Source organism: Halobacterium sp. KA-6, assembly GCF_021029015.1.
In the GTDB taxonomy this organism is placed as follows: Archaea; Halobacteriota; Halobacteria; order Halobacteriales; family Halobacteriaceae; genus Halobacterium.
Map to the genome: position 1 here is coordinate 57,672 of NZ_JAJJZH010000008.1, position 57,671 is coordinate 115,342.

Here is a 57,671-nt window from a genome sequence, read left to right on the forward strand (position 1 = left end):
TGCGGTGAATTTCCACCGAATATTTTGACGACATGCACGCCAATTAGAGTGGACGAGAACGACCGAAGGATCCCACGCACATAGGAGCAGAGGCTTTAAATCTCAATCAGATTCCGAGTATCAAGAGCGGAAGCGTATTAGCGGAAATTCTATTCTCCGGCTGAATCAGAGCGGGGACGGGTTAGAACTGGGGTTCGAACGCTAGCTCGTCGCTGTTGAAGGAGTACTGGCTGAGGTCGTGTTTTTCGCAGACGTCTGTGAGGCGCTGGGGCTGCAGATACTCTTTCTCTATTAGGTGCTCGAACACGACTGTGATGTCGTCGCCGTCGACACTGGTGACGATTGCGAGGTCGGGGTCGTTGTAATCAGGTTTGATGACGTAGTCGCCGGGAGTGAATGGCCGGTCGGCGTAGGTGAGGTTTTCGTGTTTGTAGGAGTAGAGTTGGATGGCTTGGTCGTCGCAGTAGGAGGCGAGTTTGGCTGGGTGGATGGTCCGCCAGTCACTGGGGCCCTCATCAAGGGTGCTGGGGAAGGCGACACTGACGGCTTCCCCTTCCATTTCTTGGCCGTACAGCGTCGCATTCTCTTCGGGGGGAAGAACCTCGACGACAACTGCAACTGATGGGTCTTCATCGCCGGCTTTGATGACGCGGTCGCCGGGTTGGAAGGGGTTCTCGGGTTTCTGGTTGAGGTGCGCAGTGTTGGGGCCAAGATCGTGGAGTTCGTTCATCGGCCGCGTTGCGAGGTGGGCGAGTTTCTCGGGTTCCTCCCCGGAGTACTCCTCTTGGGTCCGAACCTTTGATTTCAGCGTCTCCGTGCGCTCCCAGCCCAAGAGGATGAGGGCATCTCGTTGTCGCGGTGCCAGACCATCACGAGAATGTCGTCGTCAGGGTCGTTCTCGAGAAGTTTGGCGGGTTGGAACGCGGAGACGTCACGGCTGGTTTTGACGTCGACGGTGTAGTCGAAGACGTCGAAGTCGTAGGCAGCGAAACTCTCAGGGTTGCAGCGTCGAATGGCTGCTTCGTTTTCCAGTTCCACATCTCGACGGGGAGGTATTCACGGCAGAATTGTTCGAACGCGAGTTCGCCGAGGTTCCCGATGCGTTTGACATCGACGTTGTCGGCGCCTTGGATGACGGCTTGGTGGTGGGCGCGTTCCCAGTCGATGTCGTCGGGCGCGTAGAGGTACATATATTCAATCCACTTGAGGACGCAATAATTGTTGTTGCTGTAACCGCCCACCAGCGACAGTGCTTGGATACAGAAGAAGGCCGTAGTACTTTGGTTGTGCCCAGGCTTGGGCGTTGATCCAACACGGAAGCTCTTGCGGGATACTCTGGGTTTCAGGTCTGGGTGTCAGTTGGTTCCTATGCCGGTCCAGAGAGGGGTTCGGGTGTGTCTGGTCCGCGACTGCCAAGGAACGCGTTATCGATATTTTCGAATGTGGTATCGTAGACGTTGTGGATGACGTCCTCGAGCATTTCCATGTGATCAGTGGTTGACGGTTCAGAGGTGTGAGAAGCTGTAACCGTTGTTATCCCGCCATCCGTGTGTTCGAAACTGATGTCGAGAGAGTGCTCTTCGATAATATCCTGTAAGGGCTCGCGTTGTTGGGTCGTGAGACCAACGAGGTTGTGGTTGTTCGGATAGCTTTGGTACGTTGTTTCCTGGGAGTTGAACTGGAGTTCGAGAAATGTCCGGTGCTCTTGGTTGTGGAGTTCCTGTAGGCCCGAATTCGACGGACTGCGGTGGGGTGAACCAGGGCAGGGGGTTAGCTCTGTCGAATTGTTACGCGTTTACGTGTGGAGGTTGTAGACGAAATCTCCATCTTCCCGATTTGGAAACCGACGAACACCAATCCATACAACTTAGTCTAAAGCTGATATCTTCTACGCTTTACCGCTTCATATAATAGTTTGTATATTGGTATAACCGATATGATATCATATATCTTACTATGAATGGTTGGCGGAGGTGCTCAAGATTCTAGCACTAACGTCGAGACTCCGCCAGCAAATTCTCAAGCGGCATATGAAGTTGAATACTCACTGCCGAACTGGCGGCAGCCACGGGAAGAGATGGGTCTAAGCAGTCAAAAGTATACTAATCGGCCGCTGAACCCGATAGCGGAGGATGCCGGATTCGGTTCGTGAAAAACCTCAAAGAGAAATAAGCGATATTGTAGTCTGTATCGATCAATCTAAGAAATACGAATAGATCAACCCGGGATTAAGTATGGAGTCAGGGCCTTATACGGCTATTTTATCGAATTCTCTGCCAAATAATCCGATGTATTTTCTGGGAGTGATCACCGAGAATTGTAATCGATCCTTCACCCAATTCAAAGTGCAGGCTACTGCTGATCAACAGGGATATTTCATTTTAGCAGTTTGAGCTACCCACGACTGAAGTCGTGGGATTCAGCGTGAACTCCCGTTCTGGCCTCGGATGAGGCAGGAGAATAGCCTCCATTCACGTTCACCATCCCGCTGTTCAAGCGCACGCCCAAGGGTGCGCCTCCGTCGCCCCCGGTTTGGTTGCGACGGAGATACCGCAGGCCGATGTTTTTCGCGGCGTTGTAGTCCGCGTGATTCTGGTAGTCACACTTCAGACACTGGAAGGCTTCGCTGTCGCGGTTGTCTGGGTGGGTGAATCCACAGTGTGAGCACCGCCGACTCGTGTTCTTCGGGTCCACCTGTTCGACGGTGATGCCGTGCTCTGCGGCTTTGTATTCAGTGTAGTCATGGAGGCGCTTAAACGCCCATCTGTGCCCCCACGACGCTCCAGTCCGTTCGCGGATGTCGGTTAAGTTCTCGAAGGCGATGACCATACACCCGTTTTGGCGGGCTTCTGCGACGAGTTCGTTGCTGATGCGATGCAGTGTCTGCTTGAATCGCCCTTTCTCTTTCCGGCCGACGGATTGGATGTTCTGGTGGGCCCACCGCGTTCCACACCGCTGGAGGTCGCCACGACGCTTTTCGTATTCGCGGCGCCAGTGGTCGAATTCATCACCCGTCCAGAACGTGCCCGTGCTGGTGACGGCGAGGTTGTTCACGCCGAGGTCAACCCCGAGAACCGTTCCGTTCTCGATCGTTGCCTGCTCCGGCGTGTCCGACTCCACCTCCTGCTTGCAGTGGACGTGAAGTACCCAGTTGCCGTCTTGATAGTGCAGTTCCGCACCCGTTGTCTCATAGTTGTCCGAGAATAGGTATTCGGCGTGCGGTGTATCGCCGTCCTCGTCAGGGAGGATGTAGTCGGCCTCGATGCGCCCGTCGGTCGTGGCGAGGCTCACATACGTGTCGTGGAAGGTGGCAGTCCGGTGGTCGTAGACGACGTGTGGGCTGGTGAACCGTGGCTTGCTGGCTTTCTTGCCGTGCTTCCAGCGGGCGACGACGCTTTTGGCAGCTTCCGCGGCCTTGTTCCGGGCGGCTTGCACGAGCCCCGCGTTGAACCCATTCGTTTGCTCGCGGACGTCATCGTAGGTTTCCTCATCCAACTGTGTTTTGCTGGTGGTGACGTATTCGCCTCTGAAGGCGTGATTGGTGACGTATTGAGCGCACCAGAGGAACGTATCGACGGTGTCTTCGAGGAGTGCAGCGGCGTCGCTGTCCACGTCGAGGGCAACAGGGACGGTACGCCGCACTTCCATATCTTATATGGAGAACTAGAGTTTCTTAAATGGTGGGGAGTTGGCCTGCTACCGTCGCGTGGTTTGGTTCAGCAGTGACGGATTCATCCCACGGCTAAAGCCGTGGGTTTTCTCCTGTATCTCGTATAATTAGTGTATGGATATGGCTTGCTAGTGTCGCAGGATGCTGCGCCGTGTTTTCAGGAATCGGCCATCAGGGTCCTTACAACCCATGAGGATATCGCGTTCGCGATGACCTTGCTATAGCTGAACACAGTCAAGGAGTGCTGGAGACAGATTAAAACGGTACTCAGCAACCGCTTCTTAGACCCACCTGATGATCTTACACAGTGAAACTACTCTCATCGACACAATCACAAAAGCGAGTCGGCTATCATATCCATCGCTTGCAGAGCTAGCGAATCCGTTGGCTGGAGAAGTAGTTCTTATTCAATAATGTTGACCCACTTTGTAGGATAAGAGTTGATCAGTGTGGCAGAGTTGGCAGTTATGACGAAGATTAGGGAAAACGCGCGCGCGAAGCGGAGGTTGTTAACTAAATATTATGTCGGTCCGAAGTTGGCCATTACATGCATACCTGTGTAATTCCCTCGATCAGATGAGGCAATATTTGAACCCCATCCAACCTTATTGAATGGCATCGGCTGCTCTATTGAGTCGACAGTAACACTCAGTAATGTGAATAACTGAGCTCGATCACATTCGCCGCCTTCTTCACGGCCGTGACTATTTCGTCAAACCGATCGTCTTCCTCCATTCGATTCTTCGGACCGGAAACCGAGACAGAAGCGATAATGTCGTCCGTACTGCGACTGTGAATAGGGGCGCCGATAGTAAGCACACCCTGCCGTCTGTCCTGATCCTCTACGGAGTATCCACGTTCTCTTGTTTGCTCTAGTTCCTCAAATAATTCCTCTCGATCCGTAATGGTATGTTCGTTCGCACGCGGAAGCCCGTGTTCGTCGACGATCGATTCGACGTGTTCGGTAGAGTAATGCGCAAGAATAGCCTTCCCGAGCGCTGTCCAGTGCATCTGTGTGTACTCTCCAACCGGCGCGTTATCGTGAATCGAATCACGACCTTCGGACTTGTAAATCAGAACCCGAAGTCCGTTTTCCTCAACCCCAAGACTAGCGACTTCACCAGTCGTCTCCTCAAGTTTGTCCACCTCAGATCTTGCAGCTCGAAATAACTTTGACTGATTTCGAAATGCACCACCATAGTTTAAGAATCGATAGCTCAGGGTGTACTCGTCACCATCTTGAACGACGAAATTCCTGTTCTGCAGTGTTTGAAGATGGATATGAACTGTGCTTTTCGGGATATCCAGATCGTGAGCCAATTCCGATAGCCCAACACTCCCTTCAGACTTGATCTGTTCAAGGATGTCGAACGCTTTATTGACTGAACCCAATGTCTTTTTCGTGCCAGTTGAGGGATCAGCGACCATATAGACACTACCTTGCTTCAACGATTTAATTGTACCTACGTCGTCACGGCGGAGTCAGTTGGTCAATACTGTTGAACCCATACTCTGAACCGCATCACGAACAATTTGGCGTCAATCAGCGAAACCAAACCACGAAAAGGGAGGCTTTCTCAGTGACTCAAGACTGTACGAGGTTCTTCAGTGAATTGTCCCGATCCGTCTCCGAAAGCTGGGTAACGTTTTCTGCGACGATATCTGCCAGTCGGTCCCAGTGCTTTGGACTATGGCCCGCATTATGGGGTGTAATAATGACGTTCTCGAAGTCCCACAGTGGATGGTCGGCCGGGAGCGGTTCGGGATCGGTAACGTCGAGTGCGGCACCGTCGATCTGATTCTTCTGGATTGCGGTAACGAGGGCATCCGTGTCGATAATCTTCCCGCGACCGACGTTAATCACTCGAGCGTCCGAGGGAAGTGTTGTGAATTCCTCCTCGGAGAGTAACCCACGTGTCGTGTCCGTAAGCGGCGCTGCGATAATGAGGTAGTCCGTTTGAGCGAGAGCCTGCTCAAAGTCAGCTTGGTCAAAGCCGATCACTTCATCTGTCGGACCACCCTTCTCTGGGGTGTATCTGACGCCGATTGTCTCAACCTTGAATGCCGATAGCCGTTCCGCGACTGCGGATCCGATGGAGCCCAGACCGACGACAGTGACTGTACTCCCCATCAATTCCTCCGCCTGATAGTGACGCCATTCGTTACGCTGTTCGCGTTCCTGGCCCTCGCGGAGCTGACGCGAGAAGGTTAGTATGTATCCAGCAACCTGTTCCGCTATATTGGGCGCGTGAATTCCGGACGCGTTGGTTACTGCGATCCCCCTCTCGTCGAATGTATCTAACGGGAGGTGGTTGTATCCTGCTGCAATACCGGCGAACAGCTGGAGGTCTTTCGCGTGTTCTAGTAATTCCGGGTCAATATCGACGCCGGAGACGACTGTTGCGTGTTCGATGAGCTCACGCTCTTCGACAGATGTTGTCGCAAGCTGGACATCATGGTTCGGTAACCGGTCTGCGAGCAAGTCGGCGTAGTCACGTGCGTGAAGCCCGTGCGTATTGGATCGTAGGACGAGAACATCTGGTGTATTTTCATTCATGGATATCTCTGCCGGCAGAAGTGACTTGCATCACTCTGTGGCTGTGTACTCTGGCAATTAAGTGGCACACCATTAAACTTCCCCACGAGATTTTCCGCGATAGAATATATTTCCGCGGCATTAGGCTCTTACAAGCGTGAGATCATACAATTATGCGTGATGCTCTTGGGTGTAGAATTATACCCAACCAAACTATTATGTAGGTTGGGTAGAACGAGTGAAGTGGAGCAATCAAAATGCAACGTCGAAAGTTCCTTCAAGCAGCCGCGCTCAGCGGGACAGCTAGCCTTGCCGGTTGTATCAGTGGTGTGACCGGGTCAGGTGGATCGGGAGGCTCAGATGGCAACACTGTCGAGTATTGGGAATACTTCCATTCACAGTCGGAAGTTGCGACTAATCAGATGGAGTCCTCAGTCAAGGAGTTCGAGGAGTCTACCGGCGCCCAGATGCAGATGAATTGGGCGAGCTGGAGCGACATTAACGGCGGAAAGTGGAAGAATAACATTCAGAACGGGAACCGCCCAGTCCTCTACGACTCGACGAACTCGCTCGACGGTCAGTTCATCGAGCCCGGTTGGGTCAAGCCGGTCAGCGAGTACAAGGATCGACTTAACGATGATGCCCTCGAACAGTTGGAATGGGCTTTCGAGATGTCCCAGAGCTGCTACCGTGGCTTCGAGGAGGACCTCTATGAAATCCCAATCGGGCTCGAAGTCGGCGCACCATTTATTGCTCGGGCTGATCACTTCGAGCAAGCAGGGCTCTCCATCGAGGACGACTTCCCACCGGAAAGCTACGAGGAACTCGTACAGGTGGCCACACAACTTCAGGAAGAAGGGCCTGCGGACCATGGCTTCCAGATCTATGGCGCACAGGGCGACGTCACCGACGAAGCGCTCGTGACTTGGACTACTGCTGAAGGCGGGTACGACGGACTGTTCCTCAACGAATCCTGGTCGGACGTCAACTATGATAACGAGATCTGGAAGGAGGCAACGCGAAAGTATGTCGACCTCTATCAGGAACACGGCCTCTCCTCGGATAAGGCCCCGACTGCTTCCAACGAGGGTGCCGCCCAGATGCTCATCCAAGGAGACGTAAGCATGGTGCAGGGAAGCACCAAGGACTTCGGACTGTTCCGGAGTCGGGCCGAGGAGATGCTAAAAGATGGGAAGATCGTCTTTGGGCCGTCCTGGGAGGGTGCCGCCGGTAATCGCGGTGACTTCTTCACACAGTGTATCGCACTGATGCGGAAGCCCGATAACGTCTCGGCAGAGGTTTGGGAGCAGCGTGAAGCGACAGCAATCGAGTGGATTAATAAAGTCCTCTCGAAGGACTTCCAGAAGGAAATCCCGCGGTCGCTAGCAACACTTCCCGCTCGCCAAGACGTCTGGTCGGGTCTCAAAGACGAGCAGATCTTCCAGGAGAGCAACTACATCTCCACACTGGAGACGACCGTTGAGGGGATGGAACACGGTTGGTCGAGCCATCCGGGCATGAATGCGATCCAGTATAACACTGCAGGTCCGCTGTTCCAGCAGGCTGTTCGCGGCGAGATCTCTGCTGAAGAAGCGTGTGACCAAGCTGCTAAGCGGATCCGGGAACAGGTTTCCTTCTAAAATGTCGTCGCAAACGAGTTACACGCTTCGGGGCCGAACTGAACGCTTCCGGGATGTTCTCTCGGAGAATTGGTTCGCGTATCTACTGATTCTCCCGGTCCTGCTGTTCCTTGTATTGCTCATGTGGTACCCGTTTATCCGGGGCATTTTCATGAGCCTGCACAACTGGCCGTTAGGTGGCGCGCCGACGTGGGTGGGGCTTGATAACTACAGTTACCTCTTCAGTTGGGATCCGTTCTACACGTCGCTGAAGGCCACACTGATATTTTCCCTGACCACACTCTTCCAACTCGCCATCGCACTGGCGGCCGCACTGGCTATCCGTGAAGTTCGTCGCGGTAAGAGCTTCATCACTGGTGCGTTCCTTCTCTCGTACACGTTACCGCCGCTCGTGACGGGGACAATTTGGACATACCTGCTCCAGCCAGACTTGGGTCCGCTCTTCGGGTTTCTCACCCAGTGGGGGATCCTTGGGGAAACCATCTATTGGGGAAGCCAAGGCGACACGGCACTCGCCGTCGTCCTATTCGTGACCACGTGGACGTTCTGGCCGTTCATGTTCCTCATCATCTCGGCCAGTCTCGAGAGTATTCCAGAGGAGATGTATGAAAGCGCGCAGATGTACGGCGCAAATCGCGCCCAAATGTTCCTCCGGGTGACCCTTCCACAGCTGAAAAGCGCCATCCTCATCGCGGTTAGTATCCGGATTATTTGGAACATGACGAAGATATCGCAGGTGCTCCAGCTCACGAACGGCGGCCCGGGATACGAGTCCTCTGTCCTTGCCGTGTTGCTGTATCGGTTCAGCTACGAACAGGGACAGATGGGCGTCGCATACGCCGTTGGCGTGATTCTACTCCTGATGACCATCGGCTTCGCGTTCGTGTTCATCCGTGAATTCGAGCGTTCCAGTGGAGGTGATGCAGCATGAGTACTGCGGACTACGACTTCGCCGGTATCTCGCTGAAGGCGTCGAAATATAGCGTCATCGCCTTCCTCGTGTTGATGAACGTCATTCCACTTCTGTTCATCCTGTCAGTGTCGTTCATGCCATCGAGTGAGTTCTTCGGGTCACCTCACGTTATTCCGCATAACCCGACTCTCGAGGCGTGGACCAGCGGCTTCTCCGAGTTGCGGGATAATCTCATCAACAGTTTCTTGATTGCGTCCGGAACCGCTCTGTTGGCCCTCGCAATCACGATTCCCGGAGCGTACGCGTTCGCACGCAAGAAATTCTACGGGAAAAAGTTCGGGTTCTACGCGATCATTCTAGCGATGATGTTCCCGTACATCCTGCTGGTCATCCCGATTATGGACCTGTGGAACGATCTCGGGCTGTACAACACCATCCCCGGGATGATTCTAGCTTATCAGGTGTTCGTTGCACCGTTTGCACTGTGGGTCCTGAGAGACTTCTTCGAAAATCTCCCGAAGGATATCGAAGAAGCTGCACAGGTGTACGGCTGTACGCAGTTCACATCGTTCATTAGAGTTATCCTTCCGCTCGCGGCACCTGGTATCGTCGCCGTTGGATTCCTCGCGTTCCTGACCGGTTGGAACGACTTCCTGTTCTCAAATCTTCTCACAACCGGTACAGGCCCTGTCCCCGCCGTTCCCGTCCTCTATGGAACTATCGGTGGAGGGTCCGGAGAACGGGTGTACTGGGGGAAGCTGATGGCTGAAACCCTCATCATCGGAACGCCACCCACGGTCCTGTACCTCGTGGCGAGAAACTACTTGGAGGACGCATTCACAGTATGAGCGAAACCACCATAGCGAAAGAGCAAACTGAGAGCACTTCAACCGAAGAGACAACCATGAGCGACACCACCACTGATAGCGCGCGTACGGACCAAGATAGCGACAACGATCACATCCAAATTGAGGGAATCCAGAAAACGTTCGACGATGGTGCCATCGTCGCTTGTGACGATGTCAATATCAACATCGACAAGGGGGAATTCGTCATCCTCGTTGGCCCCTCGGGATGTGGGAAGACGACGACACTCCGCTGTATCGCCGGCCTAGAAGAGCCCGATAAGGGCGAAATCCGCGTTGGTGGTAACGACATCACCAATCTTGCACCGAAAGACCGGAACCTTGCGTTCGTGTTCCAAAGTATCGCCCTGTTCCCGCACATGAGTGTGCGCAAGAACATCCGATTTGGGCTGGATATGAACACCGACCTCAAAGACGACGAGAAACGGCGTCGGGTCGAGGAGGTCGCCGAAACCCTGGGACTTGAGGAGATGCTCGACCGTAAACCGAGCTCGCTCTCCGGTGGCCAACAGCAGCGCGTCTCCCTTGGTCGCGCAATGGTAATGGAACCCGAAGCGTTCCTCCTTGACGAGCCGTTCTCCGCGCTCGACGCGAATCTCAGGGACGAAATGCGTGTCGAGGTCAAGAAGATTCAACGTGAATTGAACACAGCGATGGTGTTCGTCACGCACGACCAGGAAGAAGCGATGACCCTCGGCGACAAAATCGTCGTTATGAACGATGGATACGTCCAACAGATCGGGACTCCGTATGAAATCTACAACGACCCGACGAATCGCTTCGTCGCAGATTTTATCGGGTCGCCATCACCGAATCTCCAGAAGTGTACGGTGGAACGCACGGACAGCGGTCTAGTCCTTTCAACGGACGTCTTCTCTGTGCCGGCGACTGACGAACAAGCCGAACACCTCAAAGATCGCGTGGGTGAAACGCTGATTTACGGGATTCGCCCGGAGTACCTCACCATTACGGACGGTGACGGGGACTTCACCGCTAGTCTCGATGTTATCGAACCGCTCGGTGATCGGGACGCGATTCACCTGTCTGCGGATGACATGTCGTTTTCCGCTGTCACGCCTCAGGGCGAGCTCTCACGCGAAACAGAGCGGGTTCAGGTCAACATCCAGACTGAGGAATCCTGGCTATTCGAGCAGGGCGGCACTCGCATCGTCTGATCCGGTTCGCCAGGTAAAGATTTAAGATTCGATGCGTACTGCTTTCTAGTAATAAATGGCAAGATACGAGACTGCGAGACAGGCTGCGATGGAAGGCGGCGAAGTCGCGCATGACCTCTTCCGAACGGATCTAGATATTGGTACGAAAGAATCGGCGATGGACTTCGTTACTCGAGCTGACACCGAAACTCAGCAACGCATCGTTGAGATTATCCGTGACGAATATCCAAACGCCACCATCGTCGGCGAAGAGGGTGACGAACTGAAGTCCGTCCCAGAAGGCGATGACGTGTGGGTGATCGATCCTATTGATGGGACATCGAACTTCGTCCACGACTTCCAACTATGGACGACGACGGTCGCCGCACTCCAGGACGGAGAGACCGTTGGAGCGACGACGGTTGTACCAGCGCTCGGCGATATATACACTGCTGGACCGACCGAAGCCGTAATGAACGGCAGTTCGATGTCTGTCAGTGAGAAAACGGAGGTGACGGAGTTCAAAGTCGCTGCCGTCCTCCGTTATGGCCCGGAACGAGACCAAGTGTTCGGAGATCTCTTGGATACTCTTATCCAACGATTCGGTGATTTGCGTCGTCTCGGTAGCGCGCAACTGACGCTCGGCCTCGTTGCGAATGGATCACTAGATGCTGCCGTCTCGACGCAACCGCATCCGAATCCCTGGGACACAATTGCAGGCGTGTATCTCGTCAAACAGGCCGGGGGAACCGTAACCGACATTCGGGGAGATCAATGGAAACCTGATGCTGATGGGATTGTCGCGTCTAACGGCGAGTCGCACGACGAAGTCCTCAAACGTGTATCTGACGTAGTACGTTGATCTGGCTTTAGTTAGTCAAGACGCTCGCAGAGCTGTTCAGAGAGCGTTATGGCCGGATTTAAAGAGACAAGGCGAACATCCGGACGGCGACACCGGTCAGGGCGTTTGCTGCCCCATACGACAAACCGGTTGTTCGCTTGGGGAGGTAATAAGGTCGTGTTTAGTTAAAGCTGAAAAGTGAGGCGGGACGAATTTCGGCTGGTTCATGGCTGAAATAGCCCGCCTCAGTGGCTGTAGCGACTGGCTTGAGTTAGAGTTTGTGGAGCGAGAGCGGACACCGAGCGAGCTGATGCGGCTCGGTATTCGACTTCATTTGGCTGACTATCGCTTTCGAATACCGTTAACGAACTTGAAAAGTCCGGTGTCCAGCGCTCGCGGAAAGCGGTCCATGATTGGCTGGGAGAAAGCTGATCTACACCCTGCCAGCGACGCTAGTCCAGATCAGATCGCGGTTGACGAAACGGTGATCCGCATCGACGGCCAGCAGTACTGGCTGTACGCTGCCGTCAATCCAAGCTCAAACAAATTCCTGCATATACGGCTGTTTCCAACGACAACAACGGCGTTAACTGAACGGTTTCTGCAGAAACTCCGCGAAAACACGATGTCGAAGACACCGTGTTTCTCGTCGATGGTGCCCAGCATCTCAAAACAGTACTACAGCGAGTCGGGCTTCGATTTCAAACCGTTCGTCATGGGAATCGGAATGCTGTCGAACGTATATTTAGAGAGATAAAACGTCGAACTTCCTTGTTCCGTAATAGTTTCAGCCACGTCGATCCAACAACAGCGGAATCGTGGCTCTGGGCCTTCGCCGTCTGGTGAAACTCGCTAAACTAAACACGATGATGATGGCGCTCCCCTGAGTTCTGTCGCTAGCGAGTCCAATTCGGTGGTTGCCTCGATGGTCGAAAGCCATCGGTCGGGAAGTTGTGATGCGCCAAACCGGGCTCCGGCGACTGCGCCGGTGATTGCGCCGATTGTGTCGGTTTCGCCGCCACGGTTGACTGCCGTGATGATCGCGTCCTCAGCAGTTGATGCGGTGAGGGCGTCGTGCATGGCGGTCTGCAGCGAGTGGATGACGTATCCTGAAGTGTTTAGCGTGGCCGGCGAATCGCCACGGGCAAGTGGTCCCAACGAACTCACAAGTTCCTCCGGCGCGTCCGAGCTAACATCCTTAAGGGCCGCTTGGAGTGGCGCATCGACGTCTTCGAGCAGGCCAGCCACTGTGAGGTTCAGCACCGCACAGCCATACGTGCAGCGCGGGTCAGCATGCGTAATCTGGGAGGACTGCCGGCTGACCTCGGCGAGGCGCTCACGGGTATCCGCGTAGGGGATGACGAGTGGCGGACACCGCATCACACTTCCATTCCCCGCGTTCTGGCCTTCGGGACTCTGCTTCCAGACCGTTTGGCCGGCTTCATCCCACGCTGCCCCGTGTTTGAGGCGGCTGAGCGACCGAATCGTCATCCGCCCAATATCAAACGGATCGCTGTCGAACCATGCGACAAATCGGGCAGCAATATCCGCGGGGTCGAATCCTTGGTGATCAACGAGGCTGCGCGCGATGCACAGCGCTTGCTCGGTGTCGTCGGTAATCGTCCCCGCTGGCTGATTCCACGTCCCATACCCAACCATCTCAGCAAGCTGTCCATGTTCAGCTTCAATCTGGGTCGCCGACGAGAACTCAACTGGCCGGCCAAGCGCATCTCCACAAGCCAACCCAAGGAGGATGCCACGGGCACGATCCGAATCCATACGTCATCAACAACGACCGCCGAGAAAAATGTAGGGCCGTCGTCACTCATCGAACATAGCGCAATTCAGTGAAGAGGTGGCAGGAGAGAGCTCAGCCAGCGAATCGGTGTCTAGCAGCGAGGAGAACTGCTATTCGGGGTATTGTGCTCGGTATTCTGTGAGGACGTCCTATAGTAGCCGTTAGAAGTAATTGCTTACTTTAGGAATCGAAAGTTGGTCGAGATCGGTGTCGATTGCCGTTGTCAGCTCGCCGAGTGAGTCGAAAAGCGGTTGCTCAGAGCTGCTTGCAGCTGTCGCCAGCATTCCTCGACCGGATTCAACCCCGGCAACTACGACGGTAACGTCACGAAGGCGGGTCGTCACGGGCCGCCAGGTCCGTGACGGCCGATGCCTGAAAATACGGCGCTCCATCTAGCACTACGAGCAAGTCGTCTTCGAACTCTTCACATAATGCGAGAATGAAGTGTTTCGCGTGTTCGGCCGTGACGCACTCTTCGAAGCGGGAGAAAAAGCGATCACCGTCCTCGGTGATCGCGCCTAGCAAACATGTCCACTCACGTTGGCCGGAGAGTTCGACGGAGGGCCGCGTGCCGCGCGGAAACCACGCGGCTCGACCTGCGCGGATTTCTTGGTTTGATCGATGCAGACTACGGTGGCGTCCAGCTCTCGGCGCTTTTTTTGAACTCGTCGTGGAACTCCTCGTGTTCATTTTCGTCGGCTTCGGCGTCTGTACGGCGCGGTTTCCGATAGGTTAATCCTGCTTCTTTCAACAGCCGCCGACAGCTCGGGAGTGAGTACTCGACGCCGTACGTGTCTTCGAGATACTCTTGGACGAGCGCCGGCGTCCACGCCGGCGCGTAGAACCCAACCTCTTCGGGTGGGTTGTGGACAGCTTCTTCGAACTGTTATTGCTGTGTGTCTGGGAGTTTTCGATTTCTTCCAGAACGGTGAGCATTAGAGACAGCGTGCTCAAGCGACTCATCGGTGTCGAGTCGGTTGAGCCAGTTGTAGATTGTTTTCCGGTGAACGTCGTACCACTGGGCTAGCTCGGCTTGCGTGACTCCGTTCTTGTACGCGATCGCGGCTAACAACCGCTCTGTTGGCTTCTTTCCCTCCACGTTCTCAAGAGCATCTTGCAGCTCTTCGACGGAGATCTCGTCGAGGTGCTCCACTACCTACTGCAACAGTTTCATTGCAAATAGTTCTACCGACTACTATGGCATGACACTTCGGAGCTAGTGAAGTGTTCGCCATCGATATTGACCCGACGAAGGTCAAACTAGCTGAAGATGCGGGCATGGTGGGCATGAACGCAGCAGAGAACGCGGAAGAACGAATTCTTTTAGAGACAGGGGGATTGGTGTGGATGTTCGAGGCCGCTGGCGGAAATCAGAGCCATGGGACAGAGGGATCAGATCCCCTCGACCAAGCGTATCGATACATTCGTCCGAGCGGGAAAATAGTCCAAGTTGAGTACATTTCGAGTGAGATCGAGCTTGATCCGCGAGATATGCGCTCGAAATATGCCCGATGGGTCAATCCCCTTCTTGGTGCCGTATCTGAAACACCTAATAAGGATAGGGGTGAGTTAGCGGTTGACATGGTCGAGTCTGACCGTGTTTCAATCCAAGAGCTGGTCACCCACGAACTGGAAGGGCTGGATTCATTCGAAGAAGCGATCGATATCACCCTTAACAGCGAAGAATATGATGGGCTAGGCCCCGACAGATTGTCCTTAACGATTAACGCGAGGATCCAACAACGGGAGTCGTAACCGATCCTAATTGCTGAATATTTGCTGTTACGGTATCGCCGGATTCGATGGGGTGTGCACCAGGCGTTCCAGTAGAAATGACGTCTCCTGGTTGGAGAGTCATAACCTCGGAATGGAATTGGACCAGTTCTTTTGGTGGCATCATCATCTGATTAATCTGGTTAGATGCTCTCTCCGTACCATTAACAGTCGTTTGCACAGTGATATCCTGTTCATTTGAAATTGAATCGAGCGTTGTAATCCAGGGCCCAAATACAAGGAAGCTATCGAAGCTTTTCGAGCGTGTGAGGAACCTCGGATTCTTCTCAAGAATATCTTCAGCAGTCATATCGATGATTGGGACATAGCCAGCGATGGCATCTGTAACTTCATCTTGATCGAGGTCCTTACCAGTTCGACCGATGACGACACCTAATTCTGCTTCGGCAGTCACTCGATCTGTAATCTCTGATGGTGGAAGACGAATCGGACCATCGGGACCCACCGCAGTCGTGCGCGGCTTCATGAAACTAGCAGGTTCATCCGGATGCTGTTCGTTCAAATCCGCTGCATGATCCTTGTAGTTAAGTCCGATCCCCCATAGTTTTCCATACTCGTCAAAGGGTGATTGAAGGGTGAGATCATTGGGTGAAACTGGGGTGGCAGTAGCCTCCTTTGGATTGGGCAACTCGTCTCTGGCTGCTAAGCTAAGGAGTTCTGCGGTTGTCGATGCCTGAACGCCACTGGCACTAATTGGCACGAATCCCTGGCTATTACCAATCATCAACGTGCCGTTATGGCGGGCAATTCGTGTCATAGATTCGAACCCGTAGCGCCGCCATCAACTGGGATTGCTGTACCATTAATGAACCCTGATGCGGGCGAAGAGAGGAATGCGACAATATCCCCAAGCTCATTTGGATCACCGAGCCGTTTTAACGGAATTCCGCTAGCTCGCGACTCCAGGCCTTCCTCATAGGAGTTATACTCTCCTCGTTCAACTGCGTCTGTAATTAGTTCTTCAGTCCGACTAGTCTCATGAGGACCAGGAAGTACGGCATTTGCTCGAACATCCGGTGCAAGTTCTTTCGAAAGCGTCTTTTCGAGACCAATTACGCTCATTCGGACGGAATTTGAGAGAACGAGAGAATCGATAGCCTCTTTCACGCTTCTCGAGGTGATTGTAACGATTGTCCCCTGGTCGCTTTGTTGGAGATGGGGGGCCGCCTCTCGCGCGAGACGCACAACGCTCATGACTAACAGTTCGTAGGCATGATACCAATCCTCATCAGTCGTTTCCAAGAACGGACCACTTGGTGGACCGCCAGCATTCGTAACTAAGTGATCCAGCCCACCAAACTGGGAAACGGCAGTTTCGACGAGTTGCTCGATGTCTTCCTCGTTGGTGATGTCCCCCTGCTGGATTACGACCGAACCAGTCGCAACGTCTCTTATCTCTTCAGCAGCTTCTTCAAGGTCGGATTTCGTCCGCCCGTTGATGATGACATTTGCTCCTTCTCGAGCGAGAGATTTGGCTGATGCCTTTCCGAGACCACTACTTGAGGCGGTAACGATTGCAGTGTCGCCCTCTATTTGTAGGTTCATACTTCGGTTGAAGTGATTCCGTGTTACTTTATTAAGGCAATCAACCCGGCAAATAACCCCTCAAGATAGAGAGAAAGATGTATTTAGTAGTTCTAAACGATCGGTCAAGCCGTGATTCAATAGTATTTGTGAAATTATTAGTTCTCAGCCCTAAGTGGTCTATTGGATGATGGGAAAGACTGAACAAAAGTTGATCAAATCCCCATATTCAACCGGAGAATCACAGCGGGTACACGGAACAAGGCCGCAATACCGTACGAGTGCGCGCGGAGAAACAGATAAAGTGTTCGAGGACCCGGCACTGTCTAGTTCTGGACCACCTCGATCGGTGTCTTTCCATCGAGAGCTTGATGCGGTCTGTGGCGGTTGTAGTAATGCATAACCTGTTCAAGCCATTTGCGGACGATTGACCAATTGCCCACCCACGAATTATGGAAGCTGTCGACCCGCATTTTGAGCGTGTGAAACCACTTTTCAATCAGGTTTCGCTCGGTATAGTTGAGCCGACCGCTCAATCCTAACCGGGAGAGGGCAGTCTGATACCCGAATTGATCGACCAGAAGCTCAGCATCGGAGAGATCGTGTTTCTCTTGGAGTCGATGCAGAAACGCAGCGGCCGGATCAGTCCCATGCCGACCAAATAATGTGACGTCAAGAATCAACTTTGTCTCGGTGTCTATTGCAGCGTATAACCAAGACCACTCACCGTTACTCTTGACAGCGGTTTCGTCAACCGCGACCCGCTTCGGCTGCGCCTCAGGCGGGCCGCATCCGCTGTCAGACAGCCGATGCACCCAGTTCCAAACCGCTCCATGCGATCGTTGGACGCCTAATTCCGCTAAGATCGTTGTTGTTTCTCGAAGCGAACAACCGGTCTGATGAAGGCGGACGGCGACGCCTGTCAGGGCGTTCGCCGTCCGCTCATTCTCCCAATTTTCTTCTAAATCCGGTTCATAGCGCTCCCTGAGCAGGTCTGCGAGCATCTTTGGACAAGAAACTCAACAACCTGCTCGCTACTCAAACTAACTCAACTAGACAGTGCCGCTCCAAAAGACCGTTCGGATTCTCGAAATTCTTAAAGAACAAGAGCCCGCGATGTTATCCGAGTTAGCTGCTAACCTAGATTATAGTAAGGGTACGATCCACACCATCTTGCCACTCTTGTCTCTGAAGAGTTTGTCGTGCAGAACGGTGGCGAATACAACTTAGGCCTCCGGTTCTTTGAATTTGGAGAACACACTCGAAAGCACCGATCCATTCACGAGGTTGCCAAGCCCGAAGTTAGGGAACTAGCAGAGAAAACCGGAGAATTATCCAGTCTGCTGGTTGAGGAGCATGGCTGGGGCATATATCTCCACCGTGAGTACGGTGAGAACTCGCTTACTCTAGACACGAAGATCGGGACGCGTGTCCATCTGCATAACACGGCGTTAGGGAAAGCAATCCTTGCTTTTCTTCTGGAAAATAAAGTGGAAAGAATCATCTCGACACGCGGTCTTCCGATAACGGGCCCGAATACGATAAATACAGAAGAAGCTCTGTACGAAAGATTGGAGACGGTTCGAGAGAAAGGCTATGCCGTAGATATGGAGGAGAGAACAAGCGGTGTCCGATGCATCGCGGCACCAGTCCAGGTACAGGTTGGAACAGTCAAAGGGGCAGTTAGCATAGCCGGCCCAAAAGTCGCGTAACCGAAAGTAAATTCCACGAAGAATATGCAGAATACGTAAAGAATGCAGCTACCGTCATTGGGGTGAATCTTACATACCAGTGAGTTAGTAATACTAAATAGATCGGCGCTCAAACGGACCACCTGCCTTCGATTATTCTGATTGACGGGAACATAGATCAGATGCCGCATAAGCGGTGATTTCTATCAACCGACGGCATACAGAATAGAGACGAGTAGGCGATTACAATTCCATAACCCGGCCGAAATCAGCGGTTCTTCCACGCCAAGCACTTCTTCGTATTTCCATCGAACCTCCGTATATTCCCCCGGACACGAACCCAACCTCACGTTTTCATCTGGGGGTGAGTTCTCCTGCATAAATCACATCGGAAAGATCATAAACCCCCGATTACAATAGTAGTAATGTAATTGTGGGCTAGTAAATAGCTGATCTACCCAGTATTAGATCTCCCAAGGAATGGGATTTTGCGCTGGTCAGCGTCCAGATCAGGATGAAGAGTGAGGCGGAGTGAAGTTGTAGTAGTTGATGCAAGAAATCGGTCGCCACAACGGTTTAGCGACTGCTTCGATTTAGAATTTGTCGAGTGACTAGCCGCATTAGAACCCACGATAAAACTGGATATCAAACTTCATTCATTCTAATTGATGCTTTCGTAGACCACCGCTATCTTCGCTTCTTTCAGTGTCGAACGTGGCCTCTCCCGTTCACAATTGGGTGCTGAAAGCCGGCCTACATCCCAACTTCAGCGAAAATCCTAACCACGTTGTGAGCGCCATACTGCAATTCAATTTACCGATCAGCGCTACTGGCTGTACGGTGTAGTCGATCCCAAAACCAATGAATACCAGCACGACAGACTCGTTCCCACTCAAACGCCGTACTAACAAAACAGTTCCTGAAGGAGCTCCAGGAGAAGCATCACGTCAAAGCGAGCGTGTTTCTCGTCGATGGCGCACCATGGCTGCAAGCTACGCTCCATCGCCACGATCTTCGCTTCCAGCATGAAACACATAGGAAGAAGAATGCCATCGAACATGTCTTCAAAGAATTAAAACTCCGAACCAACCATTTCACATATCATTATCACCACGCTGATCCAGCAACCATCGAACCATCGCTGCAAACCACCGCCTCCACCGAAAATGATTCAATCTGAACAGTACCGTGAGCGGATGGCGACACCCGTCAGGGGGTTCACCGTTCGCCTCTACGCAACCGGCTTTTACTTCAAGAAACACAAGAAATCATCCAGCTATTTGACGTAGAACGCTCATATCAAGCGATTTTCTAGGACATATAGTGAGTATTTGACACCACTATCGATCCATCTGAGGCGCAGCCGAAGCGGGTCGCCGTTGACGAGGCCGCTATCAAGATTAATGGTGAGTAGTCTTGATTGTATGATGAAATTATTCTCGATACGGAGCCGATTCTTGACGTGCAGTTGTTTGGACGCCATTCCATCGATCCAGCGGCTGCGTTCCTGGCTGGACACAGTGAGAAACACGATCTCTCCGACGCAACGCTTCTCATCGATCAGTCCGATTATCTGTCTTCGCTCTCTCAATTAGGATTGAGCGACCAGGTAGACTATACTGACCAAAACCTTATCGAAAAGGTCTCAAATCCTCAAAGTGTGAGTTAACCGTTTCCATAATTTGTGGGTTGGGAGGCGGTCAAGCCTATGTAAATGTCTTGAGCAATTCGTGCATTACTACAACCAACAAAGGTCACATCAATCGCTCGATGGAAAAACACCAGCTCAGTAAGTGCGAAACTAGACAGTGCCTTAACAACCCAGATATCAGTATATGATATAGTATCTAAATGTGATAGTAATAATGGTAAACCTGGATACTAAGATTCATCAACAACTGTGGCATTGCTTCACGGGTGTTTAATCAAGAATAAGGTGTGGTGATTTTATGCTGATCTATACCAGAAACCACACCCTTCAGCGTCGTAACGACTGTATCGAGGTAGGATTACTGGAGCACAAGCGGACAGAGTGAGCAGACGAATGCGCCGTATTTCCGTTTGAAGCTGGAATTTACAAGCAGTCAAGGCGAATGCCATAGGACTTCACCCCGTGAATGAAACCGACAACTGGTGACATAAACGATCACCTCAAAACACGCCAAATAAAGTGGTGTGACGGTACAACTCGCGTCTGTCTTTCAGTCCGAAAACACGGATAGTCAGACGACCTGCCGTCGCTATCAAGTAGGAGTGGGCGACTCCGAATACACACCTGTGGAGACTGCACTCACTGTGGATTCCCTCACAGAGTCTGTAAAGCGCGGCATAAAACCGGAAAGCCTCGGAGATCGGCCCCGAGGAACTTCACGTAGTGTATAATCTGTAGAGTGATCTCGGCTAATTTACCCGAATCGAAACCTGACTTGTCACGATTTGACCGATAACTACACTTTCCTCCGGTGAAAAGATGCTCGTAATGGTTCCTCAGGCAACACCGACTGACGAGTGGTTGGACAGCGAGAAGGTCAAACAGATCCTGAAAGAATACCTGGACGAGACCGATTATCGGATTTACAAAGCCCTCAACAAGGACGGGCGAATTTCTGACACCGAGCTCGGTGAACGCGTCGGGCTTTCTAGGACCGCTGCACGCCGCCGTCGGGAGAAGCTGGAAGACGAGGGGCTTGTCGATGTCCTCGGCGTTCTCGTCCTCCAGCAGGCGGATCTGGCGTACGCCGACGTCTTCGTCACTCTGGAGTCCAATGTTGACAGTGACACGCTCCAGAAGTTCCTCGAGCAGGTCAAACAGGAAGAGCTCATTTACGAAATTGAGGAGTATATGGGTCAATACGACCTCCTGCTCCGTGTCTGGCACGCTTCACTGTCTGACGTCAAGACTTACCTCCGGACGATGCTGCAGGACCACGAGGCGGTCGGGCAATACGAGACGATCCCCGTCACAAAGACGCACAAGGCCTGGCATAAGACACTCAACAACGGGGAGGATTGACATCCTCCCGCGCCTGAAGACGCGGAAATCCCACGGCACCGCACCGCTGGAATTGGGATATTAGGGTTTGCAGTCGACCACCTCTGCCCGAGGTTGGAATCCGCTGGACAAGTCATAGAGGTAGACTGCTGGCTGTGCCAACCAGCCGGTACTCCTATCCCCACCCAAAACAGGCGGAGACTCGAAGTTACTTTCCTCGTTGATGTCGAGACAGATGTTTTCCGCCCCGTTCACGTCCGCGTTGAACGCCGCGTCACACGACTCGCAGACGTATAGGCCACGCTCGACGCTCTGACTGTCATCTTCTTGCCCGCAGATGCAACAGGTCTTGTTCGTGTCTCGCTCAGACACTTCCACGACTTCGATCCCCTCGACCTTCTCCTTGTAGGTGAGTATCGACGTGAAGCGGCGAATGCCCACCCATGCAAGTCGAGATTCCCGTGCTTACCCCAGTTCTTCGAGTCGCCATACTCGTCCTCACGAACGCCTTCCAAGTCCCCGACGTTGACGCGGCCCATACCACGCTCAATACACTTCTCAACGATATGCTTCGCTAAGGAGTGGAAGAAATGGGTACGGCGCTCCGACCACGTTGTGGATCCGGGTGAAGGGCGGTAGAATGTCGCGCTATGCCGTCGTTCACACCAACCCCTGAAGGGTGGGCTTTCGCTCGCTACATGTCAAAGCCCGCCAATCGCAGTATATACTAGCTTCGTAGGGGTATCTGTTTCGTTGATACTATAGTGGTCGGTGCCGGCCGGGATTACGGATACCGTCCCGGCGGAGACTGTGTATTCTGCGCCGCGGGTAACTAGCGTGACTTCTCCTTCGAGGATTACGGACAGTTCGTCGCCCTCGTGGCTCGTCCATCCGTTCTCGGGGACCCGCTCGCCTGGTTGGATGACGTACGAGCCTGCTTCTGTGTCAGGGTCGGACGCTTCGAATAGCGTTAGTGGGCTACCCGTGCTGTCCGCCCAGACCGTTTCAAGGTCCGTCAATTCGACAGAATCGTTCGTCATTTCGTATCCACCTGGTTCAAACCGTCGTCAGTCGCATTCGAATCGGCCGGTTGGTGGGTGCGGAGTATCTCGGTTTCTGCCACATCCAATTCCCCCGACTCCGTGATGGCAACTCCGTACTGTTCTCGGGCAGTTTTCCTGGTGATGTAGTCGTCGCGATAATCCTCGAGGACCCGTTCAGGGTCGCGGTCGTAGGGATCGCCCCAGCCACCACCGGCACTTGTGACTAGGCGCGCGACGTCGCCTTCGTCGAGTTCGTGGTTTGTGAGGTTACTGTATTGCTCGATGCTTCCGTCGTCGTCACGGATGATCTCGATGTAGTTCCCGTCCCCGTCCTGTCCGCCTTCGATACCCCACGGTGGGAACTTCGACCGTCCGAAGCCAGCAGTAATAAATCCGTCAGACGCGTTGTACATCCGATAATCTTGGACGAGCCCGGTCCCGCCCCGGAACTCGCCGTGGCCCGCCTCTTGGGGGGTATCGAGGGCGAACGTGTCGAAGAGCAACGGGAAACGGGTTTCCATCACTTCGACGGGCATCTCGAGTGTGTCACCGTCTCCTGAACACACCAGCACGTCGGCGCCGTCCTTGCCAGGGCTGCCACCCCAGCCGCCTGGCTGTGGCTCCACGACCAGGAAATCTTCGTCGCGCCGGTCATCGTGGCCACCAACGATTGTCGCACAGACGCTCAGGAAGTGGCCGGCCGACAAGCGGTCAGGGAGATGGGGCGCGAGTGCCTTCCACGGAAGATCAGCAGCCATCGCGGACCCCTCCCAGTCAGTCCCGATTGCCGCTGGTTTCGTCGCGTTCAGAACAGTCCCTTCGGGGATGGTGATTTCGAGCGGACGGAAGAATCCCTCGTTAGTCTCCGCTTGTGGGAGCGTGATCGCCTGGAAGAAAGATCGAATATCGCTGACGGATGCAGCGTACGGCGAGTTAATCGGCCCCTCCGTCTCGGGATCGGTGCCCGTGTAGTCAAGTTCGATCGTCTCGTCGCGAATCGTGACCTCAACTTCAACATGGACTGGGTCGTCCGTGATACCGTCGTCGTCCAGATAATCCTCTGCAGTGTACGTTCCGTTCGGGAGTTCTCGGATTTCCTCGCAGACGAGCTGTTCGCCAGCGTCGAACTCGTCTTCGATGGCCTGTTGGACGGCGTTAGCTCCGTATCGATCGAAGACATCGACGACGCGTTCCGCGCCGACATCCATCGACGACTTCTGGGCTTGCAAGTCTCCACGAGTGATGTCCGGCATTCGAGTGTTCGCAACGACGATGTCGTAGACAGCGTCGTTGCGTTCGCCGCCCTCGTAGAGTTTCACCATCGGATACTGGATACCTTCCTGGAAGATGCTGGTTGCGTCCGTCGTCCACGAGCCAGGATCTTTTCCGCCAACATCCGTCCAGTGGGCTTTCGACGCCGCAAAGCCGATAAGTTCGTCGTCGACGAAGATCGGAGCGACCATCGCGACGTCGTTGAGGTGAGTCCCGCCATGGTAATCGTTTAGCAGCACGACGTCTCCGGGTTCGAAGCCGTCTTGTCCGAATTTATCGACGGCGTCAGCAACACAGAATTTGAGTGTGCCGAGGAAACCTGGGACGCCGTTTGCTTGCGCGACCACGTTCGCGTCCGCGTCAGTGATACCACAAGCGTAGTCGAGCGTCTCGTAGATAACACTCGATTTCGCGGTGCGACCGAGGTTCAGGAACATCTCCTCGGCCGCGCTCTGTAGAGCGTTCGTGATGACTTCGCGAGTGAACGGATCGACGCTACCAGTCTGCTCTTGCGTGTCAGTTTCAGATTGCATTGGTGGTTACGAGATGTGAAGGTTGCCGAGCGCGTCAACGTCAACAGTCTGGTCAGGGTGAACGAGCGTCGTACAGGCCGGTTCCTCGATGACTGCTGGGCCCTCGATAGGTTCCGTCGTTGGCAGGGCATCCCGCTCGAAGACGCGCGCGTCATGGATACCCTCACTCCCGAAGTCTACCTCTCGGGATTCCTTGATCGCCGCTTCGAGAGACTCGTCATTCCTGACGGCGTCGATCTCAGGTTTCGGCATCGGTGCGTACGCCGTCAATCGGAGGTTCACGACCTCGACTTCGTCGTCCATACGGAAATTGAACGTTTGTTCGTGCCGGTTGTGGAACCGTTCGATCGTCTCATCAATCGTCGTTGCATCGATCTCGCCTGATTCGACCGGCGTGTTCACCGTGTGTTCCTGGCCAGCATACCGGAGGTCGACAGTCTGTTCGAGTTCAATGTCGTCCCGCGTGACGTCCTCGGGAGCGTACGCGTCGTAGGCCTCGGCTTCCATTTCCGCGAAGATGGCATCGATATCCGCTGCGGCATCGCGATCGAAACTCCGGACGTTGGTCCGCGCGAAGTCCTTCCGCAGATCGGTCATCAACATCCCCCACGCGGAGAACTGCCCGGGAGCTCGTGGGATTACTGTCTCCTTGACGCCGAGTTCTCGACCGAGTGTCGCCGCGTGGAGCGGGCCGGCGCCGCCACTCGCGACCATTGCGAAGTCCCGTGGGTCGTGGCCGCGCCGGATGCTGACCTGTTTGAGGGCGTTGGCCATGTTCGAGTTGACGACCTGGAGAATGCCGTGTGCGGCTTCACGGACGCTTGTGCCGAACTCGTCCGCTAGTGGTTCGAGCGCGTCGCGGGCGGCATCGACATTGAGGGTCATCTCGCCGCCGAGGAAGTAATCCGGGTTGAGCCGGCCCGTCAAGAGGTCCGCGTCTGTGACCGTCGGATCCGTGCCACCACGGCCGTAACATGCAGGCCCAGGGTCTGCACCAGAGGACTGTGGGCCGACATTAATTGAACCACCTTGGTCAACCCACGCGACCGAGCCGCCACCGGCGCCAATCTCGACAATGTCCACAACAGGGATCTTGAGCGGGTACCCCTCCTCGCGTTGCGACGATTCCAGCCAGTAGTCGGTATCGATAGTGACGTCGCCATCTTGGACGAGCGAGGTTTTCGCAGTGGTGCCGCCCATGTCGAAGCTGACAATGTCCGGTTCGCCGATTTGTTCTCCAACTCGTGCGGCGCCATAGACGCCGCCGACGGGGCCACTTTCGACCATCTCCACGGGGCGGCGGCGTGCTTGATCGAAGCTCGCGGTGCCGGCGTTCGATTTCATCGCGTACGTGTTGCCGTTGAAGGAACGCTCGCTGAGTCGCCCAGCAAGGGTGTCGAGGTACTCGTCGGCGATCGGCCGAACGTAGGAGTTCAACACCGCAGTATTGGTGCGTTCGTACTCACGGTATTCTTTCGTGAGATCGTGAGAGAGGGTAACGTAGGCGTCGGGGTGAACGTCAGCGATGAGGTCGCGGACTTGTTGCTCGTGAGTTGGGTTCTGATAACTGTGGAGGAGGCTGACTGCGATGGTGTCGAAGCCGTCGGCCTTGATTTCGCGGACTGCGTCCCGGACGGCATCCTCATCGAGTGGGGAGACAATGTCGCCTGCTTGGTCGATCCGCTCGGAGACCTCCCAGCGATGGCGTCGTGGGACGAAAGGTTCCGGTTTTTGATACTGGAAGTTGAACATGTCCGGGCGATTTGCGCGTGTGATATCGAGGACGTCCCGGAATCCTTCCGTCGTGAGGAGTGCTGTGTCTTCGCCGTTTCGTTCGGTGATGGCGTTGATGACGACGGTGGTGCCGTGAACGAATTGCTCGATTGCGCTGGGGTCGAGGTCGCTTTTCCCAAGTGCGTCAAGGACGCCGTCAGCGAAGTTCGATGGCGTCGTGGACGCTTTCTCGAGGGACATAGAACCGTCGTCAACGGCGACGAAATCGGTGAATGTCCCGCCGATGTCGACGGCGACTCGAGTGGTATCCTCTGCCATACCATACATCGAATCGTACAACTCTATAAACTTATTGTATGCTATATCTGGGATTTACACTCGAAAAGAACTCTACTAGATGCGTATCGTCTACAAAATACCTGAGCGTGGATACATAACGGATCGAATAATACGGACGGGAAATGTCTCGAGAACTGGTGTGACAGCACGGGATGACAGACACTGAACGCTGTCACGCCAACCAGATACTCCTGTCAGTCTTGGCGACGCCCCTTCCGGTCCTCAAACGCTACATCCTTGGGCATAGCCTGTATCACCTCCTCGCGCTTCTCGCCCGGATCGTGGAGACACCGAGTCAAATGGCCGGGTTCCACTTCAACCAACTCGGGCTCCACGGAATCACAGGCATCGAACCGACGATGACACCGCGGATTGAACGGACACCCACTCGGCGGGTTCTGGGGATCCGGCGTCTCACCCTGTACCTCGACAGCCGACGGCTTCAATGACTTTTCGTGACTTTCGATCACGGGAATCGCCGACAACAACTGCTCTGTGTACGGATTCAACGGGTTCTCGAACAACTCCCGACTGTCCGCGACCTCCATGAAGTTCCCGAGATACATCACACCGATCCGGTCGGCAACGTTCTTCACCAGACTCAGGTCGTGACTGATGAGCAAGTACGTCAACCCGAGTTCGTCCTGCAGGTCATCGAGCAGCGAGATGACCTTCGCCTGCACGGAAACGTCCAGCGCGCTCGTCGGTTCGTCCAACACGACGAACTTCGGCTCGACGGCAATTGCTCGCGCAATCGCGACGCGCTGTTTCTGCCCACCGGACAGCGCGCTCGGATACCGGTGCTGGAACTCGACGGGCAGATCTACCATCTCCAGCAGGTCCGCGACCCGCTCGCGGCGCTCTGATTTCGTTCCGACATCATGAACATCCAACGGCTCGCGAATGATGTTCCCGATCCGTCGGCGCGGGTTCAACGACGACGACGGATCCTGGTACACCACTTGGATGTCACGGCGCAGCTGCCGCAACTGCTTCCCGTCAACGTCGGTGATGTCGCGTTCATCGAAGTTGATCGTGCCACCCGTCGCCTCGTACAGTCGAGCGACCGTTTTCCCAAGTGTCGTCTTCCCACACCCGGACTCACCGACGACAGCGAACGTCTCTCCCGGGAAGATGTCGAAGCTCACTCCGTCGACAGCCTTCACGTGGGACTTCGACCGACTGAACACCCCCTTACTGACCGGATAGTACTTCTTGAGATTACGAACGGACACCAGCGGTGCTCCAGATTGCTCCGTCGCACGGTGGATCGCTCTCCGGTCTCCGGTCGACGAACTACCAGTTTCCGCTAGGTCCGACGAGTCAGTGCTCATTGCTCACCCCTCACGCCAGCTTCGGCCGGTTGTGGTTCTTCGTTGCTGTACGTTGCTTCGTCAGCCGCGATGGCTGCTGCTTCGTCGAACTCCATTCCATCCTCGTAGAGGTGGCAAGCGACGGTCCGATCCTCACCAACAGCGTAATCTTCGACCGGTTCCACATCGCACGTGCCCTCCATCGCAGCGGGACACCGCGGGTGGAACCGACAGCCAGATGGCGGGTCAGTGTAATCGGGGATCTGGCCGTCGATTCCAGAGCCCTCGAATCCTGTCAGCTTCGGAATGCTGTCCAGTAAGCCACGCGTGTACGGGTGCAGTGGCGCGTCGAATATCTCCTCTGTCCGCCCGACCTCGACGATTTCGCCGGCGTACATGATGCAGATGCGGTCGGCAATTTCACGCGCAACACCGAGGTTGTGCGTGATGTACAGCATCGAGAGGTTCTGCTCGGTCACGCGCTCACGGAGCAAGTCTAGGATCTGGTCCTGGACAGTGACGTCGAGTGCGGTTGTCGGTTCGTCCGCGATGAGGAACTCGGGTTCGTTGATGAGCGCCATCGCGATGATTACGCGCTGCCGCATGCCACCGGAGAGTTCGACCGGATACCGGTCTAATGTTCCTTCCGGGTCTGGAATACGCATGCGGTCCAACAACTCGATGCTGCGTTCGCGGATCTCCTCGGCGTTTTCGCGACGACCAAGGAAGTTCTTGAGGATTTCCCACCAAGACACGTCCTTTCCACCGCTGTACGTAGCGACGTCGGCCATCATGGAGCCAACTGGGTACACCGGCGAGAGGTACGTCATTGGGTCCTGGAAGATCATACTCATCTCGTCGCCTTTGACCTGCTCGTGAGCGTCCTCGTCGGCGAGAAGGTTGTCGCCGTCGTACCGGATTTCGCCGCTCGTGATGTCGCCTGGTGGGCGAGGGAGTGTCCCCATGATCGAGCGGGCAGTGACGGATTTGCCGCAGCCGGTTTCACCGACGAGCGCGACGGTCTCGCCTTCGTTGATCGTGAAGTCGACGCCGTTGAGCACGTCGTGGCGGCCTTCGTAGGTGTCGAACGATACGGAGAGGTCGTGAACGTCTAGTATTGGATCTGTCATTACTGCACCTCCACGTCGAACATGTCCCGGAGCCCGTCACCGAGGAAGTTGAACCCGAGGACGATGAGGAAGATGGCTAGCCCGGGGAACGTCGAATACCACCACTGGGCGGGCAGGTAATCACGGCCCTGGCTGACCATCGTCCCCCACTCGGGAGTCGGCGGCTGGGCGCCCAGTCCGAGGAAGCCGAGCGCGGACGCTACGAGGATCGCGTACCCCATGTCAAGGCTCATCTTCACCGTGATGGGCGCGAGCACGTTCGGAAGGATGTCCCGGAAGATGGTTCGAATCGACGACGCGCCGACGCCGCGGCTAGCTTCTACGTATGTCTCTTTCTTCACGGAGAGCACTTCGCCGTACGTCAACCGGGCGTACCACGGCCACCAGACAGCTCCAATGGCAAGCATCGCGTTGGTTAAGCTCGGTTCCAACGCGACGCTCACAGAGAGTGCGAGGACGAGCGGTGGTACTGACAGGAACACGTCGGTGATACGCATGAGCACCATACCGATCCTGCCACCGAAGTAGCCAGCTACCAGACCGATTGGCACGCCGATCGAGACCGCTGCAGCGAGTACGACCGCCCCGATTTTCAGGGACAGCTGTGTCCCGAAGAGGACGCGACTGAAGACGTCACGGCCAGCTTGGTCAGTACCGAAGAGGTGCTCGGCGCTCGGTGGTTCGAACTTCTGGTCGAAGTGGACGGCGGGCTCGCCCGCATATCCCGCATCACTTGGATAGGGCGCAATCCATGGAGCGAATATCGCGATGAGGATGAACGCGAGGATGATTCCGAGGCCGATGACTGACATCGGATTCTGCCGGAATCGATAGACCACGCGGTCGAGGTCTTCAAGCCGGCGAGCGAGCGTGCTTGTCGAGGCGTCACTTGCAGTGGATTCTGTGTCACTCATTCGCTTTCACCCTCGTGCCAAACTCGTGGATCGAAGAATCCGTAGAGGATGTCGACGACGAAGTTTACGATGAGGAACGCGGCACCGACGACGAGGGTGACACCGACCATCGCGTTGATGTCCTTCTGGAGGATGGCTTCGACGCCGTAGGATGCCATCCCTGGCCAGGAGAACACGATCTCGACGACGAAGGCGGAGCCGAGCAGGAAGCCGTAGTCCAGCCCGATGATGGTGAGCGTGGACGCGAACGACTTCCTCAGCACGTACTTGTACGCGATTAGCCGGTTCGGAATGCCGTGCGTCCGCAGTCCCTCGACGTAATCTTTGTCGTACTCTTCGATGAAACTCGACCGCGTCATCCGTGCAATGTCTGCCACCGGGGCCAGCGAGAGGGTAATCGCTGGAAGGATGAGGTGTTGTGCGGCGCTGATGAATGCTGCACTGTTCGCTGCGAGGATGCTGTCCACCAGTAACAGGCCCGTTGTTTCGACCGGCATTGGGCTTACGCCACCGATCCGCCCGGTCGCGGGTAACCAGCCCAGTTGGAACGCGATGAGCAACTGGAGCAGGATGCCCGCCCAGAACGGGGGTAGGGAGACGTTGAAGAACGAGAACAGCCTGCTCGCGTTGTCTGGCCATTTATCTTTGTGTTGTCCGGCGATAACCCCCAGCGGAACGCCGACGACGATAGCGATGAGCATCGCAAGGGTGGTCAGCTCGAAGGTCGCTGGGAAGTATTCGAGGAGGTCGGTTGCAACGTTCCGCCCAGAGATGAGTGACTGCCCGAGGTCACCCTGGAGGAGACCCCCCATGTACTCGATATACTGCTGCCAGATCGGGTCGTTCAACCCCATCTGTTCGCGCAATTGTTGGACAGCTTCGTCGGTCGCACGCGGGCCGAGTGCCAGGCGTGCTGGCCGTCCGGGGATAACACGGGCGAGTGTGAAGATGAGCACCGACAACCCCAGGAACATCGGGATTGTCGACAGCCCGCGTTTGATCAGGTAGTCTCTGTAGCCCATTGTTGGTAGTTTAGCCCTGGTAGTAGCGGTGGTACGTCTGCCGGTATCCGGTGATACCGTTATCCTTGAATCCTTTCACGTCCGTGGAGATTGCGTTCCTTTTTGCCTGGTTCATGATGAACAGAGCAGGCGCCTCCTCGGCAATAATTTGTTGAGCCTCTTCGTAGATGGGGATTCGCTCCTCTTGAGTGACAGTTCGCCGAGCGTCGTCAAGAAGTTGATCAACCTGATCGTTCTGGTACCAGGATGCGCTCGTCCAGGAGCCGTGGGAGCTACTGTGCCAGGCTGGATAGAGGAATGTGTCTGGGTCCGCGTAACTGAACGAGAGGTAGACGGCGAGCATGTCCGGTGTGGACTCCTTGCTCGTGGCCATCTCCGTGATGTTCGACCATGGTGCCTTGTTGACGGAGACAGTGGCTCCGAGCTCCTGGAGGTTCGACTGGAGTAGCAGACCCATGTTCTGCTCGACCGTCAGGCCGGAAACATAGGTGTAGTTCAGGTCGATGTCGCTGGCAGTGTAATCTGATTTGTCGAGTTCGGCCTGTGCTTGCTCGAGGTTCTGGCCATAGGTTTCGAGGTTGTCGGTGTGACTCCACATCGCGCTCGGGAGCGGGCCATTGAGGTGGTCGGAGTCGCCAGACATGATATCGTTGAGAGCCGCCTCGTAGTCGAATGCGTACGAGATGGCGCGACGGACGTGGACGTCGTTGAGTGGCTCGCGCTGCGTGTGCATGTAGATGTAGAATGGGTTGAACGTCGCTTTGGCATGCACACGGACGCCGTCCTCGCTGGCGAGGTCTTTATACGTCTGAAGGGGAAGCCACTGGTCGGCCATTTCCGCGCCTTCCCGCATGCGTCCCGCGGCGGTTGCCGTCTCTTGAACCATCTCGATGGTTACGGCCTCGTAGCCGCTCTGGCCGTGCGGGAATTCGCTCCACCAGTCGTCGTTCTTCTCGAGACCGATTTCGCGTTTCCGTTCGCGCGAGGAGAGTTTATAGGGGCCGCTACCAGCGTCGTTCTCTTCGAGCCATGCAGTTCCGTAGTCACCGTGGTCCCCGTACTGGCCGTCACTCGTGGCGTTCGCTTTGATTTGTTCTTCGTTGACGATGAAGAGGAATGGAAGCGTATAGAGGAATGGCGCGAAGACCTCATTAGTTGTCATCTTGACGGTCGTTTCGTTCACGACCTCAACGTTCTCAGGGGACAGGATGCCTTCCCACATCCATGAGAACCCCTGCTGCATGTCCATCATTCGTTGGACTGAGTATTTCACGTCGGACGCTGTGACGGGATCGCCATTATGGAAGACGGCATCAGGTTGGAGTTGGAACGTGTAGGTCCGACCGTCTTCGGAGATGGAGTAGTCTTCGGCGAGCCAGTTTTCGAGTTCGGGTGGGGTGGTGTCTGTATAGTATAGGAGAGGGTCGTAGACGTTATGGAGGGAAATGGTTTCGAGATTGTCCGACCCCTTCATTGGATCGATAGAACTCGGAGTCTGGGTCGTGACGTAGTTGAATTCGGTTTCCGTACTACCACCAGTTTCCGTCCCGCCACCCGCCGATTCGGTCGAACCGGTAGTCGTTTCGTTGCTGGATTGGTTACCGGTGCATCCTGCAAAGATTGCGCCGACACTCGCTGCTCCGCTGTATTTCAGGAATGTGCGACGGTCAACGTGGGTGTTGTTATTTCTACCCATGCCACCTATGTCCATTGTGAGGGGACTTAGTATTACCGAATAGATACCATAAAATGCACTCTGAAAACTACTATTCGGTCAGTGTTTCCTACTTTACCACACAAATCGGATGTCAAAGCATACAAAACAGAACTAGACGGGGAAAGAAATATATAGGAACACACGAAACGGCTATGACGTGCGACAGAACAACACACAACGGGTTGCGGTCGACATTGGTGGCACCTTTGTCGACGCAATCACGTTCAACCGCGATACCGGCGAAGTCAACCTCGAGAAAGCAGCAACGACCCCCGAACAACCTAGTAATGGCGTCCTCAATTCGATCGACAAAGTCAACGTCAACCTTTCCGACACCGAGGCTTTCGTCCACGGCACTACTCTCGGCCTTAATGCCGTCCTCGAACGCGACGGCGCTCGCACAGGAATTATTACCAACGAAGGCTTCTCCGACGTCTACGAGATCGCGCGCACCAACCTTGAGCGCGACTCGATGTACGACATCAACTACCAGAAGCCCGAATCGATGGTCCCCCGTCGACGCCGACTCGGGGTCCCCGGTCGGCTCAACTCGGATGGATCCGTCGTCGAAGAAATCGATGAGGGGGCTGTCGAAGATGCCGCCACGGAACTTGTCGAAGACCACGACGTCGACTCCATCGCCATTTGTTTCCTCCACTCCTACCAGAACGACCAACACGAACAAACCGCCGCTGACGTCGTCCGAAATGCCTACCCGGACGTCAGCGTCTCCGTCTCCAGTGACATTACCGGCGAATACCGCGAATATGAACGCACCAGTACCGCCGTCATGGACGGCTATATCAAGCCAATCTTCGAGAACTACGTCGACACACTCGACGCCGCGCTCGCCGACGAAGGCTTCGACGAATCGTTCTTTATCACCCGATCCGGTGGCGGTACACTAACCGCCGAAAGTGCCAAAGCCGCGCCTGTCCACACTATTCTCTCTGGTCCAGCCGGCGGACTCATCGGCGCCTCCCATGTCGGTGACGTCACCGGTCGCGACGACCTCATCACCGTCGACATGGGCGGCACCAGCCTCGACGCAGCCGTCATCGAAGACGGCTCCCCAGTCGTGAAATACGACTCCACACTGGAACACCAGCCGATGCTCATCCCCGTCTACGACATCCGCACCATCGGCGCAGGTGGCGGATCCATCGCCTGGCTCGACGGCGACCTTCTCAAAGTCGGCCCGGAGAGCGCCGGCGCCGACCCCGGCCCAATCTGTTACAACAACGGCGGCACCGAACCGACAGTCACTGACGCTGCACTCGCACTTGGCTTCCTTGACCCCGCGGACTTTCTCGGCGGTGAAATGGACACAGCCGAACAGGCCGCCATCGACGGCATCAAGTCCAAACTCGCCAACCCCCTCGACACGACCGTCGAGGACGCGAGTAGCGGCGTTCTCGACGTCGCTCTCGCGAACACCGTCGGCGCAATCCGCGAAATCACTGTCGAGAAAGGACTCGACCCCCGCGACTTCTCGATGGTCGCCTATGGCGGCGCTGGACCAATGTTCGTCCCGCTCGTCGCACGCGAACTCGGCGTCGATGAAGTGCTTGTTCCACAGGCCCCCTCCGTATTCTCCGCGTGGGGCATGTTGATGGCCGACGTCGTCTACGACTTCTCCCAGACGCATATCGCCGTCCTCAGCGACGTCGACCTCGACACGCTCAACGAGGCGTTCACCGACTTAGAAGCAGACGGCCGAGACACGCTCTCCACGGAAGGCATCAGCGAAGACCGCCAGACGCTCGAACGAACTGTCGAAATGCGGTACCACGGACAGGAACACACTGTCGAAGTCAACGCAGACGGCATTGAAGACCTCGACGAACTCGCCGACCGATTCGAAACCCAGCACGAAACCCGGTACGGACACACAATGGACGATCCCGTACAAGTCGTCCATCTCCGAGTCCGCGCCATCGGTGAGAATGACAAACCAAGTCTCGATCGCCAGGAAGCCAGCGACGGCACCCTCCAGCCGTCCGATACCCGCGAAGCGTACTGTTTCGCCGAAGACGGGTTCCGCGAGTTCGACGTCTACGAGCGCGCCACCCTCGCGCCCGGCGACGAACTCGAGGGTCCGGCAGTTGTCACCGAACCCACGACATCGCTGGTCTTCCACTCCGACCAATTCGCGACCATCGACGAATACGGCCACATCGTCGTCACCACGGAGGACGAACAATGAGCACTCAAAACATTGACGCGGCGACCGTTGAAGTCGTTCGAAACTACCTCACGTCTGCCGCGACCGAGATGCAACGTACACTCATCAGGACAGCGTACAACACCATCATCTACGAGATTCTCGACTTCGGGATCTCGATTTTCGACCGCGACCTGAACCTCATCGCGGACTCCCCGGGACTAGCGCTATTCCTGGGTGCCAACGACTACGGCATCGAGAAAGCCGTCGAACACGTCGGCGAGGAGAACATGAATCCTGGCGACGTGTTCATCATGAACTACCCGTACTGGAGCGGCACGCACACTCTCGACGTGCTGCTGTTCGCGCCCGTCTTCCACGACGACGAACTCATTGGGTACACGACATGTCGTGCCCACTGGCTCGACCTCGGCGCGAAAGACTCCGGGTACGTCCTCGACTCCACTGACGTCCACCAAGAAGGCGTCCTCTTCCCTGGCACGAAGGTGTACAAGGGCGGCGAGCCGGACGAAGAAATCATGGACATTATCCGGTTCAACTCCCGAATGCCGGAGAAAGTCGAGGGCGACCTGAACGCCCAGGTTGCAGCCGTCCGCACGGGCGAACAACGCCTCCAGGAGCTCTACGAGAAATACGGCGACGACACCGTCGAATCAGCTATTGACAAAATCCTCGACCACGGCGAACAGACCGCACGCGAAGCCGTGGCGGAACTCCCCGATGGATCTTGGTCTGCAACAGGGTATGCGGACGGCGTCGGTCGCGACGACGACGATCTCATCAAACTCAGCGCGGAGGTCACTATCGACGGCGACGAGTTCGCTGTCGACTTCTCTGGGTCCTCCGGCGAAGTCGACGAACCCCTGAATATTCCACCAGGGATGTCCGAGACGATCTGCAAGCTCACGTTCAAGACCCTGACGACACCCGAAGAGGACTCCAACGGCGGCCAGTATGAGCCGCTCACGATGCACGTCCCCGAGGATAACATCTTCAACGCGAGCTACCCCGCGCCGACGTTCACTGTGTGGGCCGGTATCGTTGCCATCGACGTCGTCTACAAGGCGCTCGCAAAGGGCATGCCCGACCGCGTCCCTGCGAGTACTGGCGGCGACCTTGCGGACATCATGCTGTTCGGCGAGAATCCGGACACTGGCCGTCCGTTCGTCGAAGCGAACAACGAGGGCGTCGGCTGGGGCGGCGGCATCGATCACGACGGCGAGAACGCGCTCATGCACATCAGTGAGACGATGGTCCGAAACATCCCTATTGAGGTCTTCGAGAACAAGGCCCCGATCCGGTTCGACCAGCTCTCGCTACGTGAGGATTCCGGCGGTCCCGGTCAACACCGTGGCGGCCTCGGCATCCAGCGGGACTTCCGCGTGCTTGAGCCGGTCGGTGCGCTCTCGATCGTCCAGAAAACTCGCACCGAGAACTGGGGACTCAACGGCGGTAAACCTGGAAAGAAAAACGTCGTCGTCCTTGACTCCGATGAGGACGACTTCGACGACCGCGTCGAGACACTCGTCGACAACGACCATCTCTACGAGGGCGAAGACGGCAAGCACGTCGGGATGTTCCGTGGGAACTTCGTGCCCGACGAAGTCATCTCGAACCGGACCGCGGGTGGCGCCGGATACGGTGACCCGTTCGATCGAGATCCGGAGCATGTCCTTGAGGACTTCCGTGACGGCTACGTCTCCCGGGAGGGCGCCCGTGAACAGTACGGGGTCGTAATCACTGAGGATGGACAGGTCGACGAAGAAGCTACCGCGGGGCTGCGAGCAGACCAATGACGGACATCCTCTGGATCGACCCGGTAGCCCACGCCGACTTCTCGGGGGACATCCAGGACATCCTCCAGTCTGCCGGTCGACCCAACACGAACGTCGACGTCACGGCGCTCGATCGTGGCCCACACCACGTCGAGTACCATTACTACGAGTCCCTCGTTACGCCGGACGTCCTGCACAAGGTCAAGCGCGCTGAAAACGAGGGTTACGACGCCACCGTCATCGGGTGTTTCTACGACCTTGCACTGGAGGAAGCCCGGGAAGTTAGTGACACGATGCCAATCGCGGCGCCTGCCGAGGCGACAACCCATCTCGCGACGACACTCGGCGACTCGTTCTCGGTCGTAGTCGGGAGGCAGAAGTGGGTCCCTCAGATGCGGGGTCGCGTTCGAAAATACGGATTCGGCGACCACCTTGCATCGTTCCGGACTGCCGACCTCGGAGTGCTGGATTTCCAATCTGAACCAGAGACGACCGAGCGACGCCTCCGTGAGGCCGCCACCGCGGCCGTCGAAGAAGACAACGCCGAGGTTGTCATCCTCGGCTGTACCGCCGAGTATGGGTTCTACGAGGACCTCCAGTCGGACCTCGGCGTCCCAGTCCTGGACGCGGTGACGGCGCCGTTCAAGTTCGCCGAGCTGCTCGCCGACCTCGCCACATTCGGCTGGACACAGAGCAAGGCGGGTGGGTACGAGTCACCCCCGCTGTCTGAGATCTCCAACTGGGGAATCGAGGACGACTACGAGAACGCCGATGTCTGGACGCAGGGTGACGACGCGTGAATTTCGAAGAGCGTGTGGCAGCCTGCCAGAAACAGCTGGCTGTCGAAGGCGCGGAAGCCCTCGTGTTGTTCCCGAGTGTCGATATGCAGTACCTCTCCGGATTCACGGACGAGCCGATGGAACGACATCTGTTCCTGATTCTCGGAGAGAACGGCGAACCCGCATTTGTTGCACCCGAACTCTACGAATCCCACATCGAGGATGACTCCTGGGTCGACGATGTCCGGACGTACGGCGACGGTGATGACCCACTCGCGTTAGTCGAGGAAGTCGCGGACGACCTTGACATCGGTGAGGGGCGCCTTCTCGTCGACGATCGTATGTGGGCGCAATTCACCCTCGACCTCCGTGAGACATTCCCTGCAGCCGACTTCGGGCTTGCTAGTGAAGTCATCGGCGAGCTTCGCGTCCGGAAATCCAAAGCGGAAGTCGATGCGCTTCGGCGTGCAGGCGTGGCTGCAGACGCAGCCATGGCGGATGTCCACGATCTCGGCTCAGACGCTGTCGGCATGACGGAAACCGAACTCGCGGCGTACATCGAGGACCGGCTCACCGTACATGGTGGCGAAGAGACCTCGTTTGCGCCGATCGTTGGTAGCGGGCCGAATGGCGCGAAACCACACCACCGACACGGGGACCGTGAGATCGACGTTGGTGACCCCGTTGTCTTGGACTTCGGAACTCGAATCGACGGATATCCGAGCGACCAGACTCGGACAGTCGTGTTCGGCGGTGACCCGCCTTCTGAATTCAAGACGGTCCACGAGGTCGTCCGGGAAGCCCAACAGGCGGCCATCGAGACGATCCAGCCTGGCGTACCGGCTGAAGCCGTCGACACCGCGGCACGCGAAGTTATCGCAGATGCGGGCTACGGTGACGCGTTCATTCACCGAACGGGGCACGGGCTTGGCCTCGAGGTCCACGAAGATCCGTACATCGTGAGTGGGAACGATGAACGACTCCAGGAAGGCATGGTCTTCTCTGTAGAACCCGGCGTCTACTTCGATGGCAAATTTGGTGTTCGCATCGAGGATATTGTGGTCGTCACTACAGACGGCTGCGAGCGGTTGAACGACACTAGTCGCGATTGGCGAGCGTAGGGGCTGTCGGCGAAGCCGTGCCGGCACCACTCGTTGTGACTTCTCCCACGACTAAAGTCGCGGGCTGCCCTCACTGAGGGTTAAGTCCACGCCGTCTGAGGAGTTCGCAGGTTCCATCTCACTGGTAGCTCCCTAGAGTACGACCTGCGTTTCGGGCTGAGCCACAACAGCCCCAACCGTCGATAGCGGGCTCTGAATGTCCTTACCGACGGCTCGTTGATCGATATTCGACGCCCCATTCTTGTCACCATTATCCTCCATCCCACACTCTCCACACTCGAACCGTCCTTGAACAGCACGACTCGAGTTCTGTGATCCACACCGCCAACACGCAACACGTCACAGACGTGTCGTACTCCTGCATGGGGATGCACTCTCGACCGTCGAGGTGGGACTTGTACGTGAGGATGGTCGCCAGTTTCGCGTACGGCATTTTGTGGGCCTTGTCGTTCACGTACCGCCCTTCGTCGTTGTCGAAACGCAACCCGGTCAGATCACCGAAGACGATGGCGGCGTTGCGCTCACGAGCGCGAGCGGCGACCTCGTTCGCCAGTTGGCATGACGACCGTGGCTCTATGGTTGTTCTTCAACATTGGAATCGTCTACGAACTCATCCCCGGGTTCATCTTCGCCAGTATCGCCATTATCGTCATGAGTCTGGCCACCGGGGAACCACCAGAGGTAGTCAAACAAGAATTCCAAGATGCAACCGGTTCCAGTGGCCTTCGCGTCGAAAACCCTGACGAAGCCGGCACTCCAAGCGACGATTAACTGGAATTAGGCGCTAAGTCTTCTTTCCCAAGGGGCAACGCAACGAACGGATCGACCGAGTAGCGCAGTAGGTAGGGAGTACAGCACCGCACGGTTCTCCACGTTCGTCCCTCGACCATTCAGCATCCGGTGCATCCACTATAGATTAGGGTATCGACCAGACAGAGTGACATCCTCCGCGCCGTGAACGGCGTGGCTTCCTTACATGGGAATATCGGTAACACCAGTAGTGGGTTCCGACCAGATCATAGACGGTGTGGTCGACGTCTCGGTCGCGTTAGTTGACCCGTCCGAGGATGTCAGCGGCCGATGATTGCCCTGAGCGCGAATAAGGCGTTGGATTTGCGTTCTCGGATGCGTCGGTAGAAGTACGAGAACCACTTGTTGCCGTAGGGAGTGTACTGGTAGACGTCGTAGCCCTCGTCAGCGAGGTCGAACTGTGCTTGTTCGCGGACGCCCATTAGCATCTGGATTTCGAAGGGGGTTCCGTGTTCGTCGTGGAGTTCTGTCGCGAGGTTGATCATCTGTGGGTCGTGGCTCCCTACGGCGATGCCCTCGTCAAATGCTTCGAACATGTAGGTGAGGTACTCCTCGTAGGCTTCGTCGACGCGTGCTTTGTTCTTGTAGGCGATGTCGTTGGGTTCGTCGTAGGCGCCTTTCACGAGTCGGACTTTGCCGGGGAGGTCCGCGAGGCGTTCGAGGTCCTCACGCGTGCGCTTAAGGTTCGCCTGGATGCAGACGCCGACGTTGCCCTCAGTTTCGCGGGCGTGACGTTCGAAGGCGTCGAGAGTGACGTCAGTTGTCGGGTGGTCTTCCATGTCGATCCAGACGAAGCAGTCGGCGGCGTCGACGATGCGTGCGAGGTTCTCCTCGAAGGCGTCGTCACTGATGCTGAGGCCGATCTGGCTGGGTTTGATCGAAATGCAGGCGTCGGTATTCCGGTCGGCGAGGTCGTGGACGAGGTCGATGTACGCGTCTGCGTCCGCGTCGGCGTTGGCTCGTTGATCGTAGTGTTCGCCGAGGAGGTTCAGGATGCCGTGAACGCCGCGGTCGTTCAACTTGTCGACATGATCCATCGCCTCCCCAGGTGTCTCACCTGCCACGAAGTTGCTAGCAATCGGTGGTATCATATAATATCGTAGCTACTGGATTGCCCTAAATCTATTCCCGACCAGATATTCTATACATTACGTGGGTGGTCATGGCGCCTTGGCGTCCGTCATATTAGACGTACATTTTAATTACCTGAACTGGTATTGTGGTGGTATGCTTCCGAATAGTAAAGGACGACTCATTAAATCGCTTGAGAGCTGCTTCGATATAATTGAATTTCTGATGCAGGAGGATGGGGGCACACTTGACGACATTGCAGATAATCTTGAGGTGTCTCGAAGCACTGCGCACAACCACCTCTCTACCCTCGCCAAAAGGGGATATGTGGAAAGATATGGGCAAGAGTATCGTGTTGGCCTCGGGTTCCTACAACTTGGTGAATATGCGAAAAATAGTAACCCCCAATTTACATCGATGGAACCTATTGTTTGCGATCTTGCTGAACGAACTGGAGAAGAGGCCGACTTTACTGTCCCCGAAAATGGACGTCTCGTCTCCCTCTATCATGAAGTTGGCCAGCAAAAAGAACCGGGGAGTCAAGTTGGAAGTACTTTTTATATGCACAATACAGCAGCTGGGAAATCTATTCTAGCTGAACTTTCTACCGATCAAATTAATGATATTTTAGATTGTTGGGGGATGCCTAGTGTTACTGAACAAACAATAACTGATCGTGATGAATTATTTTCAGAGCTTGAAGAGATTCGCTCTCAAGGATATGCTGTAAATAACCAGGAATACATGGATGGATATCGGTCCGTCGGGGCTGTCGTCACGAACTCTGCAGGTACTATTCTCGGATCTCTTTGTGTTGGAGGACCGAAATATCGTATGAGTCGGGAAAAATAAACCGGCGTATTGCAGATGAATTGTTAGACCAAGCTTCCAACGCGAGATCCATATTGGAGAAGCAGGACAGTCAAGACCAAAATCCCTATTTCAACATCATTTGACATCCTCCCCGCCCTGAAGGGCGAGGATTCCCGAGCGTTGGGATATTACGGTTTGCAACCCGCCTGTTCGCTCGGTGCGAAACGCCCCGAGGTTTGGTTGAACAGGTAGGCTACTGGCCGTGCCAACCGACCGATACTCATATCCCCAGATGGGGGACTCTGAGTTATCTTTCTGCGAATATTTACTGCACCGTTGACGTCCGCGTTCATCGTCGCCCCCCACGACTCACAGACGTACAACCCACGCTCCACACGATTCGCGTCTCGCTTCCGTCCACAACACGAACACGTCTTGCTCGTGTCTCGCTCGCTCGTGCGGTCTACGAGGATGCCGCGTTCTTCGGCCTTGTATTCAAGCAAGCGAGTGAAGCGGTCGAACTCCCAGCCGTGGAGTTTCTTGTTTCCGCGTTTTCCCCAGTTCCGAGAGTCACCGTTCTCATCTTCACGAATCTGGCTCAAGTCACCGATGGCGATGCGACCGACTTCGTGGTCGATGCACCGCGCTACGATGTGCTTGGCGAGCGCGTGCAGGAAAGTGGTCTTTCCGACGCGAGAGGGTCTGATGGGCGCGAAGCGCACGGCGTGACGGGCCGTTTTCGCCTTCAGTGTCGTACTCGTCGCGGGTGAAGTAGTGCTTGTCCTGTTTCAGCACGTTCCCCGGATACAACTCCGCATCACCATCGTCGTAGGCGATAGCAAGATAGTTCTTGATACCGAGATCGATTCCGGCGGTGTTGTCGCCCGGTGCGTCCTCGACGGGGATCTCTTTTTTGCAGACGAGGTGGAGTTCCCATCGGTCGCCGTTCCAGACAGCTCTGACTTGCTGGATGTTCTCGACGGTCACGTCCGGTCGTGTTTCGTATTCTGCGAGGATGAAGTCCGAACGGTGACTCTTGAGGTTGAAGCCTTTGCTCAGACGGAGTTGGTTGTGCTTGGAGTCGTGCTTGATACCGTTCTGTTTCCACGTGACGGTAGAGCGTGGGTGGTTGTCGCCTCGCTTTAGGTAACCGGGCGGATTTGCGTCTGTGTCGCCGTTCTTGCGCTTTTTGAACCAGCCGGTGAACGACTCAGCAAGCTCTTCAAGAACTCGCTGACTTGACTGAGAATGGAGGTCACTGTATCGTTCGTGGTCTTTTAATTCGCGCTTGAGGTCGGCTTCGGACGGTATCTCGCCCGTGTCATCCCATTCTTGTTGGGTGTGGTAGCGAGCGACGTTCCACAGTTTCGACGCGGAGTGCCCGCAGTCATCAAGGTCGCCACTCACCTGAGAGTGATTGGCGATTTTCGCTCGATAGGTGCGGGTTGTCTCCAGCATCGAACTGTGTTCATAACTAGTTATGAATGATTATATATTAAAAGCGATAGTTGGGCATGGAATATCCAGCAGTGCCATCGAACGAGGATAGTGGAGGAGTTGTCGTCTGTATCCCGCCCTGAAGAGCGGGATTTTAGCCTCGAATTTTTCATAATTGCTATTGGGCCACAGTATTCAGCTGCACCGTGCCGTGCTAAACTATCAATTTTAGATTCTATATTTGATCTTGAGATATTCGGTGTCAATCGAATACTATTCACCGTTCATATATAGTATAAGGCCGACCTACAGTCCACCGTTTGGCGGTAATCAGAACACGTTGTGGTTGAGGAGACTGTGATCAACCTTAACGACGAGTAAGACTGACTGCATGCTGCCCACGACTTCGAGATATATTACTCTAGAAAAGCCATTATCTCCGTTATTGCGCCCAACAACACGGCCGATCACGTTGCCGATTGACATCCTCCTCGGCATGAACGCGGAGGAATCCCGAGCGGTGGGAGTGCCACGTCCCCGGGGACTCCTATCCTCCATCAATTTCGGACTCCCGGAGTTGTTTGTGCCTCACGGGAGTCCGGTAGACTTCGATAGACTCGGAGTTACGTTTCGTGGTGTTTGCAAGCAGTCCGGCACCGGCGCTGATTCATTATAGGAACCAGCTGTTCACCGGACTGGTTCCAGATACTGTCTCATTGCTTGGGCTGACAGGCCGCCTCCGTAGGACGGGTCGGAGTCCGCTCCGTCCCATCGATTCCTCCTCTACAGTAGGTCAGCCTGTCACGTAACCGTCACCGAGGGAAACGTGGGGGTGGCGTTTGAACGATGGTCTGTCACCAGAAGTGACGGGGCGTATCCACGCCGTCAACGGCCTGGGATTGCGCCTGTTCAGCCTATCAGGTCGATCCTGATCGACGGTCTTGTATCATTTCCCTTAATATCTCTTAGTAGATTTTTGGTATATTTCTATTTCTACCATTCTACTTACTATCAAATATACTTCGTTGAAGGGTTCTTCCGCATCCAGAGCACTATCCAGCTAAAAATCGTTTTCCAACCGGTACCATTCGCCAGGCATAGTTTGCTCGAATGCGATCTTCCGAGCGCGGTCTTCTTGGCTCGTGGCCAGATAATTCGCCAGCTAAAGATCCAAGTGGCTATTCTCTCGAATTGTCTTACCGAAACGAGACCGCTCAACCCACGTCAGTATATGTTCTATTTACCTGCTTGTCTGGATGAGTGGCTTACGTCTCGCTCCTTCAAGGGAGAAATATCTCATAATAAATTCGATTGAATTTGTTACTCAGATATTAGAAGAGGATCGCTTCAATAAGGCCAATTTTAGATCGAATAGATCAGATTGCGAAACTCATTCTACAATAGTAAATAGAGGATTACATCCATACGAGCGTAATTCAAATTCTCTATGTACGACGCTTGGACTTGTCCCAGATATCGGAATGATGACTGACTATTTATCCAAGGAGATAGTATAGCGGTTCGCACCTAACGTTTATATGGGTCGAATCATACTGTTTCTGTGTATGTCCCAGACGTTATGTTTCGACATATATGGGTCAGTCCATAATCAGCATAGTATTGTAGAAACGCTCAATGAGATCATCGATCTCCCGATACACGTGTTGGAAGACCTGTCTGAAATGTGGGTCAACCATCAGATCTCGTATTCGATGGAGGTCTCGTTGATGGGAGAGTACCAGACGTGGTGGGACCTAACGGTTCATTCACTGGAGTACGCGCTAGAATACTATGACATTAGCATAACTGCTGAAGAGAAAGATCGAATCATGGATGCATACGGCCACCTTGAGCCGTACGAAGATTGGGAGGAGTTCGAAAAGCTTCGAGATGCAGGTCATGAACTCTATATCCTCTCGGACGGAAATCCCGAAATGCTTCGTGAATTGGCGAGCAATACTGGATTTGACGAGTATCTTGATGGCATTGTAAGCGTGCATGAGACCGGGAAATACAAACCCCATCCCGATGTGTACCACAACATTGAGAATTACGCAGATCGCCCGGTCGAAGAATGCACTATGGTCGCAACGCATACCTTCGACGTTGCAGGAGCGCAAGCGGCAGGGATGAAAACCGCCCTTGTGAATCGATTCAGCGTCCCTGAGACCCGCTTGGGACACACGCCAGATCTCGTCGTTGATTCGTACGCGGAACTCGCCGAAGAACTAAGCTGAGACACTTAGTACGCGCCTCCTCTTTCTCGGACAGGCGCTTTCGCACGTAGTGGCGAACCGCGTCGCCGACCACGAGTACGCCACCTTCTAGTCCGTGGAGTACCCCCTGATTGGCGACGACCGCCTCCCCTACAAGACCAACCCTCGGGCTTCGGTGACACCCTTACCGCCTACTGCAACATCCGAGACTGGCACAATGACGTCACAGCTTCGGACGGTACGCTCTCCATAGAGGAGCCCCTCATCCCCTAGCTTTCAGAACGACGGGGGAGTCGACACCTTTCCTATATTGAAGGAATCCGGCAGTAGCCCGCAGAAAGCCTGCTCGGTAATAGTCAACTGTAGCAACTGTCTGTTGTAGACACTATACTCCAGTCGTCCGAACCAAAAAGAACGGGCAGTCAGGGTGCTTCTTGGTCCAGCGCGTCTTCGATCGCGGTGACGGTGCGTTCAAGTTGTTCCCGGGAGATTGGGAGTGGGGGCTGAAAGCGGAGTACGTTCGAGTAGAAGCCTCCAACGCCCATTACAATACCGTCCTCACGGAGCTGGTTGCCAACGTGTTTTGCGAGTTTGGCGTCCGGTGCTGGCGCAACACCCATAGGGCCGCTCTCCGATGGGTCGACTAACTCGACGCCTTGCATTAATCCGAGGCCACGGGTATTTCCAACGACCTCGTAGGATGCTTCGAGGTCAGCTAACCGATCATTGAGCCAGATACCCTGTTCTCGTGCATTTGCGACTAGACCATCCTGAAGCTCATTGATCGTTGCTTGGGCTGCTGCACAGGCAACTGGATTCCCGCCAAATGTCGAGAGATGATCGCCAGATTCGAAGGCGTCAGCGATCTCCTTGCGGGCGGTAAATGCACCGAGTGGCAGACCGTTTGCAATCCCCTTTGCTTGCGGCATGATATCTGGGACGACATCGAAGTGGTCGCTAGCCCACATCTCACCAGTCCGTCCGTAGCCCGTCTGCACCTCGTCGACAATCAGCAAGCCACCATGCTGGTGGGTAATTTCCTGAATCCGTTCGAGCCATCCCTCTGGCGGAACGATAATCCCACCCTCGCCCATGATTGGCTCGACAATCACGGCCGCGATATCTCCGGACGTATGTGTTTCAATAATGCGCTCAAGCTGATTTGCACAATCCGCCGTACAAGAGTCACCGTCACAGCGTGGACACCGGTAGCTGTACGGCGGCGCTACGTGTGCGACGTCATTCAGCGTCGGGGCCATCTCATCCTTGTAGGCCTTGTTTCCAGTGAGAGATAGGGAGCCAAGAGTACGTCCGTGGAAGGACATCTCCAGCGCAATCACTTCCTTCGAACTGGTGTATTTCCGAGCGAGTTTCACCGCGCCTTCCACGGCTTCTGTTCCCGAATTCGCGAAGAAGGTCTTTTGTAGCCCCCCCGGGGTGACTTCAGCTAATTTCTCGGCGAGGTCTGCGGCTGGTTGATGGGGATGCAGGTACGTACAACCGTGGATGAATTCATCAAGCTGATCTTTGGCGGCCTCAACGATAGTTTCCTCGCGATGTCCAGCATTTGTGACGGAAATACCGGAGAAGACGTCAAGGTATTCGTTACCATCGAAGTCCTCAACGGTACAGCCTTCGGCGCGTTTGATTGGGACGTCGAGGCTTTTCCAGATTGGCATGAGGTACTGCTCATATTGATCCTTAATTGCCGCGTTGCCCACTGGCGTGGATTGCTCTTTGGACATGGATGCTCCTCTATATGTATGAATTAAGTCCTATGACTTAATATTTCCCCAGACGATATTCGGCGTTCTAGAATTACGCGTACTTCGTCCGATTGAGCGACCTACCGCTGAAATGGTGGGATTCCGCGTGGACTCTCATTCTAGCCACTCGTAGTGGCCAGAGAGTAGATGCCGTTCACGTTCAATGTTCCGCTGTTCAAGCGCATGCCTACGTGTGCGTCTCCGCCCGCTCCAGTTTGGTACTTACGGAGAACCCGCTAACCGATGTTTTTAGTAGCGTTGTAGTCGGCGTAGTTCCAGTACTCGCCTTCAAGCACACGAACTTTCGACCTTGTACTCGACGGCGTGGGCAAGCATCGTACCGGCAACGAGACGCCAACCCAAACGTGTCTACTCATGGGCTTATCTGAACACTGCCCGGAAGAATAACATAATATTGTAAGATGGTTATTCTTTATCGAGATTACCCTATAGAACCGTTTGGGATCGATGGGGGAGACCGAGAAACACTGTATTTTTGAAGTCGCATTTCTTGTGTGGCTTCTGTATGACTATCCAGCTATTCCTGCTTCTCCGTCGTTAATGGCTTAAATGCAGAATTCGATCGAATTATATCGATCGTAACGTAGAGCTAATACCGCTGGCCGGTAATTCGTATCACCATCACTTCCAGTATATTTTGGTCTGGACTAATGGCACCGATAGGCTGTAGATCAGCTTTTGTATCCATCAATGGACCGGTTTCACGTGCGGTAGAATATAATCCATTACTTCTAAATATATTTTAATTAAGTGTAATAGAATTTTTGGGATCTATAAACTTGATATGCATCCATTCCCCAGATGTACAAATCAAAGGTAGCCACCATATTCCCAGGGTAGCAGCCTTACCAGAAACCACCTAAAGCCATCGTGTTTAACGAGTTTTACCAGATGGCAAATGCTTGGAACCACGATTCTGCGGTGCCTGAATCGACGTGGTTGAAACTATTACTGAACGGGGACGTTCGTCTTTTTATCCCTCAAAAGATACGTTTGACTCTGTCTCGATTACCATGTTTTATATCTGTAACCGAGGCCATGTCGATGGGGTGCTGCTTGCAGCCGGGGTGCAAAATCGACGAGAAAGGCTGCGTCAGCGACGAGCTGTTTCTTGCAAAGTTTCGCAAGGAACATTTCGTTGGTCACCTAATTTCTCGCCGAAAAGAGTTTGACATGGAGCAAGCGGTTCGTGTCGGGATTGACCACTGCGTACAGCCAGAACCGCTCGTCATTGAGTTAGATCACGGTTTCGTCAACTGCGACGTGATCAGGATTGGCACCATCGAGGGGCTGTATATCTGCTTTCCACACCCAGTTGTGAACGGTGGATTAACAGCGCTCGACGCCTAATATATAAATAATCAAGACTGTATTCCAAATTGATTTTTCGGCTAGATGGATACCGAGCTTCATTGCTGGCTCGGGTGTCGCCTCTCGCTCCAGACATTCTAACTCGAAGCAGTCGTTACTTCCGTTGATGCGGGTGATTTCGAGCATAGACTACTCAAAATCGTTCCGCCTCACTTTTCAACCCCTATCTGAGCACTGCCGACTAGACAGTGCCCACTCTTTTATAGATGTTATACACATAAGGTAGCATGAATCACGATACAAAGGGCATCCTATTGATAGTGCTTTCCGCGACATCGTTTGGGACACTGGGTGTTCTCGGAAAGTATGCCTCGGCCGCAGACCTCTCGATCCCGACAGTTCTTGCCTATCGATTTCTCGGCGGAACGCTCTTCTTCTGGATGATCGTGGCGTACACCGGCAACCTGAGACGCCTCCGTGGCCGAGCGCTCGGCGGCGCCGTCCTCCTCGGTGCCGGGTTCTACTCTGTCCATAGCGGTCTGTACTTCCTCGGGCTGGAGTTCATGACTGCCGGCTTGACCGGCCTAGTCATCTACACCTATCCGGTGCTCGTGGTTGTCCTTTCGTATGTCATCCTTGACGAGCGGATCACCCGTTACACCGTTGTCGGCCTCGTGCTCGCCCTAGGCGGCGTCGCTGTGGTCTCCGGGTTCGATCCCGCAGGCGCGGATCCGATCGGGATTGCAGTCGTGCTTGGAGCGGCACTGGTTTACGCGGGCTACTACGTGACCAGTCATATCGCCGTTGATAACGTCAACGCCCAAACGCTAACGGCGTACGTCCTCCCCTCGGCAGGTGCAAGCTTCATCATCTTTGGACTAGTGACGGACTCGCTGACGATTCCCACGACCAGTTACGAGGTAACAATCCTAGCGGCGATTGCCCTAATCGGGACGGCTATTCCCATTGGCGCATTCTTTGCGGGGCTGGCTTACATCGGCGCGAGTCGGGCGAGCATCATCGCGAGCTTAGAACCAGCGACTGCGGTCATTCTCGGCGTGATCCTGCTTAACGAGCCCCTTGCCCCAGCGACGGCCGTCGGCGGCCTGCTGGTGCTGGTCGGCGTACTTGTCATCCAGAGAGAGTGACCTGACCAACGGACCAGTGCGATCGACGACCACACCGACCCGTAAGGTAGGGCGACGCTCGATCGATCAAGCGGTTTCAAACGGCAGTATTCTCGATAGATCAAGCAATGCACACGGGCCAACCCCGGCAATACCTCCGCTAACTGGCCTCCATCTCTCTTTGCTAACGCACTTTCCCTCGTCTTTCGCCTGAGTGCATGGATCTAACACGGACGAGATACATGCCTTGAGTAATGGTCCGGATACTCGACGCGACACAGGTGAAGTCGCTGCTCGATATCGGAGAGTTGCTGTCTGTCATCGAAACGGCGATGGTAAAGCAGGGGAGCGGCGAGGTGGTCCGCCCCGAACGCCCGCACTTCCCAGTCGGGGAGGGCCTTGATCCTGAGCGACCGGATAAGGCGCTCGGAACAGGACTGACGATGCCGGCCTACATCCATGGATCTGACTACTACGCGACGAAGCTGGTTGGCTTCTTCGAGGACAACCCGACGCGCGACCTTCCAACGATCACCGCCCAAATCGTCGTCAACGAAGCTGACACCGGCCTTCCCGTAGCTGTAATGGACGGCAGTCACGTCACCGGGATGCGAACTGGCTGTATCGGCGGGCTGGCCGCCCGTGAACTGGCGAACAAGCCCGTCACCCTCGGGGTCATTGGGGCCGGCACTCAGGCACGCTGGCAGACGCGTGCGATCGCAGCCGCGACCGACGTCGAACGCGTTCGCATCTACTCGCCGAGTAACTCCAGGTTCTCCTGTGCGAACGAGCTCAACGAAGAACTCAACGTACCAGTCGAGGCGATCGACTCGGCTAGGGACGCGGTTGAGCCCGCAAACACCGTCGTGACCGCGACGTCCGCGGAGTCGCCGGTCCTCAACGGCGACTGGCTATCCCCCGGCACGCTCGTCATCGCCGTCGGTGCGTTTTCCCCCGAGATGCAGGAACTCGATCAGAGAACCTTCGACCGAGCGAACAAGGTGTTCGCCGACGTACCCGGGGAGGCGCATGAGACAGGGGACGTAATCGCGGCGGATCTGACGGACGACGCGATAGGATCACTGGCCACCGTGTTAGAAGGAACGTCGGGGAGAGATAGTGAAGGCGAGATCATCGTGGTCGAGAGTGTCGGTTCGGCGGTCTTCGACGCTGCGACCGCTGCCTCCGTCGTCGAACTGGCCGAAGCGGAGGATGTCGGTACGCTCGTCGACCTTTAAGGCCGTTGATCTGCTCGACCTTCGCACCGACGCATAGGCGGGTTCGGCAATCACGACACGCGACAATATGATTGCGGACTGCGTGGCTGCATCGACATGACCGCGGAAAACATTCTTGACCGAAACCCGAATCCCCCGACGATGAAATCCGATACCACCCTAATCTGGGTCCGTGGGTGCAAGCCGATCGATCTGGTGGACGACAGGACCAAGACAGTAGTCAACAAGAAATCGTCGCGTCGATCGCGAACATAGTGTTGCCAACACGGGATCTCGCCGCATCCACTCCCGATGATTATAGGCTGAACAGGCGCAATCCCAGGCCGTTGACGGCGTGGATACGCCCCGTCACTTCTGGTGACAGACCATCGTTCAAACGCCACCCCCACGTTTCCCTCGGTGACGGTTACGTGACAGGCTGACCTACTGTAGAGGAGGAATCGGTGGGACGGAGCGGACTCCGCCCCGTCCTACGGAGGCGGCCTGTCAGCCCAAGCAATGAGACAGTATCTGGAACCAGTCCGGTGAACAGCTGGTTCCTATAATGAATCAGCGCCGGTGCCGGACTGCTTGGAAGCATCACGAAACGTAACTCCGAGTCCGTCGACGTCTGGGGGACTCCCGTGAGGCACAAACAACTCTGAGAGTCCCGATCTGACCGAGGATAGGAGTACCGGGGGCCTGGCACTCCCAGCACTCCTACCCACTCAGTCCGTGAACCGCCAGTTAGATTCGCACTGACTGGCTGGTCGGTGAGACCGTCAAACCTGAAACTCCCACCGCTCGGGATTCCTCCGCGTTCATGCCGAGGAGGATGTCAAGTCAGTACGCTCTAGGCCGCTTTAATTCGCATTGGGGCACAGTAGCATTTACCGATGTACTTCCTCGAAGAGGGACCCAAACACATAGAACGACCGAGAAAAATGTGTTCATATGGCCGCGATGCTCACGTGCTACGCGTGCGGAGAGGAATACGACCAGCGGGAGCGCGCCCGCTGTGCTTGCGGGGAACCGCTCTGGTTCGAGATGGACGACGCAAACTTAGAGTGGGAGACGCTCCCAGACGCGCCCGGACTATGGCGTTACAAATCGGTTCTTCCGATTGATCCACCAACGGATGCGTCCCGTGAAGGGGGAGATGTCTCAACAGTGTCAGGTGATCCGTCCAGGACGGCCTTGCCACCGGTCGGAATCGCTAGCGGGGCCGGCGGGACGCCGCTCTTTAGGACGCCGATGCTTGATGAGGTGGCGGGCTGCACCACGTACCTCAAGGACGAAGGGCAGAATCCGACGGGTAGCTTCAAGGATCGCGGCAGTGCCGTCGGCGTCACGGCGGCCGCCGAGCGAGGTCGGCCCGTAGGAACTGTCTCGCACGGCAACATGGCAATGAGTATGGCCGCCCACGCGGCAAGCGCGGACATCACCTGCGTCGTCCTCGTGCCGGCAGATATCTCGGAAACACGCCTACAACTGATTTCCCAGTACAATCCGCTGGTCATTCGGGTCGACGGCAACTATGGCCGGCTATACGAACGCTCACTTGAGCTCGGGCCGGAGCTCGGGATCTCGTTCGTCAACTCCGACAGCCCGTTGCGCGTCGCGGGACAGGCAACGACTACCCTCGAAATCTTGGACGAGTTCGCCCCCGCCGTGCCCGACGCGCTCGTGATGCCCGTAAGCAGCGGCGGGCACGCCAGCTCCGCTTGGAAAGCCCTTCGTGACCTCGAGGCAGCGGGTGTCCTCTCTTCACTGCCAACCCTCCACTTCGTCCAGGCGGCCTCCAGTGCCCCGATCGCGGCGGCATTCGCGGACGATGAGAATACCGTCTCTCCGATCAAGGGCGGCGGGACAATCGCCTACTCGATCGGTAACGGCGACCCACCAAGCGGGAATCGGGCGCTTGCGGCCGCCCGCGATACCGGCGGCCGCGTTGTTGCCGTCACCGACGACGAAATCCGGGCCGCAACCGCCGAGCTCGCGGCTCGCGCAGGCGCCTGCGTCGAACCGGCCTCGGCGACCACGCTCGCTGGTACGTGGAACCTGGTCGACGACGGCGTCATCAACGCCGACGACGACGTCGTCTTAGTCGCCACCGGTACCGGCTTCAAGGAGGATGTCGGGCAACCTGACTCGCCTGAGTCTCCGACCGTTCCCCTCAAGGAACTGGAGGCGACGCTCAAGCGTCGGATTGACTGATCGGAGCCAATAATGATCGATAACCGCTGATTTCTATCAAGAAGGAAATTAAGCCGAAAAGCCGCACTATTCGGTTTCAGCCGCCGAGGTAGAGTTCACCAACCTTCGAGTCGTTGAGCAGTGCGTCGCCGGTGTCTTCGAAGCGGTTCTCGCCCATCTCGAGGACATAGCCCCGATCAGAGAACTCCAGCGCCTTGCGCGCATTCTGTTCGACCATCAGGATCGCAGTGCCGTCTTCGTTGATTTCGATAATCTTCTCGAAAATGTCGTCAACGAGGTCGGGCGCGAGGCCGGCGCTTGGCTCGTCGATGAGCATCAGATCAGGGTCAACCATTAGCCCGCGTCCCATCGCAAGCATTTGCTGTTGGCCGCCGCTCATCGAACCAGCTTGCTGGGATTTTCGGTCTTCGAGGATGGGGAAGTGGTCGTAGATACGCTCATAGTTCTCCTGGGGTGGATCGCCGAGAATGTAACCGCCCATCCGAAGGTTCTCCTCGACAGAGAGCGTCGGGAAGACGTTCTCCGTCTGGGGGACGTAGCACATTCCGTTGCGCGCAAGATCGGAGGTCTGGTCGTGCGTGACGTCCTCCCCGCGGAAGGTAATGGTTCCATCCCAGCAGTCTACGAGACTGAACACCGTCTTCATCAGAGTGGACTTACCAGCGCCGTTCGGACCGATGATCGAGATGATTTCGTCTGATTCGACGTCAATTGAGATTCCATGAAGGATCTCGACGTCGCCGTAGCCCGAGACCACGTCTCGTGCTTCGAGTAGCGCCATCGTCAGCCCCCCAAGTACGCGTCGATGACTTGTTGATCGCCCTGTACCTCCTCCGGTGTGCCTTCCATGAGCTTCTTGCCCTGATGCATGACGATGATGCGTTCGGATAGATCCATAATGACGTCCATGTCGTGCTCAACGACGCAGAATGTGTAGCCCTGGTCTCGTAATTCCTTGATGCGTGCGAGCAACGTCTTCGACAGTGTTGGGTTGACGCCGGCAACGGGCTCGTCGAGCAAGATCAGCTCGGGATCGGCCATCAGCACGCGGCCGAGTTCAAGCAGTTTACGCTGCCCACCGCTGAGATTGCTCGCGTACTCGTCTCGTAGGTGTTCGAGGTCGAGCAACTCGAGGACTTCCTCAGCTCGCTCGCGGTTTTCGGCCTCGGTCTCCTCGACGCTGTCGAAGTGCAGCCATGACTTGATGACGTTCTCGCCGGGTTGATCCTTCGGGGAGAGCAGCAGGTTCTCGAAGACAGTCAGGCCTTCCAGGCCACGCGTTATCTGGAATGTTCGCATCATTCCTGCGCGCGAAACCTGAAATGGTCGGCTGTACTTGTGGCCGAAGTAGCGTGTCTTGAGGAGTTCTTGGCCGTGATAGGCGCCAAGTCCGACTCCCGCTCCGATCGCGGTTGCGCCCGCCTCGATAGCGATCGAGGGGTCGGACTGGGCAGCAAGACCGAGGCCACCGAGACCGGCGATGAGTGCCGCCGAGCCGCCGAGGTAGGTCTTATCTGAAGTGCTCGGCTGCATGATATCCTGGAGGTCGGTCCCACGGTAGCGGATCTCACCGGCGTCCGGCGGGAGGAAGCCGCTGAGCATCTTGAACGTCGTCGTCTTTCCGGCGCCGTTCGGACCGATCAGGCCAACAATCGTACCCTCCTCGATCTCAAATTCGACGCCGTCGACAGCAGTGATGCCGCCGAAGTGCTTCTCGATCCCGTCGACAGCCAGCAGCGGTTCGTCGCTCATGCGACGGTCACCTCTGCGCGGTGGGTCCGACAGTTGCGCTCGCGATGGTCGATCCGCCCGTCCGACGTGAGTTGTTCGGTCATGTGTTGTTCTCCGTCATGAGTTGTTTGTTTCCGAGGAATCCCTGCGGTCTGTACGTCACGATCAGTATCAGCACCAGGCCGATCAGTAGGAAGCGTAGGTCGGCGGCCACACCACCTGACAGGCCGGGTAGGAAGTCGCTGATGAACCGAGGTCCTTGGAGGAGGACCATCAGGAATCCGGCGCCGAGGATCGCCCCGCGGTTCGAGCCGCTACCGCCAACAATGACGGCGATCCAGACGTAGAACGTGAACTCAGGGATGAACTCAAATGGGGTGATGAAGTTGAGCCGCAGCGCCGTGAGCGCCCCGGCGACTCCCATGATCATACTTCCGATGACAAACGCTTGCATCTTCATCGAGAACGTGTTCTTCCCAAGCGCCTGAGCGACGTCTTCGTCGTCGCGGATCGCTCCTAGAGCGCGTCCCCATGGACTCTGAACGCCGCGTTCGGCAAGCCAGTAAACGATACCGAGTGTAATCAGCGTGATCGCGAGCAGCGTGAGGTTACTGTACTCAAGGGCGACGAGTGGATTGTTCACCGTCGATCCCGTTCCGCCGCCCGTCAACCAGCCTTCGTTGAGGAAGATCAGGCGGATGGTTTCAGCGAGCCCGAGGGTCGCAATCGCGAGGTAGTCCGTTCGCAGCCGCAGCGTTGGAATGCCGATGAGGACAGCGATCACCCCGGATACAAGCGCCGCTAGGATAACCGCAACTGGAATGGGAATTGGGATGCCGAACGCATCGATCCACAGGTATGGGAGCCCCCACGAGAACGCTGTTTCGCCGCCGATCTTTGTGACTAGCGCGGCGGTGTAGGCGCCGATACCCCAGAAGGCGGCGACGCTGATGTTGAACAGGCCGGTCTGACCCCATTGTAGGTTCAGTCCGATCGCCAGGATGGCGTAGATGCCGCCCAGCGTCAACATGCTGACGAGGAACGCTGCAGTTCCACTTACGGCCATTTTACCACCTCCCTCCAGCGATTCCTTCCGGTTTGTAGAGCAGTACAGCGATCATAATCAGGAACGCGAATGCGTATCGGTACTCCGCTGCGACACCAGGTATCATGATGCTTGTCTCTTGAGCGATGCCGATGATGTACGCGCCGAGCATCGCGCCGTACGGGCTGCCGATGCCGCCGAGGATAACCGCCGCGAACACTACCAACACGATGTTGAATCCCATCCGTGGGAACAGCACGCCGGTCTGCATTGCCAGCAACATGCCGCCGGCACCGGCGAGAGCACCCGATAATGCCCAGGTGACGGTCATCACGTTTTCGGTGTCGATCCCGGCGACCTTTGCGAGGGATTTGTTGTCGGATGTCGCCCGCATTGCGATTCCCATCCGCGTCCGCGTCAGGAACAGGTGCGTCGCCGTCGCGAGTAGGAGTGCCAGGACGACGATGATGACGTCCGTTGAGGTTAGTCGAAGGCTGTAATTGATCCAGCCGAATGACCCGTTGAGCAGTTGTGTCCCCTGCTCAAGCGGCATCGAGAGCGTTCGTTGATTGTCGCCCCACTGAAGCCGGATCACAGCTCGCAGGAACAGTGCTAGCCCGATTGTGAGGATCAATAGGACGATCGGCGTGGAATCTCGGTGGCGGGCCATCAGGGTTCGGTCTAGGGCCACACCGAGGAGCCCAACGGCCACAAATGCGATGAATCCGGCGACGTAAATCGGCAGTCCCAGGGTGACGTACCCTGCGAAGGTGATGAACGCACCGAGGGTCAGGAACTCCCCGTGGGCGAAGTTCGCGAAGTTGCCGATGCCGTAGAGTAGCGAGAGCCCAACCGATGCGAGGAGGATGATACTGCCGAAGACGATACCGTTCACGACCAATTGAAGTTGAAATGCCATCGATGGGAGTGTTGGTTACTCGCTGGTATCGACGAAGCCCTGCATCTCGAACGTCCCGTCGATGACTTCCCAGTGCTGGTAGGATCCAGACGGGTCGCCGTTCTCGTCTAGATTGACGTTCCCACTGGCACCCTGGTAATTAATTTGGTTTCCGGCATCGAGTTCACTCTTGCCCTCTGCGATCGAGGAAACCTCGGTCCCCTCGGGCCGGCTGATTTCGTAGATCTCGTTTTTGACCGCGTCGCTACTGAACTCGCCCGCCGAGTGAATCGCAAGCCCCAGCATCATGTACGCGTCGTAGGCGTAGGCCGCCCAGACCGTCGGCTGGCGGTCGTACTCGTTCTGGAATTCCTCCGCGAAGGTCTGATAGATATCGCTCTCGATCGGCGGGCTCGGGTTGGTCCCCTTCATCCCATTGATCGCCGCTGGATCGACGTTTTGCTCGACCTCGTCGGAGACCATACTCTCCGCGCCGAATAGCTCGTAGTTCTCTTGGATACCCATTTCGTAGGCCTCGCGAATCATCGTCTGGAACGTCTGTGGGTACACGATGAAAACGATGCCCTCCGGATCGGGGTTTTCTGCCTCGCTGAGTTGGGTCGAGTACGAACTGCGTCCCTGCTCGGCGGGGATCTTTGTCTCGACGGTGTTTCCGAGCTCCTCGTACCGCTCCTGGAAGGCGTCTGCGAGGCCCTGTCCGTAGTCGTTGTTGACCATGATTACGGACGCTGATGAGATGTCGTTGTCCGAGACGACCTGGGCAAGGGCCTGCCCCTGGAACGCGTCCGACGGGCAGCTCCGGAGTACATATCCGTTATCCTCGAGATCGGTGATTCCGGGCGCCGTCGAGTTAATCATGATGTGCGTGATCTCGTTCGGAATCGTGACTGATTCCGCGATCGATACTGCCACCCCGCTTGAACAGGGGCCGGTGAGAACTCCCACGCCGTCCTGGTTGACGAGCTTCTGGGCCGCACTCACGCCGGCGTTTGATGTGGTCTCGGAGTCTGCGGTGATCTTGTTGATCGTTCCACCGGCAACGGTTTCGTTGTTGATTTCCTTTAGTGCGAGGTCGCTCCCGCGATCGTTCCGATCTGCGAACGGAGCGAGGTCTCCCGAGTAGGGGTTGACGAGTCCCACGTCATAGGTGGCTCCGCTGTTGTTTCCGCCACTGCCACCGTCTCCGCCACTGCCACCGTCTCCGTCTCCGTCTCCGCCATTTCCACTGTTATCGCCGCCTAGACAGCCGGCCAGTGCGGCCGTCACACCACCGGTTGCTATCGTTTTTAGAATTGGCCGCCGTTTCATTGAACTGTCGTCCGTGTTGGTTTCGTCATGTGTCATGATCTAACTCCGTGAGGGAACGTCCCACGGATGCCACACAATTCCTAACACATTGTTATATAATTTTCTGTTTTTATCACTTCCATTTAGATGGAAAATATCGCCCGGAGCAAGCGGTGTTCAAATAAGGATGAAGAGTAACAGAGCGGTTTCTAGTGGTTCATACCAGAAAACATCCGCTTCAGCGGTTGTAAAGTCCAATATAAATTCGGTTTCTGAATTGACAGGAAGTATCTGAGTCCCTGATGAAGCTCTCGTATCCAACTCCATTTGGCTGAACTATTACTTTCAGAGTCAATCGTTATTCTTGATGAAGTGGGATGACGATCG

44 protein-coding genes and 7 pseudogenes (1 of these 51 only partly in view) are annotated in these 57,671 nt (G+C 55.6%); 23 read left to right on the plus strand and 28 right to left on the minus strand.

Translation table 11 applies throughout. The features are described 5' to 3' along the window. Positions 1–28, plus strand: partial view of a hypothetical protein gene (locus LPA46_RS14525; protein WP_230893104.1) — the 3' end only. 563 nt of this gene lie to the left of the window's left edge; only the last 28 of its 591 coding nucleotides appear in the window; the start codon falls outside the window, past its left edge; it ends in the stop codon at positions 26–28. Positions 29–181: 153 nt separating this feature from the next. Here the strand turns inward: LPA46_RS14525 and LPA46_RS14530 are convergent. Beyond that, positions 182–1,166 (minus strand): annotated as a pseudogene (locus tag LPA46_RS14530) (hypothetical protein). Between LPA46_RS14530 and LPA46_RS14540 the strand changes: the two are divergent. After that, positions 1,068–1,307 (plus strand): hypothetical protein, encoded by a 240-nt coding sequence (locus tag LPA46_RS14540; protein ID WP_230893107.1) that lies wholly within the window; start codon positions 1,068–1,070, stop codon positions 1,305–1,307. The pseudogene LPA46_RS14530 and the gene LPA46_RS14540 overlap by 99 nt on opposite strands. Before the next feature lie 1,087 nt (positions 1,308–2,394). Here the strand turns inward: LPA46_RS14540 and LPA46_RS14545 are convergent. The 3 genes from LPA46_RS14545 to LPA46_RS14555 form a co-directional block, all read right to left on the minus strand. Then, a complete protein-coding gene (locus tag LPA46_RS14545) occupies positions 2,395–3,648 on the minus strand; it encodes an RNA-guided endonuclease InsQ/TnpB family protein (protein ID WP_230893108.1) in 1,254 nt (417 codons plus the stop codon). Between the two features lie 670 nt (positions 3,649–4,318). Beyond that, on the minus strand, positions 4,319–5,098 hold the full coding sequence (locus LPA46_RS14550; protein WP_230893109.1) for an IclR family transcriptional regulator: 780 nt from the start codon (positions 5,096–5,098) through the stop codon (positions 4,319–4,321). A 157-nt stretch (positions 5,099–5,255) separates the two neighbouring features. Further along, entirely contained in the window at positions 5,256–6,227 is a 972-nt protein-coding gene (locus tag LPA46_RS14555; protein ID WP_230893110.1) for a D-2-hydroxyacid dehydrogenase, read from the minus strand. A gap of 401 nt (positions 6,228–6,628) precedes the next feature. Between LPA46_RS14555 and LPA46_RS14560 the strand changes: the two genes are divergently transcribed. From LPA46_RS14560 to LPA46_RS14585, 6 genes and pseudogenes are all read left to right on the plus strand, one after another. Next, the gene (locus tag LPA46_RS14560) at positions 6,629–7,846 is read left to right on the plus strand and encodes an ABC transporter substrate-binding protein (RefSeq protein WP_269073711.1); all 1,218 of its coding nucleotides are present in this window, start codon (positions 6,629–6,631) and stop codon (positions 7,844–7,846) included. A gap of 1 nt (position 7,847) precedes the next feature. Continuing rightward, complete coding sequence (locus tag LPA46_RS14565) at positions 7,848–8,777, plus strand: carbohydrate ABC transporter permease (RefSeq protein WP_442908258.1); 930 nt, start codon at positions 7,848–7,850, stop codon at positions 8,775–8,777. Further along, on the plus strand, positions 8,774–9,607 hold the full coding sequence (locus tag LPA46_RS14570; protein ID WP_230893113.1) for a carbohydrate ABC transporter permease: 834 nt from the start codon (positions 8,774–8,776) through the stop codon (positions 9,605–9,607). The genes LPA46_RS14565 and LPA46_RS14570 overlap by 4 nt, the downstream gene beginning before the upstream one ends. Next, positions 9,604–10,800 (plus strand): ABC transporter ATP-binding protein, encoded by a 1,197-nt coding sequence (locus tag LPA46_RS14575; protein ID WP_230893114.1) that lies wholly within the window; start codon positions 9,604–9,606, stop codon positions 10,798–10,800. Before LPA46_RS14570 ends, LPA46_RS14575 begins: the two co-directional genes overlap by 4 nt. A 55-nt stretch (positions 10,801–10,855) precedes the next feature. Then, the gene (locus tag LPA46_RS14580) at positions 10,856–11,641 is read left to right on the plus strand and encodes an inositol monophosphatase family protein (protein ID WP_230893115.1); all 786 of its coding nucleotides are present in this window, start codon (positions 10,856–10,858) and stop codon (positions 11,639–11,641) included. Between the two features lie 205 nt (positions 11,642–11,846). Further along, a pseudogene (locus LPA46_RS14585) lies at positions 11,847–12,466 on the plus strand (IS6 family transposase). 6 nt (positions 12,467–12,472) lie between these two features. On the opposite strand, the gene LPA46_RS14590 reads toward LPA46_RS14585, so the two are convergent. Both LPA46_RS14590 and LPA46_RS14595 read right to left on the minus strand, forming a co-directional pair. Then, on the minus strand, positions 12,473–13,399 hold the full coding sequence (locus LPA46_RS14590) for an ADP-ribosylglycohydrolase family protein (RefSeq protein ID WP_230893116.1): 927 nt from the start codon (positions 13,397–13,399) through the stop codon (positions 12,473–12,475). A gap of 180 nt (positions 13,400–13,579) precedes the next feature. Then, a pseudogene (locus tag LPA46_RS14595) lies at positions 13,580–14,571 on the minus strand (IS630 family transposase). Between the two features lie 71 nt (positions 14,572–14,642). On the opposite strand from LPA46_RS14595, the gene LPA46_RS14600 reads away from it, so the two are divergent. Beyond that, positions 14,643–15,173, plus strand: coding sequence for a hypothetical protein (locus LPA46_RS14600; RefSeq protein WP_230893117.1), 531 nt, complete (start codon positions 14,643–14,645; stop codon positions 15,171–15,173). Here the strand turns inward: LPA46_RS14600 and LPA46_RS14605 are convergent. From LPA46_RS14605 to LPA46_RS14615, 3 genes are all read right to left on the minus strand, one after another. Next, complete coding sequence (locus LPA46_RS14605; RefSeq protein WP_230893118.1) at positions 15,142–15,969, minus strand: fumarylacetoacetate hydrolase family protein; 828 nt, start codon at positions 15,967–15,969, stop codon at positions 15,142–15,144. The genes LPA46_RS14600 and LPA46_RS14605 overlap by 32 nt on opposite strands. Next, positions 15,966–16,757, minus strand: coding sequence for an SDR family oxidoreductase (locus LPA46_RS14610; protein WP_230893119.1), 792 nt, complete (start codon positions 16,755–16,757; stop codon positions 15,966–15,968). The genes LPA46_RS14605 and LPA46_RS14610 overlap by 4 nt, the downstream gene beginning before the upstream one ends. Before the next feature lie 305 nt (positions 16,758–17,062). Next, entirely contained in the window at positions 17,063–17,740 is a 678-nt protein-coding gene (locus LPA46_RS14615; protein WP_230893120.1) for an IS6 family transposase, read from the minus strand. Positions 17,741–17,852: 112 nt separating this feature from the next. On the opposite strand from LPA46_RS14615, the gene LPA46_RS19255 reads away from it, so the two are divergent. From LPA46_RS19255 to LPA46_RS14630, 4 genes and pseudogenes are all read left to right on the plus strand, one after another. Then, positions 17,853–17,966 (plus strand): hypothetical protein, encoded by a 114-nt coding sequence (locus LPA46_RS19255; protein ID WP_442908260.1) that lies wholly within the window; start codon positions 17,853–17,855, stop codon positions 17,964–17,966. Beyond that, positions 17,939–18,448 carry an IclR family transcriptional regulator gene (locus LPA46_RS14620; protein ID WP_230893121.1) on the plus strand — a complete coding sequence of 170 codons (510 nt, stop codon included), beginning with the start codon at positions 17,939–17,941 and terminating at the stop codon, positions 18,446–18,448. The genes LPA46_RS19255 and LPA46_RS14620 overlap by 28 nt, the downstream gene beginning before the upstream one ends. A gap of 1,145 nt (positions 18,449–19,593) precedes the next feature. Further along, a pseudogene (locus tag LPA46_RS14625) lies at positions 19,594–20,220 on the plus strand (IS6 family transposase). 686 nt (positions 20,221–20,906) lie between these two features. Continuing rightward, positions 20,907–21,440 (plus strand): Lrp/AsnC family transcriptional regulator, encoded by a 534-nt coding sequence (locus LPA46_RS14630; RefSeq protein WP_442908261.1) that lies wholly within the window; start codon positions 20,907–20,909, stop codon positions 21,438–21,440. A 60-nt stretch (positions 21,441–21,500) separates the two neighbouring features. On the opposite strand, the pseudogene LPA46_RS14635 reads toward LPA46_RS14630, so the two are convergent. The 9 genes and pseudogenes from LPA46_RS14635 to LPA46_RS14675 form a co-directional block, all read right to left on the minus strand. After that, positions 21,501–22,030 (minus strand): annotated as a pseudogene (locus tag LPA46_RS14635) (zinc ribbon domain-containing protein); the annotation flags it as partial. 90 nt (positions 22,031–22,120) lie between these two features. After that, the gene (locus LPA46_RS14640) at positions 22,121–22,459 is read right to left on the minus strand and encodes a cupin domain-containing protein (RefSeq protein ID WP_230893123.1); all 339 of its coding nucleotides are present in this window, start codon (positions 22,457–22,459) and stop codon (positions 22,121–22,123) included. Then, the gene (locus tag LPA46_RS14645; protein ID WP_230893124.1) at positions 22,456–24,267 is read right to left on the minus strand and encodes a hydantoinase B/oxoprolinase family protein; all 1,812 of its coding nucleotides are present in this window, start codon (positions 24,265–24,267) and stop codon (positions 22,456–22,458) included. The genes LPA46_RS14640 and LPA46_RS14645 overlap by 4 nt, the downstream gene beginning before the upstream one ends. Positions 24,268–24,273: 6 nt before the next feature. Beyond that, complete coding sequence (locus LPA46_RS14650; protein WP_230893125.1) at positions 24,274–26,319, minus strand: hydantoinase/oxoprolinase family protein; 2,046 nt, start codon at positions 26,317–26,319, stop codon at positions 24,274–24,276. A gap of 215 nt (positions 26,320–26,534) precedes the next feature. Next, positions 26,535–27,575 carry an ABC transporter ATP-binding protein gene (locus LPA46_RS14655; protein WP_230893126.1) on the minus strand — a complete coding sequence of 347 codons (1,041 nt, stop codon included), beginning with the start codon at positions 27,573–27,575 and terminating at the stop codon, positions 26,535–26,537. Positions 27,576–27,670: 95 nt separating this feature from the next. Beyond that, positions 27,671–28,783 carry an ABC transporter ATP-binding protein gene (locus tag LPA46_RS14660; protein WP_230893127.1) on the minus strand — a complete coding sequence of 371 codons (1,113 nt, stop codon included), beginning with the start codon at positions 28,781–28,783 and terminating at the stop codon, positions 27,671–27,673. Further along, complete coding sequence (locus LPA46_RS14665; protein WP_230893128.1) at positions 28,783–29,697, minus strand: ABC transporter permease; 915 nt, start codon at positions 29,695–29,697, stop codon at positions 28,783–28,785. Before LPA46_RS14665 ends, LPA46_RS14660 begins: the two co-directional genes overlap by 1 nt. Then, positions 29,694–30,719: an ABC transporter permease gene (locus LPA46_RS14670; protein WP_230893129.1), complete on the minus strand. Its 1,026-nt coding sequence runs from the start codon at positions 30,717–30,719 to the stop codon at positions 29,694–29,696. Before LPA46_RS14670 ends, LPA46_RS14665 begins: the two co-directional genes overlap by 4 nt. 10 nt (positions 30,720–30,729) lie before the next feature. Then, the gene (locus LPA46_RS14675; protein ID WP_330166345.1) at positions 30,730–32,193 is read right to left on the minus strand and encodes an ABC transporter substrate-binding protein; all 1,464 of its coding nucleotides are present in this window, start codon (positions 32,191–32,193) and stop codon (positions 30,730–30,732) included. 400 nt (positions 32,194–32,593) lie between these two features. On the opposite strand from LPA46_RS14675, the gene LPA46_RS14680 reads away from it, so the two are divergent. The 4 genes from LPA46_RS14680 to LPA46_RS14695 are packed head-to-tail and all read left to right on the plus strand — an operon-like array spanning position 32,594 to position 38,296. Continuing rightward, the gene (locus LPA46_RS14680; protein ID WP_230893131.1) at positions 32,594–34,642 is read left to right on the plus strand and encodes a hydantoinase/oxoprolinase family protein; all 2,049 of its coding nucleotides are present in this window, start codon (positions 32,594–32,596) and stop codon (positions 34,640–34,642) included. Further along, positions 34,639–36,417: a hydantoinase B/oxoprolinase family protein gene (locus tag LPA46_RS14685; protein WP_230893132.1), complete on the plus strand. Its 1,779-nt coding sequence runs from the start codon at positions 34,639–34,641 to the stop codon at positions 36,415–36,417. Before LPA46_RS14680 ends, LPA46_RS14685 begins: the two co-directional genes overlap by 4 nt. After that, positions 36,414–37,196, plus strand: coding sequence for an aspartate/glutamate racemase family protein (locus LPA46_RS14690; protein WP_230893133.1), 783 nt, complete (start codon positions 36,414–36,416; stop codon positions 37,194–37,196). The genes LPA46_RS14685 and LPA46_RS14690 overlap by 4 nt, the downstream gene beginning before the upstream one ends. 14 nt (positions 37,197–37,210) lie before the next feature. Continuing rightward, entirely contained in the window at positions 37,211–38,296 is a 1,086-nt protein-coding gene (locus LPA46_RS14695; protein WP_230893134.1) for a M24 family metallopeptidase, read from the plus strand. 250 nt (positions 38,297–38,546) lie between these two features. Here the strand turns inward: LPA46_RS14695 and LPA46_RS19260 are convergent, their stop codons facing one another. Next, the gene (locus LPA46_RS19260) at positions 38,547–38,873 is read right to left on the minus strand and encodes an IS200/IS605 family accessory protein TnpB-related protein (RefSeq protein ID WP_442908262.1); all 327 of its coding nucleotides are present in this window, start codon (positions 38,871–38,873) and stop codon (positions 38,547–38,549) included. Here LPA46_RS19260 and LPA46_RS14700 point away from each other — a divergent pair. Next, positions 38,855–39,067, plus strand: a complete 213-nt coding sequence (locus LPA46_RS14700; protein WP_230893135.1) for a hypothetical protein — start codon at positions 38,855–38,857, stop codon at positions 39,065–39,067. The two genes, LPA46_RS19260 and LPA46_RS14700, sit on opposite strands and share 19 nt — an antisense overlap. A 299-nt stretch (positions 39,068–39,366) precedes the next feature. Here LPA46_RS14700 and LPA46_RS14705 read toward each other — a convergent pair whose 3' ends face one another. Next, a complete protein-coding gene (locus LPA46_RS14705) occupies positions 39,367–40,197 on the minus strand; it encodes a proline dehydrogenase family protein (protein WP_230893136.1) in 831 nt (276 codons plus the stop codon). A gap of 136 nt (positions 40,198–40,333) precedes the next feature. Between LPA46_RS14705 and LPA46_RS14710 the strand changes: the two genes are divergently transcribed. Further along, positions 40,334–41,029: an IclR family transcriptional regulator gene (locus LPA46_RS14710; RefSeq protein WP_230893137.1), complete on the plus strand. Its 696-nt coding sequence runs from the start codon at positions 40,334–40,336 to the stop codon at positions 41,027–41,029. Between the two features lie 149 nt (positions 41,030–41,178). Here the strand turns inward: LPA46_RS14710 and LPA46_RS14715 are convergent. Beyond that, a pseudogene (locus tag LPA46_RS14715) lies at positions 41,179–42,448 on the minus strand (RNA-guided endonuclease InsQ/TnpB family protein). Between the two features lie 1,544 nt (positions 42,449–43,992). Between LPA46_RS14715 and LPA46_RS14720 the strand changes: the two are divergent. Next, complete coding sequence (locus LPA46_RS14720; RefSeq protein WP_230893138.1) at positions 43,993–44,664, plus strand: haloacid dehalogenase type II; 672 nt, start codon at positions 43,993–43,995, stop codon at positions 44,662–44,664. A 401-nt stretch (positions 44,665–45,065) separates the two neighbouring features. On the opposite strand, the gene LPA46_RS14725 is transcribed toward LPA46_RS14720, so the two are convergent. Together LPA46_RS14725 and LPA46_RS14735 are read right to left on the minus strand one after the other, a co-directional pair. After that, entirely contained in the window at positions 45,066–46,388 is a 1,323-nt protein-coding gene (locus tag LPA46_RS14725; RefSeq protein WP_230893139.1) for an aspartate aminotransferase family protein, read from the minus strand. A 926-nt stretch (positions 46,389–47,314) separates the two neighbouring features. Continuing rightward, positions 47,315–47,927: pseudogene (locus LPA46_RS14735) on the minus strand (IS6 family transposase). A 101-nt stretch (positions 47,928–48,028) separates the two neighbouring features. Here LPA46_RS14735 and LPA46_RS14740 point away from each other — a divergent pair. The 3 genes from LPA46_RS14740 (at position 48,029) to thrC (ending at position 52,302) form a co-directional block, all read left to right on the plus strand. After that, positions 48,029–48,889: a DMT family transporter gene (locus LPA46_RS14740; protein ID WP_230893140.1), complete on the plus strand. Its 861-nt coding sequence runs from the start codon at positions 48,029–48,031 to the stop codon at positions 48,887–48,889. Positions 48,890–49,122: 233 nt separating this feature from the next. Continuing rightward, entirely contained in the window at positions 49,123–50,106 is a 984-nt protein-coding gene (locus LPA46_RS14745) for an ornithine cyclodeaminase family protein (RefSeq protein ID WP_230893141.1), read from the plus strand. Positions 50,107–51,039: 933 nt separating this feature from the next. After that, positions 51,040–52,302: a threonine synthase gene (thrC, locus tag LPA46_RS14750; RefSeq protein ID WP_230893142.1), complete on the plus strand. Its 1,263-nt coding sequence runs from the start codon at positions 51,040–51,042 to the stop codon at positions 52,300–52,302. A gap of 76 nt (positions 52,303–52,378) precedes the next feature. Here thrC and LPA46_RS14755 read toward each other — a convergent pair whose 3' ends face one another. The 5 genes from LPA46_RS14755 to LPA46_RS14775 form a co-directional block, all read right to left on the minus strand. Further along, a complete protein-coding gene (locus LPA46_RS14755) occupies positions 52,379–53,083 on the minus strand; it encodes an ABC transporter ATP-binding protein (protein WP_230893143.1) in 705 nt (234 codons plus the stop codon). Between the two features lie 2 nt (positions 53,084–53,085). Beyond that, positions 53,086–54,054 carry an ABC transporter ATP-binding protein gene (locus LPA46_RS14760; protein ID WP_230893144.1) on the minus strand — a complete coding sequence of 323 codons (969 nt, stop codon included), beginning with the start codon at positions 54,052–54,054 and terminating at the stop codon, positions 53,086–53,088. Positions 54,055–54,133: 79 nt separating this feature from the next. After that, positions 54,134–55,099, minus strand: a complete 966-nt coding sequence (locus tag LPA46_RS14765) for a branched-chain amino acid ABC transporter permease (protein WP_230893145.1) — start codon at positions 55,097–55,099, stop codon at positions 54,134–54,136. 1 nt (position 55,100) lies between these two features. Beyond that, positions 55,101–55,973, minus strand: a complete 873-nt coding sequence (locus LPA46_RS14770) for a branched-chain amino acid ABC transporter permease (RefSeq protein ID WP_230893146.1) — start codon at positions 55,971–55,973, stop codon at positions 55,101–55,103. A 39-nt stretch (positions 55,974–56,012) separates the two neighbouring features. Continuing rightward, positions 56,013–57,341: an ABC transporter substrate-binding protein gene (locus tag LPA46_RS14775; protein WP_230893147.1), complete on the minus strand. Its 1,329-nt coding sequence runs from the start codon at positions 57,339–57,341 to the stop codon at positions 56,013–56,015. Positions 57,342–57,671: the final 330 nt, after the last annotated feature.

Excerpts from the sequence above, each read along its gene's own strand:
- LPA46_RS14580 (WP_230893115.1), top strand. The coding sequence starts at position 10,856 with ATGGCAAGATACGAGACTGCGAGACAGGCTGCGATGGAAGGCGGCGAA.
- LPA46_RS14710 (WP_230893137.1), top strand. The coding sequence starts at position 40,334 with ATGCTTCCGAATAGTAAAGGACGACTCATTAAATCGCTTGAGAGCTGC.
- LPA46_RS14740 (WP_230893140.1), top strand. The coding sequence starts at position 48,029 with ATGAATCACGATACAAAGGGCATCCTATTGATAGTGCTTTCCGCGACA.
- LPA46_RS14555 (WP_230893110.1), bottom strand. The coding sequence starts at position 6,227 with ATGAATGAAAATACACCAGATGTTCTCGTCCTACGATCCAATACGCAC.
- LPA46_RS14685 (WP_230893132.1), top strand. The coding sequence starts at position 34,639 with ATGAGCACTCAAAACATTGACGCGGCGACCGTTGAAGTCGTTCGAAAC.
- LPA46_RS14605 (WP_230893118.1), bottom strand. The coding sequence starts at position 15,969 with ATGACACGAATTGCCCGCCATAACGGCACGTTGATGATTGGTAATAGC.
- LPA46_RS14690 (WP_230893133.1), top strand. The coding sequence starts at position 36,414 with ATGACGGACATCCTCTGGATCGACCCGGTAGCCCACGCCGACTTCTCG.
- LPA46_RS14650 (WP_230893125.1), bottom strand. The coding sequence starts at position 26,319 with ATGGCAGAGGATACCACTCGAGTCGCCGTCGACATCGGCGGGACATTC.
- LPA46_RS14760 (WP_230893144.1), bottom strand. The coding sequence starts at position 54,054 with ATGAGCGACGAACCGCTGCTGGCTGTCGACGGGATCGAGAAGCACTTC.
- LPA46_RS14675 (WP_330166345.1), bottom strand. The coding sequence starts at position 32,193 with ATGAAGGGGTCGGACAATCTCGAAACCATTTCCCTCCATAACGTCTAC.
- LPA46_RS14745 (WP_230893141.1), top strand. The coding sequence starts at position 49,123 with ATGGTCCGGATACTCGACGCGACACAGGTGAAGTCGCTGCTCGATATC.
- LPA46_RS14720 (WP_230893138.1), top strand. The coding sequence starts at position 43,993 with ATGTCCCAGACGTTATGTTTCGACATATATGGGTCAGTCCATAATCAG.
- LPA46_RS14550 (WP_230893109.1), bottom strand. The coding sequence starts at position 5,098 with ATGGTCGCTGATCCCTCAACTGGCACGAAAAAGACATTGGGTTCAGTC.
- LPA46_RS14610 (WP_230893119.1), bottom strand. The coding sequence starts at position 16,757 with ATGAACCTACAAATAGAGGGCGACACTGCAATCGTTACCGCCTCAAGT.
- LPA46_RS14565 (WP_442908258.1), top strand. The coding sequence starts at position 7,848 with ATGTCGTCGCAAACGAGTTACACGCTTCGGGGCCGAACTGAACGCTTC.
- LPA46_RS14660 (WP_230893127.1), bottom strand. The coding sequence starts at position 28,783 with ATGACAGATCCAATACTAGACGTTCACGACCTCTCCGTATCGTTCGAC.
- LPA46_RS14775 (WP_230893147.1), bottom strand. The coding sequence starts at position 57,341 with ATGACACATGACGAAACCAACACGGACGACAGTTCAATGAAACGGCGG.
- LPA46_RS14545 (WP_230893108.1), bottom strand. The coding sequence starts at position 3,648 with ATGGAAGTGCGGCGTACCGTCCCTGTTGCCCTCGACGTGGACAGCGAC.
- LPA46_RS14670 (WP_230893129.1), bottom strand. The coding sequence starts at position 30,719 with ATGGGCTACAGAGACTACCTGATCAAACGCGGGCTGTCGACAATCCCG.
- LPA46_RS19255 (WP_442908260.1), top strand. The coding sequence starts at position 17,853 with ATGTTATCCGAGTTAGCTGCTAACCTAGATTATAGTAAGGGTACGATC.
- LPA46_RS14725 (WP_230893139.1), bottom strand. The coding sequence starts at position 46,388 with ATGTCCAAAGAGCAATCCACGCCAGTGGGCAACGCGGCAATTAAGGAT.
- LPA46_RS14590 (WP_230893116.1), bottom strand. The coding sequence starts at position 13,399 with ATGGATTCGGATCGTGCCCGTGGCATCCTCCTTGGGTTGGCTTGTGGA.
- LPA46_RS14700 (WP_230893135.1), top strand. The coding sequence starts at position 38,855 with ATGACGACCGTGGCTCTATGGTTGTTCTTCAACATTGGAATCGTCTAC.
- LPA46_RS14640 (WP_230893123.1), bottom strand. The coding sequence starts at position 22,459 with ATGACGAACGATTCTGTCGAATTGACGGACCTTGAAACGGTCTGGGCG.
- LPA46_RS14560 (WP_269073711.1), top strand. The coding sequence starts at position 6,629 with ATGGAGTCCTCAGTCAAGGAGTTCGAGGAGTCTACCGGCGCCCAGATG.
- LPA46_RS14615 (WP_230893120.1), bottom strand. The coding sequence starts at position 17,740 with ATGCTCGCAGACCTGCTCAGGGAGCGCTATGAACCGGATTTAGAAGAA.
- LPA46_RS14755 (WP_230893143.1), bottom strand. The coding sequence starts at position 53,083 with ATGGCGCTACTCGAAGCACGAGACGTGGTCTCGGGCTACGGCGACGTC.
- LPA46_RS14575 (WP_230893114.1), top strand. The coding sequence starts at position 9,604 with ATGAGCGAAACCACCATAGCGAAAGAGCAAACTGAGAGCACTTCAACC.
- LPA46_RS14705 (WP_230893136.1), bottom strand. The coding sequence starts at position 40,197 with ATGATACCACCGATTGCTAGCAACTTCGTGGCAGGTGAGACACCTGGG.
- LPA46_RS14765 (WP_230893145.1), bottom strand. The coding sequence starts at position 55,099 with ATGGCCGTAAGTGGAACTGCAGCGTTCCTCGTCAGCATGTTGACGCTG.
- LPA46_RS14645 (WP_230893124.1), bottom strand. The coding sequence starts at position 24,267 with ATGCAATCTGAAACTGACACGCAAGAGCAGACTGGTAGCGTCGATCCG.
- LPA46_RS14630 (WP_442908261.1), top strand. The coding sequence starts at position 20,907 with ATGGTTCCTCAGGCAACACCGACTGACGAGTGGTTGGACAGCGAGAAG.
- LPA46_RS14570 (WP_230893113.1), top strand. The coding sequence starts at position 8,774 with ATGAGTACTGCGGACTACGACTTCGCCGGTATCTCGCTGAAGGCGTCG.
- LPA46_RS14665 (WP_230893128.1), bottom strand. The coding sequence starts at position 29,697 with ATGAGTGACACAGAATCCACTGCAAGTGACGCCTCGACAAGCACGCTC.
- thrC (WP_230893142.1), top strand. The coding sequence starts at position 51,040 with ATGGCCGCGATGCTCACGTGCTACGCGTGCGGAGAGGAATACGACCAG.